This window comes from Methylobacterium oryzisoli (assembly GCF_046557895.1).
GTDB classification, from domain to species: Bacteria; Pseudomonadota; Alphaproteobacteria; order Rhizobiales; family Beijerinckiaceae; genus Methylobacterium; species Methylobacterium oryzisoli.
Genome location: NZ_JBKIBX010000028.1, coordinates 1 through 51,967 on the forward strand (window position 1 = coordinate 1; position 51,967 = coordinate 51,967).

At 71.4% G+C, this 51,967-nt stretch carries 50 protein-coding genes and 1 tRNA gene; 25 read left to right on the forward strand and 26 right to left on the reverse strand.

From position 1 onward, the window contains the following. Positions 1-85 precede the first annotated feature (85 nt). Positions 86-162, forward strand: a tRNA-Met gene (locus ACKUB9_RS22530). Between the two features lie 196 nt (positions 163-358). Here the strand turns inward: ACKUB9_RS22530 and ACKUB9_RS22535 are convergent. The 6 genes from ACKUB9_RS22535 to ACKUB9_RS22560 form a co-directional block, all read right to left on the reverse strand. Beyond that, positions 359-1,420: an alpha/beta fold hydrolase gene (locus ACKUB9_RS22535; protein ID WP_407526921.1), complete on the reverse strand. Its 1,062-nt coding sequence runs from the start codon at positions 1,418-1,420 to the stop codon at positions 359-361. Positions 1,421-1,668: 248 nt separating this feature from the next. Further along, positions 1,669-3,180, reverse strand: coding sequence for a carboxypeptidase M32 (locus ACKUB9_RS22540; protein ID WP_407526925.1), 1,512 nt, complete (start codon positions 3,178-3,180; stop codon positions 1,669-1,671). A gap of 69 nt (positions 3,181-3,249) precedes the next feature. Further along, positions 3,250-4,341: an adenylate/guanylate cyclase domain-containing protein gene (locus tag ACKUB9_RS22545; protein WP_407526928.1), complete on the reverse strand. Its 1,092-nt coding sequence runs from the start codon at positions 4,339-4,341 to the stop codon at positions 3,250-3,252. Next, a complete protein-coding gene (locus ACKUB9_RS22550; RefSeq protein WP_407526930.1) occupies positions 4,338-4,730 on the reverse strand; it encodes a response regulator in 393 nt (130 codons plus the stop codon). The genes ACKUB9_RS22545 and ACKUB9_RS22550 overlap by 4 nt, the downstream gene beginning before the upstream one ends. Positions 4,731-4,744: 14 nt before the next feature. After that, positions 4,745-6,661, reverse strand: coding sequence for an ATP-binding protein (locus tag ACKUB9_RS22555; RefSeq protein ID WP_407526933.1), 1,917 nt, complete (start codon positions 6,659-6,661; stop codon positions 4,745-4,747). 72 nt (positions 6,662-6,733) lie between these two features. After that, complete coding sequence (locus tag ACKUB9_RS22560; RefSeq protein ID WP_407526936.1) at positions 6,734-8,059, reverse strand: extracellular solute-binding protein; 1,326 nt, start codon at positions 8,057-8,059, stop codon at positions 6,734-6,736. Positions 8,060-8,443: 384 nt separating this feature from the next. On the opposite strand from ACKUB9_RS22560, the gene ACKUB9_RS22565 reads away from it, so the two are divergent. Further along, positions 8,444-9,508: a YihY/virulence factor BrkB family protein gene (locus tag ACKUB9_RS22565; RefSeq protein WP_407526939.1), complete on the forward strand. Its 1,065-nt coding sequence runs from the start codon at positions 8,444-8,446 to the stop codon at positions 9,506-9,508. 57 nt (positions 9,509-9,565) lie between these two features. Here the strand turns inward: ACKUB9_RS22565 and ACKUB9_RS22570 are convergent, their stop codons facing one another. After that, complete coding sequence (locus ACKUB9_RS22570; protein ID WP_407526942.1) at positions 9,566-9,919, reverse strand: hypothetical protein; 354 nt, start codon at positions 9,917-9,919, stop codon at positions 9,566-9,568. A gap of 99 nt (positions 9,920-10,018) precedes the next feature. Between ACKUB9_RS22570 and ACKUB9_RS22575 the strand changes: the two genes are divergently transcribed. Further along, a complete protein-coding gene (locus ACKUB9_RS22575) occupies positions 10,019-10,957 on the forward strand; it encodes a LysR family transcriptional regulator (RefSeq protein WP_407526945.1) in 939 nt (312 codons plus the stop codon). A gap of 96 nt (positions 10,958-11,053) precedes the next feature. Here ACKUB9_RS22575 and ACKUB9_RS22580 read toward each other — a convergent pair whose 3' ends face one another. The 6 genes from ACKUB9_RS22580 to ACKUB9_RS22605 all read right to left on the reverse strand — a co-directional run bounded on the left by ACKUB9_RS22580 (position 11,054) and on the right by ACKUB9_RS22605 (position 18,435). Then, complete coding sequence (locus ACKUB9_RS22580; RefSeq protein ID WP_407526948.1) at positions 11,054-12,637, reverse strand: calcium-binding protein; 1,584 nt, start codon at positions 12,635-12,637, stop codon at positions 11,054-11,056. A 231-nt stretch (positions 12,638-12,868) separates the two neighbouring features. Further along, positions 12,869-15,967 carry an efflux RND transporter permease subunit gene (locus ACKUB9_RS22585; RefSeq protein ID WP_407526951.1) on the reverse strand — a complete coding sequence of 1,033 codons (3,099 nt, stop codon included), beginning with the start codon at positions 15,965-15,967 and terminating at the stop codon, positions 12,869-12,871. Beyond that, positions 15,964-17,124, reverse strand: a complete 1,161-nt coding sequence (locus tag ACKUB9_RS22590; protein WP_407526953.1) for an efflux RND transporter periplasmic adaptor subunit — start codon at positions 17,122-17,124, stop codon at positions 15,964-15,966. The genes ACKUB9_RS22585 and ACKUB9_RS22590 overlap by 4 nt, the downstream gene beginning before the upstream one ends. Before the next feature lie 143 nt (positions 17,125-17,267). Beyond that, positions 17,268-17,537 carry a hypothetical protein gene (locus tag ACKUB9_RS22595; protein WP_407526957.1) on the reverse strand — a complete coding sequence of 90 codons (270 nt, stop codon included), beginning with the start codon at positions 17,535-17,537 and terminating at the stop codon, positions 17,268-17,270. A gap of 145 nt (positions 17,538-17,682) precedes the next feature. Next, positions 17,683-17,946: a hypothetical protein gene (locus ACKUB9_RS22600; protein ID WP_407526960.1), complete on the reverse strand. Its 264-nt coding sequence runs from the start codon at positions 17,944-17,946 to the stop codon at positions 17,683-17,685. Positions 17,947-18,105: 159 nt separating this feature from the next. Further along, a complete protein-coding gene (locus tag ACKUB9_RS22605; protein ID WP_407526963.1) occupies positions 18,106-18,435 on the reverse strand; it encodes a hypothetical protein in 330 nt (109 codons plus the stop codon). Positions 18,436-18,782: 347 nt separating this feature from the next. Between ACKUB9_RS22605 and ACKUB9_RS22610 the strand changes: the two genes are divergently transcribed. From ACKUB9_RS22610 to ACKUB9_RS22640, 7 genes are all read left to right on the forward strand, one after another. After that, positions 18,783-19,823: a catalase family peroxidase gene (locus tag ACKUB9_RS22610; protein ID WP_407526966.1), complete on the forward strand. Its 1,041-nt coding sequence runs from the start codon at positions 18,783-18,785 to the stop codon at positions 19,821-19,823. A 22-nt stretch (positions 19,824-19,845) separates the two neighbouring features. Continuing rightward, on the forward strand, positions 19,846-20,409 hold the full coding sequence (locus ACKUB9_RS22615; RefSeq protein ID WP_407526968.1) for a cytochrome b: 564 nt from the start codon (positions 19,846-19,848) through the stop codon (positions 20,407-20,409). Positions 20,410-20,567: 158 nt separating this feature from the next. Then, positions 20,568-21,074: a helix-turn-helix transcriptional regulator gene (locus tag ACKUB9_RS22620; protein WP_407526971.1), complete on the forward strand. Its 507-nt coding sequence runs from the start codon at positions 20,568-20,570 to the stop codon at positions 21,072-21,074. 229 nt (positions 21,075-21,303) lie between these two features. Then, complete coding sequence (locus ACKUB9_RS22625) at positions 21,304-22,116, forward strand: sensor histidine kinase (protein WP_407526973.1); 813 nt, start codon at positions 21,304-21,306, stop codon at positions 22,114-22,116. Further along, positions 22,109-23,998 (forward strand): PAS domain-containing sensor histidine kinase, encoded by a 1,890-nt coding sequence (locus ACKUB9_RS22630; RefSeq protein ID WP_407526976.1) that lies wholly within the window; start codon positions 22,109-22,111, stop codon positions 23,996-23,998. The genes ACKUB9_RS22625 and ACKUB9_RS22630 overlap by 8 nt, the downstream gene beginning before the upstream one ends. Next, positions 23,995-24,633: a response regulator transcription factor gene (locus ACKUB9_RS22635; protein WP_407526979.1), complete on the forward strand. Its 639-nt coding sequence runs from the start codon at positions 23,995-23,997 to the stop codon at positions 24,631-24,633. The genes ACKUB9_RS22630 and ACKUB9_RS22635 overlap by 4 nt, the downstream gene beginning before the upstream one ends. 117 nt (positions 24,634-24,750) lie before the next feature. Continuing rightward, a complete protein-coding gene (locus tag ACKUB9_RS22640; protein WP_410823694.1) occupies positions 24,751-25,101 on the forward strand; it encodes a response regulator transcription factor in 351 nt (116 codons plus the stop codon). A gap of 478 nt (positions 25,102-25,579) precedes the next feature. Here ACKUB9_RS22640 and ACKUB9_RS22645 read toward each other — a convergent pair whose 3' ends face one another. Further along, the gene (locus ACKUB9_RS22645) at positions 25,580-25,987 is read right to left on the reverse strand and encodes a RidA family protein (protein ID WP_407526985.1); all 408 of its coding nucleotides are present in this window, start codon (positions 25,985-25,987) and stop codon (positions 25,580-25,582) included. Between the two features lie 121 nt (positions 25,988-26,108). On the opposite strand from ACKUB9_RS22645, the gene gcvA reads away from it, so the two are divergent. Continuing rightward, positions 26,109-27,098: a transcriptional regulator GcvA gene (gene gcvA, locus ACKUB9_RS22650; protein WP_407526987.1), complete on the forward strand. Its 990-nt coding sequence runs from the start codon at positions 26,109-26,111 to the stop codon at positions 27,096-27,098. Here the strand turns inward: gcvA and ACKUB9_RS22655 are convergent. The 7 genes from ACKUB9_RS22655 to ACKUB9_RS22685 all read right to left on the reverse strand — a co-directional run bounded on the left by ACKUB9_RS22655 (position 27,067) and on the right by ACKUB9_RS22685 (position 32,015). After that, positions 27,067-27,771, reverse strand: a complete 705-nt coding sequence (locus ACKUB9_RS22655) for an MOSC domain-containing protein (RefSeq protein ID WP_407526989.1) — start codon at positions 27,769-27,771, stop codon at positions 27,067-27,069. The genes gcvA and ACKUB9_RS22655 overlap by 32 nt on opposite strands. Beyond that, complete coding sequence (locus ACKUB9_RS22660) at positions 27,768-28,313, reverse strand: peroxiredoxin family protein (RefSeq protein WP_407526992.1); 546 nt, start codon at positions 28,311-28,313, stop codon at positions 27,768-27,770. Before ACKUB9_RS22660 ends, ACKUB9_RS22655 begins: the two co-directional genes overlap by 4 nt. Before the next feature lie 16 nt (positions 28,314-28,329). Continuing rightward, positions 28,330-29,034, reverse strand: coding sequence for a glutamine amidotransferase (locus tag ACKUB9_RS22665; protein ID WP_407526995.1), 705 nt, complete (start codon positions 29,032-29,034; stop codon positions 28,330-28,332). A gap of 131 nt (positions 29,035-29,165) precedes the next feature. Next, complete coding sequence (locus ACKUB9_RS22670) at positions 29,166-30,017, reverse strand: catalase family peroxidase (RefSeq protein WP_407526998.1); 852 nt, start codon at positions 30,015-30,017, stop codon at positions 29,166-29,168. 331 nt (positions 30,018-30,348) lie between these two features. After that, on the reverse strand, positions 30,349-31,071 hold the full coding sequence (locus tag ACKUB9_RS22675) for a hypothetical protein (protein ID WP_407527000.1): 723 nt from the start codon (positions 31,069-31,071) through the stop codon (positions 30,349-30,351). A gap of 15 nt (positions 31,072-31,086) precedes the next feature. After that, positions 31,087-31,761, reverse strand: a complete 675-nt coding sequence (locus ACKUB9_RS22680; RefSeq protein ID WP_407527003.1) for a MarR family winged helix-turn-helix transcriptional regulator — start codon at positions 31,759-31,761, stop codon at positions 31,087-31,089. A gap of 107 nt (positions 31,762-31,868) precedes the next feature. Continuing rightward, the gene (locus tag ACKUB9_RS22685) at positions 31,869-32,015 is read right to left on the reverse strand and encodes a hypothetical protein (protein WP_407527005.1); all 147 of its coding nucleotides are present in this window, start codon (positions 32,013-32,015) and stop codon (positions 31,869-31,871) included. Between the two features lie 232 nt (positions 32,016-32,247). On the opposite strand from ACKUB9_RS22685, the gene ACKUB9_RS22690 reads away from it, so the two are divergent. Beyond that, positions 32,248-33,027, forward strand: coding sequence for a hemerythrin domain-containing protein (locus ACKUB9_RS22690; protein ID WP_407527008.1), 780 nt, complete (start codon positions 32,248-32,250; stop codon positions 33,025-33,027). A gap of 27 nt (positions 33,028-33,054) precedes the next feature. On the opposite strand, the gene ACKUB9_RS22695 is transcribed toward ACKUB9_RS22690, so the two are convergent. After that, positions 33,055-33,897, reverse strand: a complete 843-nt coding sequence (locus tag ACKUB9_RS22695) for an SDR family NAD(P)-dependent oxidoreductase (protein ID WP_407527011.1) — start codon at positions 33,895-33,897, stop codon at positions 33,055-33,057. Between the two features lie 350 nt (positions 33,898-34,247). Here ACKUB9_RS22695 and modA point away from each other — a divergent pair, with 350 nt between their 5' ends. From modA to metH, 8 genes are all read left to right on the forward strand, one after another. Beyond that, on the forward strand, positions 34,248-35,054 hold the full coding sequence (gene modA, locus ACKUB9_RS22700; RefSeq protein ID WP_407527014.1) for a molybdate ABC transporter substrate-binding protein: 807 nt from the start codon (positions 34,248-34,250) through the stop codon (positions 35,052-35,054). Further along, positions 35,047-35,739, forward strand: a complete 693-nt coding sequence (gene modB, locus ACKUB9_RS22705; RefSeq protein WP_407527017.1) for a molybdate ABC transporter permease subunit — start codon at positions 35,047-35,049, stop codon at positions 35,737-35,739. The genes modA and modB overlap by 8 nt, the downstream gene beginning before the upstream one ends. Beyond that, on the forward strand, positions 35,736-36,848 hold the full coding sequence (gene modC / locus ACKUB9_RS22710; RefSeq protein WP_407527019.1) for a molybdenum ABC transporter ATP-binding protein: 1,113 nt from the start codon (positions 35,736-35,738) through the stop codon (positions 36,846-36,848). Before modB ends, modC begins: the two co-directional genes overlap by 4 nt. A 244-nt stretch (positions 36,849-37,092) precedes the next feature. Next, positions 37,093-37,782 carry a hypothetical protein gene (locus ACKUB9_RS22715; RefSeq protein WP_407527022.1) on the forward strand — a complete coding sequence of 230 codons (690 nt, stop codon included), beginning with the start codon at positions 37,093-37,095 and terminating at the stop codon, positions 37,780-37,782. A 199-nt stretch (positions 37,783-37,981) separates the two neighbouring features. Further along, positions 37,982-38,965: an ArsR/SmtB family transcription factor gene (locus ACKUB9_RS22720; protein WP_407527025.1), complete on the forward strand. Its 984-nt coding sequence runs from the start codon at positions 37,982-37,984 to the stop codon at positions 38,963-38,965. Positions 38,966-39,053: 88 nt separating this feature from the next. Continuing rightward, a complete protein-coding gene (gene metF / locus ACKUB9_RS22725) occupies positions 39,054-39,974 on the forward strand; it encodes a methylenetetrahydrofolate reductase [NAD(P)H] (protein ID WP_407527027.1) in 921 nt (306 codons plus the stop codon). 26 nt (positions 39,975-40,000) lie between these two features. After that, entirely contained in the window at positions 40,001-40,192 is a 192-nt protein-coding gene (locus ACKUB9_RS22730) for a hypothetical protein (protein ID WP_407527030.1), read from the forward strand. Positions 40,193-40,344: 152 nt separating this feature from the next. Beyond that, positions 40,345-44,091, forward strand: coding sequence for a methionine synthase (gene metH / locus ACKUB9_RS22735; RefSeq protein WP_407527033.1), 3,747 nt, complete (start codon positions 40,345-40,347; stop codon positions 44,089-44,091). A gap of 34 nt (positions 44,092-44,125) precedes the next feature. Here metH and ACKUB9_RS22740 read toward each other — a convergent pair whose 3' ends face one another. Continuing rightward, the gene (locus tag ACKUB9_RS22740; protein WP_407527123.1) at positions 44,126-44,530 is read right to left on the reverse strand and encodes a MerR family transcriptional regulator; all 405 of its coding nucleotides are present in this window, start codon (positions 44,528-44,530) and stop codon (positions 44,126-44,128) included. 554 nt (positions 44,531-45,084) lie between these two features. Between ACKUB9_RS22740 and ACKUB9_RS22745 the strand changes: the two genes are divergently transcribed. Then, a complete protein-coding gene (locus ACKUB9_RS22745; RefSeq protein WP_407527126.1) occupies positions 45,085-45,759 on the forward strand; it encodes a sigma-70 family RNA polymerase sigma factor in 675 nt (224 codons plus the stop codon). A gap of 190 nt (positions 45,760-45,949) precedes the next feature. Continuing rightward, positions 45,950-46,381, forward strand: a complete 432-nt coding sequence (locus tag ACKUB9_RS22750) for a hypothetical protein (RefSeq protein ID WP_407527036.1) — start codon at positions 45,950-45,952, stop codon at positions 46,379-46,381. Here the strand turns inward: ACKUB9_RS22750 and ACKUB9_RS22755 are convergent. Then, a complete protein-coding gene (locus tag ACKUB9_RS22755; RefSeq protein WP_407527038.1) occupies positions 46,375-46,590 on the reverse strand; it encodes a hypothetical protein in 216 nt (71 codons plus the stop codon). The genes ACKUB9_RS22750 and ACKUB9_RS22755 overlap by 7 nt on opposite strands. Before the next feature lie 180 nt (positions 46,591-46,770). Here ACKUB9_RS22755 and ACKUB9_RS22760 point away from each other — a divergent pair, with 180 nt between their 5' ends. Further along, positions 46,771-47,316: a formaldehyde-activating enzyme gene (locus ACKUB9_RS22760; protein ID WP_407527041.1), complete on the forward strand. Its 546-nt coding sequence runs from the start codon at positions 46,771-46,773 to the stop codon at positions 47,314-47,316. A 103-nt stretch (positions 47,317-47,419) separates the two neighbouring features. Continuing rightward, positions 47,420-48,265, forward strand: a complete 846-nt coding sequence (locus ACKUB9_RS22765; RefSeq protein WP_407527044.1) for a collagen-like protein — start codon at positions 47,420-47,422, stop codon at positions 48,263-48,265. 118 nt (positions 48,266-48,383) lie between these two features. On the opposite strand, the gene ACKUB9_RS22770 is transcribed toward ACKUB9_RS22765, so the two are convergent. Both ACKUB9_RS22770 and ACKUB9_RS22775 read right to left on the reverse strand, forming a co-directional pair. Continuing rightward, complete coding sequence (locus ACKUB9_RS22770; RefSeq protein WP_407527129.1) at positions 48,384-49,913, reverse strand: DHA2 family efflux MFS transporter permease subunit; 1,530 nt, start codon at positions 49,911-49,913, stop codon at positions 48,384-48,386. A gap of 53 nt (positions 49,914-49,966) precedes the next feature. Further along, positions 49,967-51,124 (reverse strand): HlyD family secretion protein, encoded by a 1,158-nt coding sequence (locus ACKUB9_RS22775; protein ID WP_407527046.1) that lies wholly within the window; start codon positions 51,122-51,124, stop codon positions 49,967-49,969. A gap of 258 nt (positions 51,125-51,382) precedes the next feature. Here ACKUB9_RS22775 and ACKUB9_RS22780 point away from each other — a divergent pair. After that, a partial coding sequence (locus ACKUB9_RS22780; RefSeq protein ID WP_410825915.1) for an HdeD family acid-resistance protein occupies positions 51,383-51,967 on the forward strand: 585 nt, incomplete at its 3' end.

The window sequence follows — 51,967 nt, forward strand, 5'->3', positions numbered from 1 at the left end:
CCAGATCCGGCCCAGCCGGGGATCGCGGTGATCACACCGACAGAGCTACACCACGGCTCGGGGCACGATCCCGCGAGGGCCCCGGCGCGGGGTGGAGCAGCCCGGTAGCTCGTCAGGCTCATAACCTGAAGGTCACAGGTTCAAATCCTGTCCCCGCAACCAACCATCACGACACACGACCACACACGACGAACCCCCGGCGCTCCGCGCGCGGGGGTTTCTTGCGTTCAGGCCATGCGCATGAGTCCGCCCGGGCCTCGGCCGCCGCCGTGATCGAGAGGGGAGGGCGGTCGGGACTGAGGACGCTGCCGCCTCAGGGCGTCGGCGGTGCGCCCGCGCCGAAGGACGGTGCGGCCGCTCAGGCCCACTTCAGGCGCTTGCCGTCCGTGGCCATTACGGCGTCCACCGCCCGCACGATCTGCGGCTTGGCCGCGTAGTGGATCATGTGGCCGAGGCCCGGCAGCAGCGTCAGCGTGCTCCCCACCACCTCCTCGTGCAGGCGGCAGGATTGCCCGGCCGGATCGACGATCGCGTCCGCATCGCCGCTGAGGATCGCGAGCGGGACGCGCAGGCCCCGGTAATGCGGCCGCAGCAGCGCCGCCGCGGCGTTCATGCTGGCGGTGTCCTCGGCGCTCGCGCGCGCCTGGGTCGGGTGGATCGACAGCCCGACCGGGAAGCGCGCCTGGAAGCTGGCCGGGATCGCTTGCGGGCGGAAGACGTGCCGAAACACCTGCGGCGCCAGCAGGTGGCCGAGGGCGGACGGCACCAGCGAGCGGGCCGCGTCGCCCACGACCGGAAGGGCGAGCGGCGTGATCATCGCCACGTCCGCCCGGCGGGTCGAGTAGTAGTAGCCGGACAGGAGGACGAGGCCCCGCACCGCGTCGGGCGCCTGCGTCGCGAGGGCGAGCGACACGAGGGTGCCCCAGGAATGGCCGAGGACGACCGGGCGCTCGACGGCGAGGCGCTCCAGCACGCGGCGCACGAGGCGCGCCTGCGCGTCGGCCGTCCAGATGCGGTGGCGCGGCCGGTCGGTATGGCCGAAGCCGGGCCGGTCGATGGCGATCACCCGGTAGCGCTTGGCCAGCTGGGCGACGAGCCCGGAGATCGCGAAATCCTCCGCCATGGTGCCGTTGCCGTGGATCAGGACGACGGGCCGGCCCTTGCCGCGCGCGATGTAGTGCACTTGGAGGCCGTCCACCTCCACGAACTGGCCCGAGGGCCGGGTCGTCTCCTCGGCCGCGGAGGCCCGGCCGGCCGTCACGGCCCGGCCGAGCTGGCGGGCCGCCTTGCGGCCCTCGCGCGCCGCGGCGCCCGTGAGGTCGGCCCCCGACTTCAGCAGCTTGGCGACGCCCTTGGCGACGCCGGTCGATCCGCGGGCCGCTTTCCGCCGGGAGGCAGGCCATAGCGCAGTGGGAAGCACGGCGGTTCCTCCAAGCGGCGGCCCGGCACGGGACCGAATGGCGCCGGACAGGCCTGCCGACCGGGCGCCGCACCCGCGCGCGGGTCAGGCGGCCCGCCTCGGCGGCTCCGCCGCCCGTGGCGGCGCTCTGATGCCCTATCAGCGGTCGAAGCGCTTAACGCATCGTGAAGGCGGCCCCGGTCGGAGTCCTGCACGGCTGGCCATCGGAGCCCGTCCGCCCGGCGCGTCCCGCCCGCCGGGCGAGGGAGTCAGGGTCGTTCGCCCTCGCCCAGGTAGCGGCGGCGCAGGTGCGCCAGGAAGGCGTCGAGATCCGTCGGCTTGCCGGTCGCCGCTGCCACGATCTCGTCGGTCTCGCGCGAACTGCCCACGGCGTGGATATGGGTCCGCAGCCAGCCGACGAGCGGCGCGAAGTCGCCCCGCGCGAGGCCCGGCCGGATCTCCGCCTCGGCCTCGCAGGCCGCGGCGAAGAGCTGGGCCGCGGTCACCGCCCCCAGCGTGTAGGTCGGGAAATAGCCCCAGCCGCCGCTCGGCCAGTGAATGTCCTGCAGGCAGCCATCCGCGTCGTCGCCGACCGTGAGGCCGAGCAGGTCCTTCATCCCGGCGGCGAAGGCGCCCGGCAGATCGGCGACCGCCAGATCCCCGGCGATCATCGCCCGCTCCAGGTCGTAGCGCAGCAGGATGTGGGCCGGGTAGGTCACCTCGTCCGCGTCCACCCGGATGAGGCCCGGGGCGACGCGGGTGTAGAGGCGGTAGAGATTCTCCGAGGACCACGCGGGATCCTCCCGGCCGAAATGGTGCCCGATCAGCGGCGCGAGGAAGCCGAGGAACTCGCGCGAGCGGCAGGCCTGCATCTCGATCAGCAGGGACTGGCTCTCGTGCAGCGTCATGCCCCGCGCCCGTCCCACGGGCTGGCGCTGCCACGCCGCCGGGCGCCCCTGCTCGTAGAGGGCGTGGCCGGTCTCGTGCAGCACACCCATCAGCGCGCGGGTGAAATCCGTGCCGTCGTAGCGCGTGGTGATGCGCACGTCCCCGGTGGCGCCGCCGCAGAAGGGATGCAGGCTGACGTCGAGCCGGCCGCGGGCGAAGTCGAACCCGGCGGCCCGCATCACCGTCTCGGCGAGGGCGCGCTGCGCCGCGACGGGGAAATCGCCCGCGATCGGCCGCGGCGGAGCGGAGCGCGCCTGATGCTCCCGCACCTGCCCGATCAGATCGGGCAGGAGGCGGCGCAGGGGCCCGAACAGCGCGTCGACGCGGCTCTGGCGCAGGCCGGGATCGTACTGGTCGAGCAGGGCGTCGTAGGCCGGGATGCCCAGGGCCGCGCCCTTGGCCTGCCCGATCGCGCGCTGCAGCCCGACGACGTCTTCGAGATGAGGCCGCAGCAGCGGGAAATCACTCGTCCGCCGCGCCTCGCGCCACACGATCTCGGCGCGCGAGGTGGCCCTGGCGCGGGCGACGACGAGGTCCCGCGGCACGGCCGCCGCATGGAGTCGCGTGCGGCGCATCTCGCGCAGGTTGGCGGCCTGCCAGGGTTCGAGCGCCCCGCGCTGCGCCTCCGCTTCGTCGAGACGATCGGCGAGGGGCTCGGCCGTCAGGGCCTCGTGCACGAGGCCCCGCAGGGCGGCGAGCTGCTCGGCCCGTCCCTCGGCCGCGCCGAGCGGCATGGCGGTGCGGGCGTCCCAGCCCAGGATGCCGGCGGCATCCTCCAGCACCGCGATGCGGGCGAAGTCCCGCTCCAGGCAGGCATAGGCGGTCTCGGTCACGGGTGACGTGGCTCCCTCGTCGGTCGGAGGCGCGATCCGGGCGGACCGCGCCGTGGTTCGGTGCGCACCCTATCCGCCGGGTGCGGTCGGGCGCCCGGTGGCGAGCGCGTGCAGGTGGCGCGCCGCCTCGGCCTCGCAGCGATACACCGGCACCACGCCCTTGCCCCGCATCGGCAGCGCGCCCATCGCCTGCACGTCGCAGCGGCTGCCGACGCGGCGCCACGCGGCCTCGCTGAGATGCACGCAGCCCGGTTCGCCGATCTTGGCGAGCCGCGCCGCGACGTTCACGGTGTCGCCCCACAGATCGAAGCTGAACTTGCTGCGCCCCACCACCCCCGCCACCACCGGGCCGACATGCAGGCCGCAGCGCAGCTCCCAGCCCGCCGGTCCGGCCCGCGCCGCCTCGATCAGCGCGAAGGCGCAGGCGATGCCGGACAGGACGGATTCGGAATTGGGCACGAGGAGGCCGCCCGTCGCCATGAAGGCGTCGCCGATCGTCTTGATCTTCTCCAGGTTGAACTCGGCCGCCAGATCGTCGAAGGCCACGACCAAGTGCTGGAGATGCGCCAGGACCGTCTCCGGCGCGTGCGCGTCGCAATAGGCCGTGAACTCCACCACGTCGCAGAACAGCACCATCACCTCGGGGTGCCGCCGCGGCTCCACGCGTCCGCTCGCCTCCAGTTCGCTCACCGCCGGAGCGGGCAGGATCGCGTGCAGCAATTCGCTGAGGCGGCCGCGCTGGCGCTCGATCTGGGCGAGGTGGGCCTGCTCCTGGTCGCGCAGGCGCTTCTTCTCCAGGCAGGCGCCGACCCGTGCCCGCAGCAGCACCTTGTTGAACGGCTTCTGCAGGTAGTCCTCAGCCCCGAGTTCGATGCAGCGCACCACCCGGTCGACGTCGCTCACCGCCGAGATCATGATCACCGGGATGTGCCGGAGCGCGGCATCGCCCTTCATCGCGGTGAGGACGCCGATGCCGTCGAGTTCGGGCATCATCACGTCGAGCAGGACGAGGTCGAACGGCCGCGCCGCGAGCAGCGCCAGGGCCTCGCGCCCGTCGCAGGCCAGAGCGACGTCGCCGTAGCCCTCCCGCTTGAGCCGCTGCACCAGGGTGAACCGGTTGTTGTCGTCGTCGTCCACGACGAGGAGCGCCGGCTCGCTCATGCGCCGGGCTCCGCGGCCCCGTGCGCCGCCTCCAGGAGACCGCGGATCTTGGCCAGCAGCCGCGGCCACTCGACCGGCTTCACGTCGTAATCGTCGCAGCCGGCCTCCAGGGCCTGGCTCCTGTCCCCCGCCATGGCGTGGGCCGAGAGGGCGATCACCGGGATCCGGCGCGTGGCCTCGTCCTGCTTCAGCAGCCGTGCGGCCTCCCATCCGTCGAGCACCGGCAGGCCGAGATCCATCAGGATCAGGTCGGGCCGCTCGGCGCGCGCCAGCGCGACGCCGCTCGCCCCGTCGCGGGCGACCAGCACCGCGAAGCCCTGCCGCTGGAGCCGATGCATGAGCATGTAGATGTTGTCGTCGTTGTCCTCGACGTACAGGATCCGCGGCATCGTCCCTCGCGCGCTCATGCGGCCTCGGCCTCGGCGACCGGCAGGCGCACCGGCAGCAGCACGGTGAAGACCGAACCCGTGCCGGCCTCGCTCTCGACGCTGATCTCGCCCCCCATGAGCCGCACCAGCCGGCGGCTGATGGCGAGGCCGAGCCCGGTGCCGCCGTACTTGCGGTGCTTGGCGACGCCGGCCTGGTGAAATTCTTGGAAGAGGCGCGGCAGGTGCTCGGGCTCGATGCCGATCCCGGTATCCCGGACCGCGAGTTCGATCCACTCGCCGGTGCGGCGCGCGCTCAAGGTCACCTCCCCGCGCTCGGTGAACTTGCAGGCATTCGACAAGAGGTTGAGGAGGATCTGGCGCAGGCGCGTGGAATCGAGCTCCACCCGCCCCAGCTCCGGCTCGGCGTCGAGCCGAAGCCGGTTGCCGCGCTTGTCCGACAGCGGTTCGGCGGTTTCGAGGACGTCGCCGAGGAGCGCGCGCAGGTCGAAATCGGCGGGCTGCAATTCGAGCTTCCCGGCCTCGATCTTGGCGAGGTCCAGCACCTCATCGATGAGCTGCAGCAGGAGCTTGCCGGCGCGCAGCACGCGCGCGAGCGGTTCTTCCAGGTGCGTGTCGCCGTCGATCTCCGCATCCTCCTTCAGCATCTCGCTGATGCCGATGATGGCGTTGAGCGGCGTGCGCAGCTCGTGGCTCATGCTGGCGAGGAAGTCGGACTTGGCCCGGCTGGCGAGTTCCGCCTGCTCCTTGGCGGCCCGGAGTTCGGCCTCGACCCGCTTGAGGGCGGTGAGGTCGAAATAGGTGAGCATGCGTCCGCCGTCGGGCAGGGCCACCACCTCGTACTGCACCACCCGCCCGTCGGGCCGGTGCCATTCCGAGGGCGGCCTGTCGGCGGCACGGATGTCCGCGAGGCGGCGCTCCGCGTAGGCCGGCCAGTCGGCCTCGGGCACGCCGTGCAGGCTGCGGCTGCGCAGGGCGTCGAGGAGGGCGGACATCGGCCGTCCGGGCGGCAGCCCGTCCGGCGGCACGCCCCAGAGGTCGCGGAAGGCCCGGTTGTGCATGCGCACCCGCAGGTCCGCGTCGAGGATCAGGACCCCGTACTCGATGGTGTCGAGGACGATCTGGCGCTCGCGCAGGCTCTGGTCCTCGACCTCCACCGCCGTGTCCCGGAAGACGCTCAGGGCCTTGGCCATCTCGGCGATCTCGTCGCCCCCCTCGGCCGCCGGCAGGGGCGCGCGCAGGGTGCCGCCGGCGATTGCCAGCATGCTGCGGCTGAGCGCGGTGATCCGCCCGACGAGGTGGCGGTCGACGTAGACCCACGTGAAGGCGATGAGCACCAGCACCGCCGTGCCGCCGATCGCGATGCCGGCGATCACCGGGTGGTCGTGGATCGTCCGCTCGCGGTCGACGGCGAGCTGGAGCTCGCGGCGCAGCTCCACCGTCATGGCCTTGAGCGCCTCTTCCAGGCCCGCGAGCGCCTGGTCGGCCGTGATGGCGCGCTCGATCAGGATGGTGAGATCGGCGGCCTCCTCGGCCGTGAGGTCGCGGGTCCGCTCGTACTCGCGCTGCGCCCGCGCGAGCGCGGTCGTCAGGCTGGACAGGGCCTGGGGGGCCACCTTCTCGGTCGCGCGCGAGCCGGTGATGACCGCGATGGCGCCGGTCAGCCGGTCCCAGGCGGCCTGGCGGGCGGCCCGGTCGGTCTCGGTGAGGGTGCGCGAGACCACGGCGGCGGAGGGCAGCTGCTTCACCTCCTGGCGCAGCTTGACCACCTGCTCGACGGCCACGAAGTCGGCCTCGATGACCGCGTGCGCCGATCCGATGAAGGCCACGGCGGATTGCAGCTCGCGGACGAAGTGGTTCACCGACAGCACCTGCACGATCAGCAGGCCGATCGGCACCGACATCGCCAGAAGCAGCTTGTTGCGAATGCGCATCCACTACCCTCTCGCACCACCCGCCCGGAGCCTCGCCCCGCACCGCGCTCGGCCCTCCGGCGGCGGGCCGTCTCACACCTTGCCGCGGTCCCTCCACGTCTCGAAGATCGCCTGCGCCTCGCGGCTCGCCTCGTCGAGCGCCGCCTCGGGGGCGAGACGGCCCGTCGCGACCGCGGCGAACATCCGCGAGACGACACCCTTCTCGTAGATCTCGCTGATCGCCGGGTTGGTGCAGCCGGGATGGCCGACATTGGTGGTCCAGCGCGGCACGTCCTTCATCAGGGCGTATTTGCCGGGCGCCGCCTCGCCGCCGGCCGAGAGCGCGGCGAGGTCGGGCACGGCGCCCGGGTAGCAGGGCATGTTCTGGAAGCCGCTGGCCAGAAAAGCGTCCCGCGCCCGCGCCGTCAGATCGACGAGGAAGCGCTCGGCGCCCTGCCGGTTCTCGGCGAAGCGCCAGATCGCGTAGGTGTAGAAGCCGAACGAGCCCAGCCGCGCGGCCGGCCCCTCCGGCATGGCGGCGATCTGCAGATCGCCCGCGAAGGGCAGGTTCAGGGTCTCGCTGGCCCGCAGGATGGACAGGCTGTCCACCGTGAAGGAGCCTTCCCCGGTCAGCATGAAGCGGTTGTTGGATGCCCCGTCCCAGGTGAGCACGTCCCGGGTCATGGCCTGTTCGTAGAGCGACTTGACGTAGGCCAGGGCCTCCAGGGTCGCCTGCGACTTCAGCGCCGGCTGGCCGTCGCGATCCTGCTCGGACGCGCCGAAGGAGTAGAGGATCGAGCGCAGCGTCTGTTCGCCGTTGTGCTCGGGGGCGAGGCTGATGCCGAGGGGCTTGCCGGAGAGCAGCCGGATCCGCCGCCCGCCCGCCAGCACGCTCTGCCAGTCCTGGGGCGTGGCGTGCGCGCCGTCCCACAGGGACTTCCTCAGATTGACCAGCGCCGGCTGGAAGGCGGCCGCGAAGCCGAGATAGGAGCGGGTCCGCGGGTTGTAGTGGGCGCGGACCGCGAACTCGCCCGGCGCCCCGAAAAGCCGCTCGCATTCCTCGAAGATCTCGCGATGGTCGATCAGCTGGTCATGATGCATCGCGTGCGGCGTGACGAACTGGATCAGGTCGTGGCCGCGCTGCGCCTGGATCTCGGCCGCCGCCCGCCGGGTCAGCTCGCCGAAGCTGACGTTGTCGACGATGACCTCGGTGCCGTTGGCCTCGCCCCATTGCTTGGCGAAGACCTCGTTGAACCATTGGTCGTAGCCCGGCACGAAGTGCCGCCACTGCATGATCCGCAAGGTCTTGGTCTGCGCCCGGGCCGGACGGGGCCGGACGGTCAGGCCGGCCGGTCCGGCCGCCATCGCGCAGGCTGCCGTGAGCAGCCGCCGCCGCGAGATCGCCCCTTCCGCCTTCATCCGCCCCTCCCAGCCCCGCTCGATCCTGGCGACGGCGCCGGCCGGGCCTGAAGCGGGCCCCGACCCGGACATCGGGTGTGCCGAACGCGCCCGTCTCACCGGCGCGGGAGAGACGCGATCACGGGCTTGAGCCCGACAGATCCCTACCGCCACGGCGCGATTCTGTCACCTGATGCGGCCGACAAGTCAGTCGATGACGAGCTCGGCCTCGCAGAGATCAGCATCGCTCCGGCCTATGCTGGTAATCATAAGGTGCAGCCATGCGGCTGTATTGCTGGGCGGCCTCGCGGCCGCCGGCGGCATGCCGCGCACGGCAGGGCCGGGGTGCCGCGGGCAACTTCGCCGGGTCTCGCCGGTTCTTGATCGGGTCGAGGCCCGATCGCGATGGCCGATACGAGCGAGCACGGGGAGGATTGGCGCTCGGTGAGCACGCGCCCGCCGGACGCTGAGGCGCGCGCCCTCGCGCTGGCCCGCGCCCGCGAGCCGGACCGGGGCCGCACCGCGGCGGAGCCGGCGCAGATCCCGCCCCGCGGCTGGACGGACATCCTGTACCGCATGACCCAGTCCGTTCCCCAGGACCGGGTGCTCGCCACGGCGGGCAGCGTCGCCTTCTTCGCCCTGCTGGCGGTGTTTCCGGGCCTGGCCACGATCGTGTCGCTCTACGGGCTGGTGGCGGATCCGGGCGCCATCAACCAGCATCTCAGCCTGCTCGTCGGGGTGCTGCCGGGCGGCGTCCTCGACCTCCTCGCGAGCGAACTCACCCGCGTCGCCAAGCAGAGCACGGGCGCGCTGAGCACGGCCTCGCTCGTCAGCCTCCTGATCGCGTTCTGGAGCGCGAATTCGGGCGTGAGCGCGCTCTTCGATGCGCTCAACGTCATCTACAAGGAGCGCGAGAAGCGGACGCTCCTGCGCTTCTACGGCACGACGATCCTGTTCACGCTGAGCGGCGTCGCCTTCGCGCTGGTGGCGACCGGCGCGGTGGTGGCCCTGCCGGTCTTTCTCAACCAAGTCGGATTGCAGTCGCTCGCCGCGGATACGGCCCTGCGCCTCCTGCGCTGGCCGGCACTTCTCGTGCTGGTCAGCCTCGGCCTCTCGGTGATCTACCGCTACGGGCCGAGCCGACGCGAGGCCAAGTGGCGCTGGGTGACCTGGGGCAGCAGCGTCGCCGCGCTGCTCTGGGTCTGCGCCTCCGCCCTGTTCTCGTGGTACGTGGCGAGCTTCGACAGCTACAACCGCACCTACGGGTCGCTCGGCGCCGGCATCGGCTTCATGACCTGGATCTGGCTGTCCGTCGTCATCGTGCTGCTGGGGGCGGAGCTGAACGCCGAGATGGAGCGGCAGACGGTGCTCGACAGCACCACCGGGCGGCCGAAGCCGCTCGGCGCGCGGCGCGCCTACGCGGCGGACACCGTCGGCCCCTCCTACGAGTCGCCGCAGGAAGACACGTGAGGCCACCCTCGCGCCGGGGAGCGCCGCCCCGCCGGGCGGGCGGAGCGGCGCGGGTCCTCAGCGGAGGGAGGCGGTTTCCTGCACCGGATCCGATGCGGGCGTGATCGAGACCGTGTCGCCGTCGCGGCTGATCTCGACCGCGCGGCTCGTGGCGCCCGCCTGTCGCGGGGTCGAGAGCGTCACGCTCTGGCCCGCGGCGAGCACCGCCTCGAACCGGATGGCGGGCGCCGCGGCCCGCGGGGCGAGGGTCACCACCACGCGGTAGCCCTTGGGTTCCACCGTGTAGTAGGCGATCCCGGCGAGCGGTCCGAGATCGAGGCTGTTCGCCCGTGCGGGCTTGACGGTCTCGGCCTGGGCGGCACCGATGAGGGAGAGGGCGGCCGTGGCCGCGAGCAGGGTCGTGCGCATCATGGTTCGGGGGCTTTCCGGTTGGGCGGGGCGCTCTCGGCCCCGCGTCTGGGACCCCATATGCGCTGCGGTGCAGCATGGATCAAACAGATCGCATCGATAATGACTATTGATCATATCGATCTTAGCCGAATCGATCTGAACCTTCTCGTCGCCCTCGACGCGCTCCTGTCCGAGCGCAGCGTCACCCGGGCGGCCGCCCGCACGGGCGTCGGGCAATCGGCGATGAGCAGCAGCCTCGGGCGGCTGCGCGCGCTGTTCGACGACGAGTTGCTGACCCGCGCGCCGGAGGGGATGCGCCCGACGCCGCGGGCGCTCGCGCTCGCCGAGCCGGTGCGCGCGACGCTGCGCCAGATCCAGTTCTTGGTGCGGCGCGAGGAGGCGTTCGATCCCCGGACGGTGGAGCGCACCTTCACGATCAGCCTGCCCGACAGCACCGAGGTGCTGCTCGGCCCGACGCTGCTCGCCTACCTGCGGGCCGAGGCGCCCGGGATCAGCCTCCTGCTGCGCTCCGTCGACCGCGCCCACGTGCTGCAGGAGATCGATGCCGACCGGATCGACCTCGCGATCGACCTGTCGTTCCGGGGGCAGCAGCACCACAAGCAGACCCTGCTCTACCGCGACACCTACGTCTGTCTGTTCAACGCCGCGCTGGTGGGACTCACGCCGCCGATCTCACTCGACGACTACCTGCGCTTCCCGCACGTGCTCACCAGCCTCAAGGAGACGGCGCACGGCGTGGTGGACGACGCGCTGGCGGCGCTCGGCCTGCGCCGCACGCTCGCCGTCACCTCGCCGCGCTTCCTCGCCGTGCCGTTCCTCGTGCGCGTCGCCCCGGTGCTGACGACCATGCACGCAAGGCTGGCGCACCTGTTCGCGGACGCGCTCGGCCTCACGGTCAGCCCCGCGCCGGTGCCGCTGGACGACGTCGCGATGGCGATGCTCTGGCACGCCTCCTACGACGACGACCCGGCCCATCGCTGGCTGCGCACGACGCTGCGCCGCCTCGCGAGCCAGCCGGGCCGCCTCGGGAGCGAGTGAGAGGGGCTCCTGCCGGCCGCCGTGCGGGACTCATGCGCGACGGCGCCCGGGCCGTACCGGGCCCGGGCGCCGGTGTGAGGACGGTGATCCGCGGCGTCAGGCGATGACGACGTTGCTGCCCGCCCCGCCGTCGAGCACGTCGAGGCCCGGCCCGCCGAGCAGGACGTCGTCGCCCAACCCGCCGAGCAGCGTGTCGGCGCCGCCGCCGCCGATCATCACGTCGTTGCCGGCCCCGCCATCGGCGGCGAGGCGGATGCCGGTGGCCGCGAGGCCCGAGGCTTCGATCACGTCGTCGCCCGACAGCCCGTTGATCAGCAGCCGGTCGCCGGCGTCGAACCCGGTGATCTCGATCTCCGCCGCGAGGCCGAAGACCCGCACGCTGGTGCCGTCGCCGATGAGCTGGATCACGTCGTCGCCGTTGGTCGCGTTGAGCACGATGGTGTCGGGCTGGCCGTCCCCGCTCCCGCCGGGGCCGGCGAGGTCGAGCGCGATCCGCGTGACGTCCGTGCCGGACAGGTCGTTGACCGTGATGGTGTCGGTGCCGCCCAGCGCCGCGATCCGCACCGTCTCCATGTCGTTCAGATCCATGACGATGTTGCCGACGTCGCGGGTCACGAGCGCCCGACCGCCGTTCGCCGAGACCGCCATGGTCTCCGACGCGGCGCTGCCGTTGAACCGTAGCGTGTCGGTTCCCGCCTGCCCCTCGACCACGTCGCTGCCGTCGCCGGGATCCCACTGAAACACGTCGTCGCCCGCCCCCAGGAGGGAGACGTCGTTGCCCTGGTTGCCGTCCACGAAGTCGTTGCCGTCGCCGCCGAGCAGGATGTCGGCGCCGTTGCCGCCCAGGATGGTGTCGTTGCCGGTGCCGCCATCGACGGTCACGCCGATCAGCGCGGCGAGGTTGCCGGTGGCGCTGAAGACGTCGTCGCCCCCGTTCATGTTGACGACGATGCTCTCGGTCGTGCCGATGTCGAGCGAGAACGGCGCCGGGTTGAGCCGGTCGAACCGCACGCGCGTGCCGTTGGCGGTGAGCGCGAAGGTCTCGGCGCCGTTGCCGCCGTTGACCTCGGCGGTGTCGCTGCCCTCGCCGCCCTCGAACAGGTCGGTGTCGTCGCCGGGGTTCCAGATCATGCGGTCGTTGCCGGCCTCGCCGAAGACCTGATCGTCCGCGTCGCCGCCCGTGAGCGTGTCGTTGCCGGCCCCGCCGAACAGGGCATCCGCACCGCCCTTGCCGAATAGCACGTCGTTGTCGGACTGTCCGAACAGCAGGTCGGCCCCCGATCCGCCGGTGAGCGTGTCGTTGCCGATCCCGCCGAACAGGTGCGCGCGGGGCAGCGCGCCGTTGGCCTCGTTGAGGGCGAGGGTGTCGTTGCCGCCCTGTCCGAAGACCTGCATCAGGGTGGTGTTGGCGACGGTGGCGGTGCCGCCCAAGACGGGAACCGCTCCGCCGTTCACGAGGATCTGCCCGGCGGCGTCGCGGCTCACCGCGACGCCGTTGTCGAGGTTGTCGCCGAACACCGACAGCGTTCCCGCCGTGAACGTGCCGAGCACGGAGCGCGTCGTCACCGCCGCGCCGGCCGGAGTCTCCTCGTCCAGGAGGTCGTCGGCGGCCGGGCGCGTGCCGCCCGAGGTCTTGCGAGACAGGACGGAGGCGAGAGTCGAGAGTGAGAAGATGGACATGGTTCGTCTGCCAGAATTCAGTCGATGGAGACTGAACCCTGCCGGTCGAACCGATCATCGTCCGTGATCCGGATCACGGAGAAGATCTCGGATCGGGCGGGGCAACGGCTGACAGATGATCCGGTCCGACGATCCGGTCCCGGGCCGGCGATCACGGCGTGATCTGCTTCACCGGGCGGAGAGGGTGCCTGCTCGTGGCACGATCGGGTCCCGTACCGGGCCGGCGGAGCGTCAGCGCGTCGGCAGGTCCTGCATCGGGGCGGTCCGCGACGTCAGGGCGTCGCTCAGCCGCTCCATGTAGAGGTAGACCACCGGCGTCGTGAACAGCGTGAGCGCCTGCGACACGAGGAGGCCGCCGACGATGGCGTAGCCGAGCGGCTGGCGGATCTCCGCGCCCGTGCCGGTCCCGAGCATCAGCGGCACGCCGCCGAGCAGCGCGCACAGCGTCGTCATCAGGATCGGGCGGAAGCGCGTCCGGCAGGCCTCGACGATCGCGTCCTCGGGCGACGCACTGCGCTCGCGCCGGGCCGCGATCGCCACGTCGACCAGCATGATGCCGTTCTTCTTGACGATGCCGATCAGCAGGATGAGGCCGATGATCCCGATCAGGTCGAGCGGCCGGCCGGCGAGAAAAAGCGCCGCGAGCGCGCCCAGGGCCGCCGAGGGCAGGGTCGACAGGATGGTGAGCGGGTGGATGGCGCTCTCGTAGAGCATGCCGAGGATGACGTAGACCGCGAACAGGGCTGCCAGGATCAGGGGCGGCGTGCTCGACAGCGAGGTCTGGAAGGCCTGCGCGTTGCCCTGGAAGCTCGTGGCGATCGAGGCGGGCAGGTGCATGTCCGCGGTCGCCTTCTGCACGGCGGCCACCGCCGCCCCGATCGTGGCGCCCGGCGCGAGGTTGAAGCTCAGGGTCACGGAGGGGAACTGGCCCTGGTGGTTCACCGCGGCCGGGGCGACGCCGGGCACAAGCCGGGCGATCTGGCTGAGCGGCACCGCCGTGTTGCTCTGCGAGCGGACGTAGATCCGCTCCAGTGCCCCGGGACCGAGCTGGTAGGCGGGCTCGACCTCCAGGATCGCGTAGTACTGGTTGAGCGCCGTGTAGATCCGCGCCACGTGGCGCTGGCCGAACGCGTCGTAGAGCGTGTCGTCGACGCGGGCCGGGTCGATCCCGAGGCGCGAGGCGGCGGTGCGGTCGATCGCGACGGTGAGCGTGCGCGCGGCCGATTGCTGGTCGCTCGCCACGGCGGTGAGTTCGGGCAATCGTCGCAGCGCCTCCAGCAGCCTCGGCGCGTAGACGTTCAGCTCGTCGAGGTTCACGTCGGTCAGCGTGAACTGGTACTGCGTCTTCGACAGGCGGCTGCCGATCGTGATGTCCTGCGCGGCCTGCATGTAGAGCGTGATGCCCTGGACCTGCTGGAGCGCCCGCGAGAGGCGGGTGATGACGGCGTCGGCGCTGACGTTCCGCTCGTCCTTCGGCTTCAGCGTCAGGAAGACGCGCCCGGTGTTCCCCGTGACGGTCACCCCGCCCGGCCCGATGAAGCCCACCGCCGAGGCGACCGCCGGGTCGCGGCCCGCGATGGCCAGGATCGCCTGCTGGCGCTGGCGCATGCCCTCGGGCGAGATGTCCTGCGCGGCCTCGCTGACGCTGATGATCAGCCCGGTATCCTGCTGCGGGAAAAACCCCTTTGGGATCAGCCAGAACAGCGTTCCCGTGAGAGCCACCGTGGCGAGGAAGCTCAGGAGCGTGACGAACCGGTGGCGCAGCACGCCGTGCAGGCCGCGCTCGTAGGCCGCCGTCAGGGCGGTGAGACCGCGTTCGAGCCAGCGGGAGACCGCGCCGGGGGCAGCCTCGCGGGCGGGGAGCAGCCGCGCGCAGAGCATCGGCGTCAAGGTCAGCGAGACCACCACCGACACGAGGATCGCCACCGCCACCGTGACGGCGAACTCGCGGAAGAGCAGGCCGACGATGCCGCCCATCAGGAAGAGCGGGATGAACACCGCGACGAGCGAGAGCGAGATCGACAGGATGGTGAAGCCGATCTCCCCCGCCCCATCGAGGGCGGCGCGCAGCGGCGTCGCGCCCTCCTCGATGTGGCGCACGATATTTTCGACCATCACGATCGCGTCGTCGACCACGAAGCCGATCGCGATGGTCAGCGCCATCAGCGAGAGGTTGTCGAGCGAGTAGCCGAGGGCCTGCATCACCGCGAAGGTGCCGACGAGCGAGATCGGCACCGCGATGCTCGGGATGACGGTCGCCCACAGGCGGCGCAGAAACAGGGCGATCACCCCGACCACGAGGGCGATGGTGAGGAGGAGCGTCATCTTCACGTCCTCCAGGCTCGCCTGGATCGTCCGGGTGCGGTCGGAGACGACCTCGACCCGGATGCTCGGCGGCAGGGCCGTCTGCAGCTGGGGCAGGGCAGCCCTGATCGCCGCCACGGTCGCGACGACGTTGGCGCCCGGCTGGCGCTGGACCGCCAGCAGCACGGCGGGCTTGTCATTCAGCCAGCCGGCCTGCGTGGTGTCCTGCGGGGCCTTGATCACCCGGCCGATGTCCCGCACGCGGATCGGCGCGCCGTTGCGGTAGGCGACGATCGCGTCCGCGAAGCCCTGCGCGGTCATCAGCTGGTCGTTGGTCTGGAGGGCGAAGGCCTGCTGGCGGCCGTAGAGCTGGCCCTTCGGCTGGAGCACCGTCAGACCCGCGAGGGCCGAGCGGACCGTCTCGAAGTCGAGGTTCTGGGCGGCGAGCTGCGCCGGGTTGACCTGGATGCGCAGGGCCGGGTTCTGCAGGCCGCCGACCCCGACGAGGCCGACGCCCGGGACCTGCGAGATCTTCTGGGCCATGATCGAGTTCGCGTAGTCGCTCACCGTCATGATCGGCAGCACGTCGGAGGTGAGCGCGATCAGCAGGATCGGCGAATCGGCCGGATTGGTCTTGCGGTAGGTCGGCGGGGTGAGCAGGGCGGCCGGGAGCTGGCCCTGCGTGGCGTTGATCGCCGCCTGCACGTCGCCCGCGGCGGAATCGATGGTGCGGCTGCGGTCGAACTGCAGGGTGATCTGGGTGAAGCCGGTGCCGCTGCTCGACGTCATCTGGGCGAGGCCGGGAATCTGGCCGAACTGCCGCTCCAGCTGGGTGGCGACCGAGGAGGCGACCGTGCTCGGATCGGCGCCCGGCAGCTGCGCGGTCACCTGGATCGTCGGCGAGTCGATGTTCGGCAGCGCCGCGACGGGGAGCTGCGTGTAGCTGATCGCCCCCAGCACCACGATCGCCAGCATCAGGAGGCCGGTGGCGATCGGACGGGTGATGAAGGGGGCCGAGAGGGTCATGGCAGCATCCCCGCGCTCGCCGTCGTGGTGTTCGGGACCGCCGAGGCCGGCGCGTCCGCGACGGCCGTGCCGGGCGCGAGCCGGTACTGGCCCTGCGCCACCACGGTCTCGCCCGCGCGCAGGCCGCCCGTGATCAGGACCGTGCCGCGCTGGCGCTGCGCGACCTGGACGGGCCGCAGCGAGACCGTCCGGTCGGCGCCAACCACGAAGACGAAGGGGCCGTGGTCGTTCTGCTGCAGCGCATCGGCCGGGATGGTCAGCGCGTCGGGCACGATCGCGGTCGTCACCTCCACGGTGACGAAGGTGCCCGGCCAGAGCTGCCTCTCCGCGTTCGGAAAGGTCGCCTTGAGCTGCACCGTGCCGGTGTTGGCGTCCGCCTGGTTGTTGATGAGGAGCAGCGTGCCGGTGTCGAGAGGCCGCGTCCCGGTCTGGTCGTAGGCGACCGCCCGGACGGTTCCGCGCGCGAGAGCCGCCTGGATGGCCGGGATGTCGTCGGCGGGCAGCGTGAAGACGACGCTGATCGGCTGGACCTGCGTCAGCGTCACGATCCCGGTCGCGTCGGTCGGGTGGATGATGTTGCCCGGATCGATCAGGCGCAGGCCCGTGACGCCGTCGAAGGGCGCGCGCAGGGTGGCGAAGTCGAGCTGCGTCCGGGCGAGGTCGATGGCGGCCTGGTCGGCCTGCAGGCTGCTCTGCGTCTGCGCGACCTGGGCGCGCTCGCCCGTGACCCGCTCGTCGGTGGCGAAGCCGCGCTGGAGCAGCGGCTCGTCGCGGCCGAGATTCGTCTGCTGGTTGGCGAGGAGCGCCTGATCGCGGGCGCGCTGCGCCCGGGATTGATCGAGCTGCGCCTGGAAGACGCGCGGGTCGATCCGGGCCAGCACGTCGCCGCGCTTGACGGATTGCCCCTCGGTGAACGCGACGCTCTCCAGGATGCCGGTCACTTGGCTGCGGATGGCGGCGGTGTTGAGGGCCTGGACCGTTCCGATTCCGGTCAGGACGAGCGGGACATCGTGCTGCCTGACCTCCGCCGTGACGACCGGGACGGGCGGGGGCACGGCGGCGTCCCGGGTCGGCACCGACGCGGCCCGATCGTAGAGGCCGGCGCCGATCGCGCCGAGGGCGGCGAGAGACAGGGCGATCGTGAGCCAGCGTCTCATCGGCGAACACCCTTCCGCACGTCATGCCCTGGACCGAACGTCACCGCAGGATAGGTCGGAGGGCATCTCTCTCCATCCAGTCCAGCTCAAGACAAAGTGACCCGCCCTTTCCTGCGCGTCAGGCGGATCGGCGGGATGACAGGCTAGCAGCCGATGCAGATGCGGCGGTCGATCTCGTCGTCGCGCCGTTCGATCCGCGTCTTCCGGCCGATGCCGCGATCCAGCGCGCGTGCGTCCGGCCCGCCGGACGGGACCACCCGGCCGCTCGCGCGGGTGTGCGGCGCCGTGATGAGGCCGCCATTCGGCGTCGCCCTCCCGGCGGCCGGGCTGGCCGCATCGGCCTGGCTGGCCGCCGCGGCTTGGCTGGCCGCGGCGGCTTGGCCGGCCATCAGCGCCATCGCGGCGGCCAGCACGCATCCTCTCAGCATCATGGTCATGAGCCACCTCGTCGCGGTGAGCCCGCCGCCGATCGTGGCCCCGTGCGGGGGATCGGCCGACGATCGGGCGTCGCTGCAGGGATCGGCGGGTCCGGGGCGATCAGCGCAAGGGGGCCCGCCTCTACCGGAGAAGGACGCGATCCGGCCCGCCGGTCTCGTCGGCCTTGTCCTGTTCGGACGGCGGAAGCTCGGGTCGCTTGGAATTGTCGCTGTCGTCGTCCGCCTTGAGGAGGCCGGCCAGCGGATCACGCGGTGCCGGCGCGGCGCGCACAGCGCGGTATCCGTCGCGAGACGGCTGGTCCGCCAGAGCGGTGCCGCCGCCGGCGAGCAGCAGGCCGGCGAGCGCGGCGAGAGCGATGGAATGCAGTGCTGGGGGAACGGGCATGACAGCGGTCCTTCTGGAGCGCGCCTCTCGGTTGATCGGTCCCGGTGCACTCCCCGGTCGGCGCGGGCTCGGGGGGCGGCGAGGACCGCCGCCTTCGCTCTGCCGGAGGCTCGCCGGCCCGGCCCGGAGGGGCGGGCCGGGAGCCGGGATGTGACGCTGTCACTCCGGGATGAGGTCGTTCGCCGGACCGCCCGCGTGGCTGCCGGAATAGCGGTAGGCGGGATCCCTCACCGGATGGACGATCGGCGCCGGGATGCCGTTCGGGATCAGCGCGTCGGCCGGACCGCCCGCATGGCTGCCCGCATACTGGTAGGGACCGCCGGCCGGCGGCGGGGTGACGGGACGCGGCGTGCCGTTCGGGATCAGCGCATCCGCCGGCCCGCCCGCGTGGCTGCCGGCATACTCGTAGGCGCGGCCGGCGCCCTGCGCCGCGGCCAGATTCGTCGTGAGGGCGAGCAGCACGACGGGCAGGATGGGTCGAGCGTTCATGATCAGCCTCATCTCGTAGCAAGTACCGCCTTCGCGGCCTCTCACAACGATCTACATCCTGAGCGACGGAAAGGCAGTCATGCCGAAGTACTCGGCCAGTATCGAAGGATATGGCGAGCTCATACGTCGGTATGATAGGGCGTCATCTGTCGAGGCCGGCGGTGGGTGGCGATGAAACCGCTCGTACGACGCCCGGCCTGCGGGAGGTCGGGGTTCGGAACGGCGGAATGCTGCCAAAACAGCCGGTTTCGTGACAGCCGTGGTCGCGGCGTGCCGGTAACGGCTGATCCGCCACGTCGTCCCCGGTCCCGCACCGGGACGACGGACCCTGCCGAGGATGTTGTGAGATGCGCGAGACCCTCGCCTCTTCCCTGCGCGCCCATCTGGGAGCCTACGCCACCATCGGCGCCGTCGTGGCGGCCGTGGCCGGCGGCTTCGCCTACACGGCCGGCTGGCTGTCGCCCGGCCGCCTCACGCCGACGAAGCTCGTCGACGCCCTCGCGCCGCCCAAGGGCCCGGCGCTCGGCTACCGCCGCAACCACGCCAAGGGCATCTGCTTCACGGGCGTGTTCGAGTCGAACGGGCAGGGGGCGGCCCACTCGCGCGCCGCAATCTTCCGCCCCGGCACCTTCGCGGCGCTGGGCCGCTTCAACCTCGGCACGGCCGATCCGGGGGCGCCGGACGCCACGGTCCGCGTGCGCGGGCTCGGGCTGCAGATCACGGCGGCGGATGGCGAGGTCTGGCGCAGCGCGATGATCGACGCGCCGGTCTTCCCCGTCTCGACCCCGCAGGCCTTCTACGACCTCCTCCTCGCCTCCCGGACCAAGGATCCCGACGCCCTGAAGACCTTCGCGGCGGCGCATCCCGAATTCGCCGCCTTCGGCGCCTGGGCGAAGACCGCCCCCTTCACGGGCAGCTACGCGGAGGAGCGCTACAACAGCCTCAACACCTTCCTGCTCGTCGGCGCCTCCGGGGCCGCGCGCCCGGCCCGGTGGTCGTTCGTGCCGCAGGCGCCCGTCGTGCCGATCACCGCCGCGGACCTCGCGGCGCGCGGCCCCGATCACCTGGACAAGGAGATCGCCGAACGGGTCGCCGGGGCGCCGCAGCGCTGGACCGCGCAGGTGACGCTGGCCGATCCGGGCGACCCGACGGCGGATCCGAGCCAGGCGTGGCCGGAGACACGGACCACGGTCGCGGTCGGGACCCTGGTCGTGCAGCGGATCGAGGCGGAGGCCGACGGACCCTGCCGCGACATCAACTTCGACCCGACATTGCTCCCGGACGGCATCCGCGTCTCGGACGATCCCTTCCCGGCGGCGCGCTCGGCGGCCTACGCCCGATCCTTCGATCTGCGCACCGCCGAAGCGAAGCACTACCCCTCCCGCTAACCGTCCCGCGCGAGTCACAGCCATGACCGGACCCATCCAGACCTTCACGCTGCTGCAGCGCGCTCTTCACTGGGTGATGGCGGCCTGCATCCTCGCCATGCTGTTCATCGGGGTCGGCATGGTCTCGACCGTCGGACCCGAATACCTGTCGCTGATCACCACGCACAAGACGCTCGGGATCGCGCTGTTCGCCCTCGCGCTTCTCCGCCTCGGCGTCCGGGCCAGATCCGGCGCGCCGCCCCTGCCGGCCGACCTGCCCCAGCCGCTGAAGCTCGCGGCCACGGCCTCGCATTACCTGCTCTACGCGCTGATGATCGCCCTGCCGCTGATCGGCTGGGGCATGCTGTCGGCGAGCGCCTACCCGATCGTCCTGTTCGGACCGGTTCGGCTGCCGGCGATCCTGCCGCAGAGCGACGCCCTGCGGACGATCCTCTGGCACGCCCACGTCTACCTCGCCCTGGCGTTCTTCGCGCTGATCCTGCTGCATCTCGCGGCGGCCCTTTTTCACGGGCTGGTGCGGAAGGACGGCGTGCTGGCGAGCATGACGACGGCCGCCCTCCGCCGCGGCGACGTCCCGCGGCCCTGACGACAGGCCCCACGTCGAGCGGCCGATACCTCCGTATGAGGCGGGCAGACGAGCGTGTCGGCCCGCCCACATCTCAGCGCGATGTCACCGGCGCCGCTCCCGCGCGAATCTCCTCGCGGAGCGTGCGGCCCGTGCGGGCCGGCGCAGCGGAGACACGGATGACCACCGGGCAGAACCGCCATGACCTCTCGCCGGCCGGGGCACCGGCCGGCCTGATCGCCGCCCTCCTGCTCGAAGCGCGCGAGACGCTCGACATCGACCGCGCGGCGGCCCGCCTGCTGGTGCTGCGCGCTGCCGCGATGCTGGACGAGGCCGCCGAGGCTGCATCCGGCCGCCTCGCCGCGTGGCAGATGAAGCGGATCGACGCCTATATCGAGGAGAACCTCGCCGGCGCCGTCACGGTCGAGGCGCTCGCCGCCCGCGCGAGGCTCAGCGCGGGCTATTTCGGCCGCGCCTTCAAGGCGAGCTTCGGCGAGACGCCGCACACCTACATCCTGCGCCGGCGGATGGATCGCGCGCGCCGGCTGATGCGGGAGACCGCCGCGCCGCTCGCCGCCATCGCCCTCGAGTGCGGCATGGCGGACCAGAGCCATTTCGGCCGCACCTTCCGGCGGTTCACCGGCATGAGCCCGCATGCGTGGCGCCGCTCGATGGCGCACGGGTGAGGATCCGGTGCCGCCTCCTGGCGGAGCGTGGCGCACCCCGCTCCGCGGCCGGAACGACCTTCGATGGATCGATCGAATGCCCGCGAAGCCCTCCGGAACGGCGCGGATCTATGATGTTCGGCGCAGTGCTCCCATTCCATCGGCACAACACTGGTAAAACCTCCGTATAGTTTCATCCAGCGGGGCAGCACGGCATCGTCCAGCTTGCCGGAACCGGGGGAACGGATCGGTGTCCGAAGGGGACGACCTGGGCGAGGAGGGGCGGATGGGCATGACGGTGGCGATCCCGGGAAGACCTTCGGTGGGCGAGGCCCTGATGCGCGCCGAGGCCGCCCGCACGGCCATGGCCCGCCTCCTGGCGGTCGCCGGTCACGACCTCAAGCAGCCCCTCCAGGTCGCCCTGATGGCGATCGAGTGCGCCGTCTCGGACGGCGTCGCCCCCCGCGCGGCGGCCCGCCTCGGGCTCGCCAGCGATGCGCTCCAGCGCCTGGGACGCGAACTCGACGACCTCGCCCGCTCCTCGCAGGCCGGCGACGTGCCCCCGCGGCTCGCGACGGTGGCGCTCGGCCCGCTGCTCGCCGCGGTGGAGACCGAGTGGCAGGCCTACGCGGCGCGGTGCGGCGTGCGGCTGCGGGTGCGGGCGACGCGCCTCTCGGCGCGCACCGACGCGGCGATGCTCGCCACGATCCTGCGCAACCTCGTCGGCAACGCGATCAAGTACGCCCGGCCGGGCGGGCGCGTGGTGGTGGGATGCCGGCGCCGCGGCACCCGGATCGAGCTCGGGGTGCTCGACGACGGGCCGGGGATCGCGCCCGACAAGCTCGCCACCCTGTTCGAGGCTTTCGACCGGGGCGGGCGGCGCGACGGCGCCGGTCTGGGCCTGGGCCTCCACATCGTGCGCCAGACCGCCCAGGCGCTCGGCCATCCGGTCGGCGTCCGCTCCCGGCCAGGCCGCGGCTCGGCCTTCAGCGTGACGATGCCGCGCGCCGCACCCGGGTCGAGCGGCGAGGCGCGCCAAGCCCCCCGCGACGCGCGTGGCTGAGGCGTCCGACGGCGCCGCGTCGCGGGTCGCGGCCGTCGCGATCGCGCTCGCGGTCTTCCTGATCGACGTGGCCACGCCCCTCGAAGGGGCGGTGGCTGTTTTGTACGTCGTGGTGGTGCTGATCGCGGCCCGGGCCTTCAGCCGCCATGGCGTGATCCTCGCCTCGGGCGCCTGTCTCGCTCTGACGATCGGCGCCTACCTGATCTCGCACGATCCGGAAGAAATCGGCTCGCCGCTGCTGCGCTGCCTCGTGAGCCTCGCGGCCATCGGCATCACCACCGCGCTGGCCCTGCGCCACAAGGCCGATGCCGCGGTGCTGGCCGAGCAGGCCCGTCTCCTCGATCTCACTCACGACGCGGTCTTCGTCCGCGACCGGCACGACGTGATCACCTTCTGGAACCGCGCCGCCGAGGACTTTTACGGCCGGAGCGCCGCCGAGGTGGTGGGCCGCGTGGCGCACGAGGTTCTCCAGACGGAGTTTCCCGCCGACCGCGCGGTCATCCTGGCCGAACTGCACCGCACCGGCCGCTGGGAGGGCGAGCTCATCCAGCGGGTGCGCTCGGGCCGGTCCGTCGTGGTCGAGAGCCGCTGGGCGCTCCAGCGCGACGCCGCCGGGGCGCCCGTCGCGGTGCTGGAGACCAACACCGACGTCACTGAGCGCAAGCGCACCTACGCGCAGCTCGTCGAGAGCGAGCGGCGCTACCGCACCATCTTCGACAACACGCGGGTGTCGATCCTCCAGCAGGACTGGTCGGCCGTGAAGGCCGACCTTGACCGGCTGCGGGCCGAGGGCGTGCGCGACATCGCGGCCCATTGCGCGGCCCATCCGGATGTTTTGGCGGGTGCGCGCCGCAGCGTCGTGATCGTCGACGTGAACAGCGTGACGATCCGGATGCTGCGGGCGCCCGACCGCGAGGCCCTGCTCGGCCCGCTGCACGACCTGCTGCCCGAGACGGACCAGACCTTCCCGCACGCGCTCGCGGCCCTGGCGAACGGGGAGCGGTTCTTCGAGGGCGAGACGCAGGTGCGCACCCAGGACGGCGGCGCCGTGCCGGTGCTGTTCGGCGTGAGCTTCCCGGCCGATCCGGCCGATCTCGGCTGCGTGCTCGTCCACGCCCTCGACATCACCGAGCGCAAGGAGGCCGAGGAGGCCCTGCTGACGGTGCAGGCGGATCTCGCCCACGCGGCCCGGGTCTCGACCATGGGCGAACTCACCGCCACCATGGCGCACGAGATCAACCAGCCGCTGGCCGCCGTGGTCACGAACGGCGAGGCCGCCCTGCGCTGGCTGCGGCGCCCGTCCCCCGACCTCGGCGAGGCCCTCGACGCGCTCGGTCGCGTGGTGGCGAACGGGCGCCGGGCGGGCGAGATCGTGGCCCGCATCCGTGGCTTCCTCGCCAAGGCGCCGCCGCGCCAGGAATGGCTCGACCTCGCCGAGATGATCGGCGAGGCGGCTCAGCTCCTCGAGCGGGAACTCGCGCGCCACGCCGTGATCCTGCGCCAGGAGAGCGAGCCCGGCCTGAAGCGGGTGCACGGCGACCGCTTGCAGCTGCAGCAGGTGGTGATCAACCTGATGGTCAACGGCATTCAGGCGATGGCGGCGATCCGCGACCGGCCCCGGGTGCTCACCGTGCGGACATCGCGGCAGGAGGACGGGGCGGTGAGGGTGGACGTGGCCGACACGGGCGAGGGCATCGGGCCGGACGCGCTGGAGCGGGTCTTCCAGCCCTTCTACACCACGAAGGCCAATGGCATGGGCATGGGACTGGCGATCTGCCGCTCGACCATCGAGGCGCATGGCGGCCGGCTCTGGGTCTCCGATGCGGGACCCGGCGCCGTATTCCACGTCCTCCTGCCGGTGGGGCAGGAGGACGCGCCGTGACCCGCGGAACCGCCCCGGTTCCCGCCGCGCCCACCGTCTTCGTGGTGGACGACGACGCGGACCTGCGCGAGGCGCTGGCCGGCCTCTTCCGCTCCGTCGACCTCGCCACCGCCACCTACGCCTCCGCGGCGGAGTTCCTGAGCGGGACGCGGCCGGACGGGCCAGGCTGCCTCGTCGTGGACGTGCGGATGCCGGGCCTCAGCGGCCTCGATTTTCAAGGACAGCTCGCCGATCACGGCATCCACCTGCCCATCATCCTGATGACCGGGCACGGGGACATCCCGATGTCGGTGCGGGCCATGAAGGCGGGCGCCGTCGATTTCCTGGCCAAGCCCTTCCGGGATCAGGACATGCTCGATGCGGTCACGGCCGCGCTCGCGCGCGACGCCGAGCGCCGCCACCGCGACGCGGGCCTGCGGGCGCTGCGGACGGCCTACGACACGCTCACCGCCCGCGAGCGGCAAGTTCTCGCCCACGTCACGGCGGGGCTGATGAACAAGCAGATCGCCGGCCTCCTCGAACTGAGTGAGATCACGGTCAAGATCCACCGCGGCCATGTCATGCGGAAGATGTCCGCGCGATCCCTGGCTGATCTGGTGCGCATGGCGGAAGCGCTCGGGATCAAACAAACCTGAGTATGATTCCGCCGGATGGTCATGGGGTGCATATCGGGATCTGGCTCCCTCACGCTCCGTCAGCCCGTCGCGAGCGGCGCAAGGCACACGATGTCCGACACCCCGACGATCGCTATCGTGGACGACGACGAAGCCGTCCGAACCGCCACCGCGAGCCTCGTGCGCTCGCTGGGCTACGCGGCGCGCACCTACGCCTCCGCGCAGGATTTCCTGCGCGACGGGCAGGGCCTCTCGCCCGACTGCCTCATCACCGACGTGCAGATGCCCGGCATGACGGGGGTGGAGCTGCAGGAGCGCCTGCGGTCCGAGGGCAGGACGCTGCCTGTCATCGTCGTCACGGCCTTTCCGAGCGACGGCCTGCGGCAGCGGGCGCTCGCGGGCGGCGCCTGCGCGTTCCTCGAAAAGCCCTTCGGCGGCGACGTCATGGTGCGCTCGCTCCAATCCGTGCTGGAAGGCGGCCGTCCGTGAGCCAGCCCGCCGGGGCTCTTCATGCGGTCCACGCTTGATCCGTTCGTGGAAAGAGACCGCGCTTCTCCCCTCTCCCGTGTGGGCTTGCGGATTCACACTTCGGGTCGGGCACGTTCTCCTCTCCCCGCGTGTGGCATGGCTGTCTGGGGAAAAATCCCCGACGAGGATGGCGCGGGGAACCCCTCTCCCGTGCGGGAGAGGGGCAGGGGATCGAAGATCCCGCGTGAGGGTCCAGGTGGGGCCGCAGTGAAGCGCAAAGCGTCGTGCGGGGAGCGGAAGGGTTCAGGTTCAAGCACGAAATGTGGTGCTGGTAGCGGCAGCGTCCCGTCTGCTTGCTGCCCCCTCCCGGGACCCTCACCCCTGCCCCTCTCCCGCACGGGAGAGGGGTTCCCGCGCCATCCTTGTCGGGGAGGTTTCCCCGGATGGGCCTGCCGCACACGGGAGAGGGGATACCGCGCATCATTGATTCCGGAACAGATCAGGCAACCTCCTCTCCGGTGCGACGCGCGCCGACGGCCGCGATGGCCTCGATCTCGATCATCGCCGCGGGATCGTAGAGCGCCCTGATCTCCGCGATCGTGTCGGCGGGGTAGGGGGCGGTGAAGAAGCGTCGGCGCAGCGTGACGACATCCTGGAAGTGGCGCATGTCGGTGACGAAGATCGTCACCTTGATGACGTCCCGCAGGCTCGACCCGCCGGCCTCCAGGGCCCGGCGCAGGTTGGCGAAGGCCTGCTCGCCCTGGGCCAGGAATCCGCCCTCGACGATCCGCCCGTCGTCGCCCGCGCCCGCCTGCCCGGAGATGAACAGGAGATCGCCGAACCGGATCCCCTGCGACAGCAGGAACGGCGCGTAGGGGTCCGGCTCGGTCACGACTTGGTTCAGCATCACTCATCTCCCTCGATCGGTGCGGACGGGAGAGCCGGCTTCATCTTGCCCTCGCCACCCGTCTGTCCGAGACTTGGCTCGCTGACACCGTTCCGACAAACTCCGAATCCTCAGGTGATGGATGAGCAGAGCTCATCTGGGCGGCCGCCGTCTTCCTCCGCTCGGCGCGTTGCGCGCCTTCGAGGCCGCCGCGCGCCACGGCAGCTTCAAGCACGCGGCGGGCGAACTGGCCGTGACGCCGACGGCGGTCAGCCATCAAATCCGCGGCCTGGAGGAGCAGATCGGCCTCGCCCTGTTCGAGCGCCGCGTCCGCAAGGTGGTGCTGACCGAGGCCGGGGCGCAGCTCTATCCGGTGCTGCGCGAGGGCTTCGACGCGTTCGAGGCCGCGATCCAGCGCCTGACGCGGGTGAGGACCCGGGTGCGCGTGACGATCTCGGCGACGAGCGCCTTCACGGCCCGATGGCTGGTCCCGCGGGTGTCGGGCTTCCGGGCGCGTCACCCGGACATCGACCTGCACCTCTCGGCGACCGACGAGGCGGTCGACCTGTCGGCGGAGGGCGTCGACCTCGCCATCCGGTACGGGCGCGGTCCGTATCCGGGCCTCCTGGCCGAGAGCCTGTTCGCCGACCGCTTCGCCCCGGTCTGCAATCCCAAGCTCGGCATGGTCTCGCGCGACGACCTCGGCCGGGTTCCGCTCCTCCACTTCCGCTGGACGCGCAAGCACCCGCTGAACCCGACCTGGGAGACGTGGTTCGCGCGCGCCGGGCTCCCCTGGAACGCGCCGCCCGGCCAGATCGGCTTCTCCGACGAGGGCCACGCGATCCAGGCGGCGATCGCCGGGCAGGGCGTGGCCCTGGCGAGCCTCGCCCTCGTCGCGGACGACCTCGCGGCGGGCTACCTCGTGCAGCCGTTCGGCCCGGTCATCGACGGCCACACCTACCACCTCGCGATCGACCCCGACCGCGCGGCGCACCCCGGCGTGAGCGCCGCCGCCGACTGGCTTCGTGCGGAGGTCCGCGCCGCCGACCCCGCCCGGGGCAGCACGGCCGGCGACTGGCCGGCACCGCCCGACGCCGGGATCACCGGCCCGGCGGATCGTCCGGTCCGCTGATCCGCCGCGACCAGTCCTCGACCGTGCCGGTGGCGAGCCGGCGGCGGGCCAGCGCCCGCCACGTCTCCGCCAGCTCCGGCAGGGCGGCCACGGCGTCGAGGTCGGACCGGTTGCGCGTGTCGACGTAGAGGAGGCGGATCAGGCGCGCGAGCGGCCAGTCGGGTCTCGGGCGCTCGCGGAGGGCGAGCGCGTCGCCCGGTTCGGCCACGCCGGCCTCCAGCACCCGCCAGTACCATCCCGTGCGCCCCGTCCTCTGCATGGCGAGCGCCATGCCGGGCCGCCCGAAGCGGCGGTCGAGCTTGTAGCAGGGCTGGCGCCCCTGGCTGACCTGCAGCAGCGCCGACCCGACGCGGGCGATGTCCCCGATGCAGACGTCGTGCTCCGTCCAGCCCAGCGTGGACAGATTTTCGCCGAAGGCGCCCGGGGCCGCGAGCAGCGGATGCTCGCCGATCTCCGCGGCCCAGACCGCGTAATGGTCCCGCGGATACTGGTGCAGGGCCTTCTCGGGGCCGCCGTGATACCGCAGGTCGGCCTGCGCATCGCCGACGATCCCGTGCGCCGTGATCTGCCACGGTCCCGGAACCGGATGCTTGGCGATGCCGCTCGGCGGGCCGCCGGGCCCGAGCGGCGCGACCGGTCCGGCGAGGACGACGGGGAGGACCGGCGCGATCATGGCCGCGCCGCCGCGGGCAGACGGCAGCCGCCCTCGTCGCAGCCGGCCGATTCCCCGTCCGCCACCGGCAGCGCGCGCGGCGCCGCCACCAGCGACCCCACCAAGACACCGAGGGCGAGGTCGTCGACCTGCCCGAAGGCGTGCTCGCGCACCACGCCGTCGCGATCGATGACGATCGTGGTCGGCGTCCCGCGCAGGCCGTAGCGCCGCATCGTCCGGGGCACCGGGCCGTCCGCGCCGGGCCGGTCGACGCCGATGGGCAGGGTGAGGCGGTACTCGTGGATGAAGGCGGCGAGCGCCACCTCCGACATCGCCGCATGATGCTCGAACACCGTGTGCAGGCCGATCACCACGACCTCGCCGCTCTGTGCGAACAGCCGATGCAACTTCTCGGCCTGCGGCGTGCCATGGGCGACGCAGCCGGGGCAGAGCATCTGAAAGGCGTGCAGCACCACCACCTTGCCGCGCAAGGCCGCGAGCGTGAGGGGCGTGGACGTGTTGAACCAGCGGACGACGTCGAGTTCGGGTGCGAGGGGATTCATGAAGACCTCCCGGGGATCAGGGCCGTTCGAGACCGGCGAGCCAGTCGGCGAAGACGCGCGCGCCCGCCTCGCGCAAGCCGGGTCCATGACGCAGGCTGTCGGCCCGGAGCGTGCGGGGATCGAGCCCGGCCGCGGCGATCTCGCAGGCGTGCCCGATCAGCCACCGCTCGATCTCGGCGGCATCGGCCTCACCGTGGAATTGCAGGCCGAGCGCGTGGCGCCCCAGGGCGAAGGCCTGGTGCGGGCAGAGGTTCGTGGAGGCGAGAAGTGCCGCACCGGCCGGCAGGTCGAAGGTATCGCCGTGCCAGTGCAGCACCGCCGTCCCGTCGAGATGGGCGAGCGGGGAGGCGCGCCCGGCCTCCGTGAGCGTGAGCGGCGCCCAGCCGATCTCCTTGGCGGGACCCGGGTGGACGCGGGCGCCGAGGGCGCGCGCCATCAGCTGCGCCCCGAGGCAGATCCCGAGCGTCGGCCGGCCGGCCTGGAGGCGCCGTGCGATGAGGTGCAGTTCGTCCGCGAGAAAAGGGTAGCGGTCGTCCTCGCAGGCGTTGATCGGACCGCCGAGAACGATCAGGAGGTCGGCGCCCGCCGGCGCGATCGCCCGGAGGTCGTCGACACCGGCGTCATAGACCCGGGACGTGTATCCGGCGCTGCGCAGAACCGGCTCGATGAGTCCGAGACCCTCGAAGGCGACGTGGCGGATGGCGATGGCGGTCGGCTGCATGGCGCGTCTCGCTTGCGTGGGGACGACGAGAGCGGCCGGCACGACCCGGCCGCTCTCGGTTTCAGGCTGCCCTGGCTCGGAGGGGCGTTGCGCCAGTGGTCCGGCGATGGCGGCCGCCGAGCCACGGGTGACTACTTCGCGCGCAGGCCGAAGGAGATGCCGTAGGCCGTGCGGCGGGCCTCGAAGATCTCGTCCTGCGGTGCTTCGATGCCGTCGGCCAGCTGACCCGGATCGAAGATTCCTTCGTCGCAGGTCTCGTTCGGCTCGATGGCCGTGACGGCGATGGTGCCGAGCTTGACCGCCCTCCGATCGTCCTCGTTCTTCCACCGAAGCGTGATGTCGTTCGTCAGATCGTCGCCAGGCTCGGCAAGCATGGCCACGACGTCGAACCGTGCCGGGCCCTTCGACAGCCGCTCGGTCAGCTCGGCGACCAGAAACTGCGGCGGCTTGCCCTTCGCCTCTTCGTCGCTCAGCGCGATCTCGCCCGCCGCGGGAACCACCTTGAACTTGAAGGGAGCGGCTCTTCCGGCGGAATTCACCCCGGTGAACGCGTGCACGCCCCAGTAGACGATGCCCGCATAGCTTGCGGGCAAGGGCTTGCCTGCCACGAAAGCCGCCTGGCGCGTCGTCTCGGGATTGGCCTTCGCGAAGGCCGTGACCGCCTCCGGGTTGGGCTTGCCGTCGGGTCCCGGGGCGCGGACCTGCAGGAAGGCGAGCATCTGATCGAGCGTCCGGGCGAAGTGCACCGGCGCGTTCTCGAACAGCAGATGCGTCTCCCCTCCGTCGGACAGGATCTTGATCGAGAAGCCGCGCAGGACGGTCCTGGCCGTGTCCGGAGCGGACGGGTTGCCGCCGCCGACCGAGAAGCGGCCGATCAGGGGCCAGGGTCGCGTGAAGCTGATCGAGCGCGTCACCTGTTCGGCATCTCCCGTGGGCGTGTAGGTGCCGCGCACGCACTGCCCCTTGGCGAAGGTCGCGCGCACGCCCGGCGGCTTCCCGGCGACCGCCTTCAGCGCCTCCACCAAACTCTGAGCATCCGCTGCGACCGCCGTGGGCGAGAGACCGGGCGCCGAGAGAAGGGCCGCGCCGAGGAGCGGGATCGCGACCGCCTTGCGCAGGGTCGGCACCGCGCCAGGGGTGCGTCCGGTCGTGTCCGATCGCCGCTCGATCGCTGCGGCGGACCGGGGTGGATCGACGTGGCCGACATGTGCCATGGTCGTTCATCCTTCTCTGATGCTCGGAGGGGGATCTTCCGGCGGTTCGGCGATGGCAGTCGCCGAACCGCCTCTTGGTCTCAGCTCTCTTTCTGAGTGCTCACTTGTTCTGAGTGCTCACTTGGCCGGGCAGCGACAGGTTGCCGGAGGCGACCTTGAAGACGTCGCTGACGCAGAGCAGCGGCGCATGCAGGTTGCCGTTGACCTTGAGGCCGGAGGTCACCCCATCGAAGGACGCGCCCTTGATGCCGGTGATCAGCGAGACCGGGATCTCGACCTGGACGGCGTCACCCCGGAAGGCCGTCGGGTAGTCCGGGCTGTCGATCAGAAGCGGCACGTTCGGCCAGGTCGGCGGAACCTTCGGCTTCGCGCCCTTCGGGATGTCCACCACCTTCAGACCACCGCCGCAGGCGGCATCCTTGGCGAGCACGACCCAGTGCGGGTGCCAGACGTGCCGGTTCACGCCGCCGTGGGCCGCATCGTCGAAGTCGGGGTGGAAGGTGACGGCGAGGGCGACGATGCCCTGCGCCTTGTCGAAGCCGATCGCGCCGCTGTCGAGCGTCGTCGGCCAGACGTAGGCGTAGACGCTGGAGCCCTCGAACCGGCCGGTGGCGTCGGGCTTGTCCTTGCCGGCCTCGCCGCGGACGCGGGTCGTGAACACGGCCGTATCGCCCCTGGTCACGATCGTCGTCTCGACGATGTCGAACGACGCCAGGACCGCCTCGTCGGGCTGCGCCTGGATGGGTATGGCCGACGTGCTGGTGGCGAGCGCGCACAGGGCGGCAGCCACGAGGCCGAAGCCCCATGCCTTCATTCGTCTCATGACACCGTGTCCTTCTCAGTTCCCGGGCTGTGCTCGGAGGGGCGGCGATCCGTCAGCGAAGGACGTCCAGGTGGCAGCCTGGACGTCGGGATCGGCCGCTTCATGCTCGCCGCAATCGAGCCGGAGATCCCGGGTCCCGATCGGGGCGTTCACGAAGGCGCAATGATGGGGCTGGGGGCCGGTCGGATGGGCGTTCGGCCGGAAGTGGCGGCAGCTGACGCACATCCGCTGCAGCGGGATCGCGCCGGCCTGCTGCAGGGTGCGGATCAGCTTGATCTGCGTGAGCAGGAGGTCGGCCTGCTCGTCCGGCGAGAGCCGCGCCAGGGCGGCCATCACCTGCGAGGCGGCCGAGGCGACGGCATGGCCGAGGGTCCGCCCATCCTCCGTCAGGCGGGCGATCACGGCGCGCCCGTCGGCCGGATCGGGGGTTCGCTGCAGGAGGCGCTTGCGTTCGAGGGCGGCGAGGGTGTCGGCCATGCTGGGGGCGGAGACGGCCAGCTCGGCGGCGATGTCCTTGGCGCGCAGGCCGGCGGGGCGGGCGGCGAGGAGGGCCAGCACCTGCACCTGTGTCGGGTTGAGGCGGGCCTGTCCGGCGGCGGCCCAGAGGTCGGCGCGCAGCACGAGGGCGACGCGCTCGAAACCCTCGCGCAGGCGGAAGAGGACGGGGTCAGGCGTGTCGGCGTGGTCCATGCCGCATAATTAGGACTCCTAATTTAAACCGTCAAGCGGGTGCGGGCGACGGGGTCGCCCGCGTGCAATCCTTCAGGCGTGAAGGGCGGCCGTGGCGGCGAGAGGGCTCACAGACCGTACTCGCGGGACAGCAGGAGGCTCGTCATCCGTTCCTGTTCCGCTTCGGCGAGCGCCGCGTTCCGGGCGGCCTGCTCGATCCGGTCGGTCTCGCCGGGATCCTCCTCTCGGCAATGTTGCTCGTCCGGTTCCTGCATCGTGGGCTCCTGGCATCTCACTCTCCGGAGCCCCCACGATGGCGCGTTCCGGATGAGAACACAACAGGAACAGAATGGCGCGGACGGTTTGCCGCCCGCGGGTTCCCCGATCGACCAATCCAGCCCGCGGGATTGGCCGCGCGCCACGCCGCGATCGATGCCTTCGGACGCTCGGGCGCGGAACACCTTCAATTCCGCGTGAGTTTGGAAGGCGCCATCGAGGGATTTAAGTATGGATATCTGGCAGCTCACGACGCGCGACCACACCAACATCACCGCCCTCCTTCGCGAGATTCCCTACGCGCTGAACGGGCCCGGCGTGGTCCGAAGCCGGGAGCGCCTGCTGGCGGATCTCATCGATGAGGTGAACGCGCACGCGGAGGCCGTCGAGGCCAGCCTGTCGGGGCCGCTGAGCGCACACGGGGAGGCGGGCGCCCTGCTGGACACGCTGCACCGCGAGCACCGGCAGATCGCGCAGCAGCTCGACGACCTCGCGGCGCGGCGCGGCCGAAACACCGAGGGCTGGCTCAGCACCTTCGAGGACGTGACCTACCTCCTCGACCAGCACCTCCACCGGCACGGCAACGAGCTGTTTCCCCTGGCGCGCCGGGTCCTGTCCCCGGACGAGGTGCAGGCGGCCACCCGGACGTTCGTGAGGGCGAAGATGCAGGTCCTGCGGGCAGGCACGGGCGGGCCGTTGCGGCAGGTCGCGGCGGGCGGCGTGTTCGGCGCCATCGCGGTGGGACTCGCGGCCGCGGCCGTGGGGGCGATCGTCTGGCGCTCCGGGCTGCTGCGGAGCAGCGCGGCCAGTCGCCCCGCGCGCGGGCGCCCCGATCGACCCGAGGGCATCGGCCGGGGCAAGCCGCGGGCCGACATGGCGGCGGCTGCGGCGCCGGGCAAGCGCGTGCCGGGGGAAGACCTCCGGCACCGCCAGGATCGGCTCCTGGACGAGGCGCTGGAGGAAACCTTCCCGAGCAGCGACCCGATCTCCCCGCACCAGATCACGCGGTAACCGGACCGACGACAAAGTGCCGGGCGCTCAGCCCGCCCGGCACGAGAGTCCGCCGTCCACGGGCAGGCTCACGCCCGTGATGTAGGCGGCCTCGTCGGAGGCGAGGAACAGGGCGGCGTTCGCCACGTCCCAGGCCGTGCCCATCCGGCCCATCGGGCAGGCTTCGTCGCGGGCCTTCACCATCGCCTCGGCATCCGCGTACTGGCCGGAGATCTGCTGGAAGATCAGCGGCGTGTTCATCATCCCGGGCATAAGGGCGTTCGCCCGGATGCCGTCGCGCGCGTGCTGCAGGGCGAGTCCCATGGTGAAGTTGTTCACGGCCGCCTTGGCGGCGTAGTAGGCCGCGTACGGGTAGCCGGTGTAGCGCACCGCGGCGATCGACGAGACGTTCACGATCGCACCGGCCCGCCGCGCCAGCATGTGCGGCAGCACGTGCTTGCAGGTGAGGAAGCAGCCCGTGACGTTGAGGTCGAGCGCGCGGTGCCACGCCGCCTCGTCGAGGTCGACCGGTCCGCCCATCTGGGCGTAGCCGACGTTGTTGTGCAGCACGTCGATGCGGCCGTGCCGGCCTGCCGCCTCGTCCACCACCGCCTTGACCGCGGACGAATCCGTCACGTCGCAGGACGCGGCCTCGGCGCGCCCGCCCTCGCCGGCGATGATCGCCGCCGTCTCCGCGGCGGCCTCCCGGTTGATGTCGATGCAGACAACGTGGGCGCCGTGGCGCGCGAAGGTGACGGCGGTGGCCTTGCCGTTGCCCCAGCCGGGGCCGACCGAGCCGGCCCCGAACACGAGGGCGACCTTGTCCTGCAGGCGCCGGGGAGCGGTCCGGGCGGGGTCGTGGACATCGCGGCCTGCGGTCGGGTCGATCACGTCCTCATCCTCCTGTTCGTCCGGGGCGCCGAAGGCCCGGCAGGTTACACGACGGCCGGGCCCGGGCCACCCGCATCGCCGCCGCCGATCCGGCGTCATCCCGTTCGCAGGCGGCCGGCCCTCGCCGGCAGGGCGATCCGCCATACATCACCGCCGGCCAAGCCTGCGCGTCCGGCGCGATCGCGCCGGGGTGCGGGCTTGGCCCCCTGCTCACGCCCGGTCCCGGGCTTGTCCGTGGGGCGCGCCGCTGCCAAACCCGTAGACGGGTCCCGGCCTGCTGGAGCAGCCGTCGCGCCGCCGCGCGGCCGCTCCTCCCCGCCCCGTCCCGGACCGCTGAGGATCGAGGTGACATGACCACGCTCACGCGCACCGGCTTCCTGGCCGGCCTCGTCGCCGGTGTCGTCCTGGGGGCGCTCCCCGTCAGGGCGGCCGAACCGCCGACCGTGTTCGCCGCCGCCAGCCTGAAGAACGCGCTCGACGACATCGCCGGCCGCTACGCTCAGGACGGCAAGGACGCGGGCAAGGCCGCGCCCCGGATCTCCTACGCGGCCTCGAACGCGCTCGCCAAGCAGATCGAGCAGGGCGCGCCCGCCGATCTCTTCTTCTCGGCCGATCTCGACTGGATGGACTACCTCGCCCGGAAGGACCTCATCCGTCCCGACACCCGGGTCAGCCTGCTCGCCAACAGCATCGTGCTGATCGCCCCCAAGGGATCGGCGCCCAGCGTCACCCTGGGACCCGACCTCGGCACCGCGCTCGGGTCGGGCCGCCTCGCGATGGGCAACGTCGAGGCGGTGCCGGCCGGCAAGTACGGCAAGGCCGCGCTGGAGAAACTCGGGGCCTGGGCCGGCGTGAAGGACAAGGTGGCTCAGGCCGAGAGCGTGCGGGCGGCCCTGCTGCTGGTCTCGCGCGGCGAGGCCCCGCTCGGCATCGTCTACGCCACCGACGCGGCCGCCGACCCGAACGTGACCATCCTGGCGGCCTTCCCGCCCGACAGCCACCCGCCGATCATCTACCCCGTCGCGATCACCCGGGAGTCGCGCAACTCCGACGCGGCGGCGTTCCTGGCCTATCTCCGCGGCCCCGCCGCGAAGGCCGCCTTCGAGCGACAGGGCTTCACCGTGCTCAACCGCGCGACCACCGCGGGCCGTGAGTGACTGGCTGACCCCCGAGGAGTGGACGGCGTTGCGCCTCAGCCTGCTGGTCGCCACCACCGGCACGCTGGCGAGCCTGCTGCCGGGCCTCGGGGTCGCCTACCTGCTGGCGCGGGGCCGGTTCTGGGGCAAGACCGTGCTCGACATGCTGGTCCACCTGCCGCTGGTGCTCCCGCCGGTGGTCACCGGCTACCTGCTGCTCCTCGCCTTCGGCCGGCGGGGGCCCGTGGGCGCCGTGCTCGCCGAGTTCGGCATCGTCTTCGCCTTCCGCTGGACCGGCGCGGCGCTCGCCTGCGCGGTGATGGGGTTCCCCCTGCTGGTGCGGGCGATGCGGCTGTCGATCGAGGCCGTGGACGGCAAGCTCGAACAGGCGGCGGCGACGCTCGGGGCCAACCGGCTGCAGGTGTTCGGCCTCGTGACGCTGCCGCTGATCCTGCCGGGCATCCTCGCCGGCACCGTGCTGTGCTTCGCCAAGGCGATGGGGGAGTTCGGGGCGACCATCACCTTCGTGTCGAACATTCCCGGCGAGACCCAGACCCTGCCCTCGGCCATCTACACCCTGACGCAGGTCCCGGGCGGTGAGGCCGGAGCGCTGCGGCTGACGCTGATCTCGATCGCGGTCTCGATGGTGGCCCTCGTCCTCTCCGAGGTCGCGGCCCGGCGCGTCGCCCGCCGGCTCGCCGCATGAGCGCCGGCCTGTCCGTCGCGGTCGCGCACCGGCAGGGGACCTTCCGGCTCCAGGCCGCCTTCGAGGCGCCGGGCGGCGTGACCGCCCTGTTCGGGCATTCGGGCTCGGGCAAGACCACGCTCGTCGACATCATCGGCGGCCTCGTGCGGCCGCAAGCCGGCCGCGTCGAACTCGCGGGCGAGGTGCTGGTGGATACGCAGACCGGCCGATTCGTGCCCCCGCACCGCCGCCGCGTCGGCTACGTCTTCCAGGAGAGCCGGCTGTTTCCGCATCTCAGCGTGCGCAGCAACCTGCTTTTTGGCCGCCGTCTGGTGCGGGGCACGGACGGGATCGGCTTCGACGACGTGGTCGGTCTCCTGGGGATCGGGTCTCTGCTCGGCCGGCGCCCGAACGGGCTGTCGGGCGGCGAGCGCCAGCGGGTGGCGATCGGCCGGGCGCTGCTCGCCCGCCCGCGGCTCCTGCTGATGGACGAGCCGCTGGCCGCCCTCGACGAGGCGCGGAAGGCCGAGATCCTGCCCTTCCTCGAGCACCTGCGCGACGCGGCGCAGGTGCCGATCATCTACGTGTCGCACGCGCTCTCCGAGGTGAGCCGGCTGGCCGACCGAATCGTCGTGCTGGAGGCCGGGGAGATCGTGGCCGCTGGCCCGGTCGCCGAGGTGACGGCGCGCCTGGACGTGCTGCCGCTGCGCCACGAGCGCGAGGCCGGCGCGGTGCTGGCGGCGCGCGTGGAGGCGCACGACCCGGTCTTCGCGCTGACGCGGCTGGCCACGGAGGCGGGGCCTCTCTTCGTCCCGCTTCTGCCCCGGCCGGTGGGCGCCGGCGTGCGGATCCAAGTGGCGGCGCGCGACGTGACCTTGAGCCTGCGCCGGCCCGAGGGGACGAGCGCGCTCAACGTGCTGGAAGGCCGCATCGCGGAGATCGGCGCGTTGGATCGCGCCGATCCGACGGCCGAGGTGCGGCTCGCCTGCGGCGGGGCGTCCCTGATCGTGCGGCTGACGCGCCGATCGCTCGCCGAGATGGGCTTGGCGCCGGGGCTTGCGGTCTTCGCCGCCGTGAAGAGCGTCGCGCTCCTCGACGCGCGCGCGCCGCCCGATGCCGGCCTCAGGTGACGGTGCAGGTCGCCACCGTTGTTGCGCCACTGCCACTGGGGTTGGCACACAATTGTTTAAAACTCCATTAAAACTTGCTTGCAGAATGTAGCATGGCGGAAGTTCGGTCGTCACACGGGGGCGTGCGATGACGACCGGACGATCCATCTATTTGCGAATTGTCAGCATCGGTGTATCCGCGTGGCTTGCCGGCTGCGCCTCGATTGGCGGGTATCCTGCCAATCCCTATAGCTCCGACTCGGACTTGGCCGCGTTCGTCGCCAATTCAGGGCCTGCTGCCATCCAGGCGTACTATGCCGCTCCGACGATCGAGCGCGAGGCGCTGCGGAATCGGATCATCTACTCGCGAATCGCCGCCTACGACATCGAGTACCAGGCGTTCCAGGCCGATCTGATCAAGGAAGCGAACATCGAAAACATCTCGGCGGACCTGATCGTGCTGGGCCTGAACGGGGCCGGGGCGACGGCCGGAGGGGTGGGTCTGAAGGCGGCGCTCGCGGCGGCATCGGCGGGCGTCGTGGGCGCGAAGGCCAGCATCGACAAGCAGTTGTTCTTCGATCGGGCGGTGCCGGCGCTCCTGGCGCAGATGTCGGCAGCGCGGGCAGGGCGGTTCACCCTCATCCAGAAGGGGCTGCAGCTGTCGGACGACCTCTACCCTCTGCCCGCAGCCCTCGTCGACGCCAACGCCTATCGCGAGGCCGGCAGCCTGCCGGTGGCCATCGACCTCCTCACGGCGAATGCCACGGCCGCGCGGACGGACATGAAGGCGACGGAGGTGCTCAACAGGGTGGGACCCGTGGTGGGGGTGGAGAGCGCCGAGGCGGCGGCCCGGGCCTCCGCGGCTCCCGCCCTCGCGGCGCGGCGGGCGCGCTCGCCCGGCCTCACCATCGTGAGTCCCGGCGGACCCTCCACCTTCTTCCGCAACCTGCCGTGAGGCGCCTGCTTGCCGCGCCGATAGGGGGAGCGGAAGCCGGCCGGTCGCACCGGTCCGGCGGAGGCAGACCTGCTCGTCCGTAGGAAGCTGACGGGGCGCCGGCCGCGCCACCGGAAACCGGCGAGATTTCCGCTTGCGCCGGGTCCGAAACGCACATAAAGATATCTTTATGTTTCGCATGGGCCCCGAGCCGACGTCGATGATCCGTTCGCTTCCCTTCGCGGATGCCCTGAGCGTGCTGCGCGCGGCCGCGGAGGAGACGCGCCTGCGCATCCTCGCCCTGCTCGGCGAGGGCGAGCTCTCGGTCTCCGACCTCACCGACATTCTCGGCCAGTCGCAGCCGCGCATCTCGCGCCACCTCAAGCTGATGGTCGAGGCGGGCCTCGTGGAGCGCCACCGGGAGGGCGCCTGGGCGTTCTTCCGCTTGGTCGAGGGCGTGTCCGGGCTTGTCGAGCCGCTGATCGCCGCGATGGACCGCAATGCGCCGCCCCTGTCCGAGGACCGCGCCCGGCTCCAGGCGGTGCGGGCGCAGCGGGCCGAGGCCGCGCAGTCCTTCTTCGCCCGCATCGCCCCGCAATGGGACCGGGTGCGCTCGCTGCACGTGCCGGAGGCCACCGTCGAGGCGGCGATCCTCGACGTGCTCGGCCCCGGCCCGATCGGCAGCCTGATCGACCTCGGCACCGGCACCGGGCGGATCCTCGGCCTGCTCGCCCCGCGGGCCACCCGCGCGACGGGGCTCGATGCCAGCCACGCCATGCTGTCGGTGGCGCGCGCGAACCTCGAACGCCTCGGCCTGTCGCGGGTCGACCTGCGGCAGGGCGACATCCACGCCCCGCCCTTCGGCCGCGGCAGCTTCGATCTCGTGCTGGTGCACCAAGTGCTGCACTACCTCGACGATCCGGCCCGGGCGCTGCGCGAGGCGGCCCGTCTGGTGGCGCCGGGAGGGCGCCTGCTGGTGGTCGATTTCGCGCCCCACGACCTTGAATTCCTGCGCGAGGCGCAGGCCCATCGCCGGCTCGGCTTCGCTCCCGAGCAGGTCTCGGCTTGGCTCGGCGACGCCGCGCTCAGCGACGTGCAGGTGCGTGAACTGGCGCCCAGCGGCGATGCCGAGCACCGCCTGACGGTCACGCTCTGGCTCGCCCACGAGCGCAGCGCCGCCACACTTGCCCGCGAGGTGGCCTGATGGCTGCCGCAAATTCCGCCGATACGCTGCCCGTGCGTGACACGGTGTGCGTCCCCCCGCGCGTCTGACGAGAGAACCGAGGTCCACGATGGTCTCCACCGCCTTCCGCCCGAGCCGCGAGAGCCGCCGCCCGATCCGGGTGTCCTTCGAGTTCTTCCCGCCCAAGACCGCGGAGATGGAGGAGACGCTCTGGGCGTCGATCGAGCGGCTGGCGCCGTTGCAGCCGAGCTTCGTCTCGGTCACCTACGGGGCGGGCGGCTCGACCCGCGAGCGCACCCACAACACTGTGGCCCGCCTCGTGCGCGAGACGAGCCTGAAGCCCGCCGCGCACCTGACCTGCGTGGCCGCCACGCAGGGCGAGGTGGACGAGGTGGTGCGCTCCTACTGGGATGCGGGCGTGCGCCACATCGTGGCCCTGCGGGGCGACCCGGCCGAGGGCGTCGGCACCGCCTATCAGGCGCATCCGGGCGGGTATGCCCGCTCCTGCGACCTCGTGGCCGGCATCAAGCGCATCGGCGACTTTCAGGTCTCGGTCTCGGCCTATCCGGAGCGCCACCCGGAGGCGCCCTCCCTCGACCAGGATCTCGACGCGCTCAAGGCCAAGGTCGATTGCGGCGCCGACCGCGCCATCACCCAGTTCTTCTTCGACAACGACCTGTTCTTCCGCTACCTCGACCGGGTGCAGTCGCGCGGCATCAACATCCCGATCATCCCGGGCATCCTGCCGGTGCAGAATTTCAAGCAGGCCGCGAACTTCGCGCGCCGCACCGGCGCCTCGGTGCCGGACTGGCTGGCCGCCCGCTTCGAGGGCCTGGAGGACGACGTCGCCACCCGCAAGCTGGTCGCGGCGGCGGTGGCGGCCGAGCAGGTGCTCGACCTCCTCGACCGCGGCGTGACCGATTTCCACTTCTACACCATGAACCGCGCCGACCTCGTCTACGCGATCTGCCACCTGCTCGGCCTGCGCGCGGTCCCGGCCGCGCCGCTGACGGAGAAGGCGGCGGCGTAACCGCCGGCCGAATCGGGAGCCCCGTCGTGGCCGAACCGCAGGACATGATCCTTCCCTTGCTGAGCGGGATGCGCGCGGAGAGCCGCGCGGATCTCCAGGCGATGCGCGAGGATCTGACGCGCGGCTTCGACCGCATCGAAGCCCGGATGGATCGCCTCGAAAAGCGCTTCAACAACCTGCGCGAGGCGGTGAACGGCGAATCGGTGCTCGGCCGCTAGGCGGCCGCCGAAGTCGAGGAGCGGCTGGAGGCCATCGAGAGACGCCTCGCGGCGCTCGAGAAGCAGTCCTGACGCACGCCGCGCCCCCGCGAAACATCCATCCTTCCTGAGGAGCCCGGCCCAGCCCGGCCCGAAACCCGGACGATTCCCCGATGACCGACATCCGCCCCGTCGACGGCACCGAGATCGAGCGCGCGCTGCGCCAGCGCGCGTCCGAAAAAATTCTCGTCCTTGATGGGGCGATGGGCACGGTGATTCAGCGGCTCGGATTCGGAGAGGCGGATTTCCGCGGCACCCGCTTCATGGACCACGCCCACGACCAGAAGGGCAACAACGACCTGCTGATCCTGACCCAGCCCGACGCGATCCGGCAGATCCACCTCGACTACTTCCTTGCCGGCGCCGACGTCTGCGAGACGAACACGTTCTCCGGCACCACGATCGCCCAGGCCGATTACGGCATGGAATCGATCATCCACGAGTTGAACGCCCAAGGCGCCCGGCTCGCCCGGGAGGCGGCCAAGCTCGCGGAGCAGCGGGACGGGCGCCGCCGCTTCGTGGCCGGCGCCATCGGCCCGACCAACCGCACGCTGTCGATCTCGCCGGACGTGAACAATCCCGGTTACCGCGCCGTCTCCTTCGACCAAGTGAAGCAGGCCTACGTCGAGCAGGTGCGCGGCCTCATCGACGGCGGCGCCGAACTCATCCTGATCGAGACGATCTTCGACACGCTGAACGCCAAGGCGGCAGTCGCCGCCGCGTGGCAGGTCTTCGAGGAGACCGGCGTCAAGCTGCCCATCATGATCTCGGGCACCATCACCGACCTGTCCGGGCGCACGCTCTCGGGCCAGACGACCGGTGCCTTCTGGAACTCCCTGCGCCACGCCGACCCGCTCACCATCGGCCTCAACTGCGCGCTCGGCGCGCGCGAGATGCGCGAGCACATCGCCGACCTCGCCCGGATCAGCGACACGCTGGTCTGCGCCTATCCGAATGCCGGCCTGCCCAACGAGTTCGGCCTCTACGACGAGAGTCCGGAGGCCATGGCCAAGCTCGTCGGGGAGTTCGCCGCATCGGGCCTCGTCAACATGGTCGGCGGCTGCTGCGGCACCACGCCGGACCACATCCGCGCCATCGCGCAGGCGGTGGCCGACAAGACCCCGCGCGCGATCCCGGAGATCCCGCGCCTGATGCGTCTCTCCGGCCTGGAGCCGTTCGTGCTGACGAAGGACATCCCCTTCGTGAACATCGGCGAGCGCACCAACGTCACCGGTTCGGCCAAATTCCGCAAGCTCATCAAGAACGGCGACTACGCCGCGGCCCTCGACGTGGCGCGCGATCAGGTCGCCGCCGGCGCCCAGATCATCGACATCAACATGGACGAGGGCCTGCTCGATTCCGAGAAGGCAATGGTCGAGTTCCTCAACCTCGTGGCCGCCGAACCCGACATCGCCCGGGTGCCGGTGATGGTCGACTCCTCGAAGTTCGAGGTGATCGAGGCTGGCCTCAAATGCGTACAGGGCAAGCCGATCGTGAACTCGATCTCCATGAAGGAGGGGGTCGACAAATTCGTCAAGGAAGCCAGGATCTGCCGCTCCTACGGCGCGGCGGTCGTCGTCATGGCCTTCGACGAGGTGGGCCAGGCCGATTCCTACGAGCGGAAGGTCGAGATCTGCACGCGGGCCTACAAGATCCTCACCGAGGAGGTCGGCTTCCCGCCCGAGGACATCATCTTCGATCCCAACATCTTCGCGGTCGCCACCGGCATCGAGGAGCACAATGACTACGGCGTCGCCTTCATCGAGGCGACGCGCACGATCCGCGACACGCTGCCCCACGCCCACATCTCCGGGGGCGTCTCGAATCTGTCGTTCTCGTTCCGCGGCAACGAGCCGGTGCGCGAGGCGATGCACGCGGTGTTCCTGTTCCACTGCATCAAGGCGGGCATGGACATGGGCATCGTCAACGCGGCCCAGCTCGCGGTCTACGACGAGCTGCCGCCGGAGCTGCGCGACCTCTGCGAGGACGTCGTGCTCAATCGCCGCGCCGACGCGACCGAGCGGCTGCTGGAGGCCGCCGAGCGCTTCAAGAGCGGCGGCGAGGCCAAGGCCAAGACCGCCGACCTGTCCTGGCGCGAGGGTTCGGTCGAGAAGCGCATCGAGCACGCGCTGGTCAACGGCATCACCGAGTACATCATCGCCGACACCGAGGAGGCGAGGCAGAACGTCGAGCGTCCGCTCCACGTCATCGAGGGCCCGCTGATGGCCGGCATGAACGTGGTCGGCGACCTGTTCGGGTCGGGCAAGATGTTCCTGCCGCAGGTCGTGAAATCGGCCCGCGTGATGAAGCAGGCGGTCGCCTATCTCGAGCCCTTCATGGAGGCCGAGAAGGCGGCGAACGGCGGAGGCAAGCGCCAGGCCGCCGGCAAGGTGCTGATGGCCACCGTGAAGGGCGACGTCCACGATATCGGCAAGAACATCGTCGGCGTCGTGCTCGCCTGCAACAACTACGAGATCATCGATCTCGGCGTGATGGTGCCGGCCACCAAGATCCTCGAGACCGCCAAGAAGGAGCAGGTCGACATCGTCGGCCTGTCCGGCCTGATCACCCCCTCTCTCGACGAGATGGTCCACGTCGCGGCCGAGATGGAACGCGAGGGCATGGACATGCCGCTGCTGATCGGCGGCGCCACCACGAGCCGCGTCCATACCGCCGTGAAGATCCATCCGGCCTACGCCAAGGGGCAGGCGGTCTACGTCACCGATGCGAGCCGCGCGGTGGGCGTGGTGTCGAGCCTGCTCTCGAAGGAGACCCGCACCGGGGTCATCGACACCGTCCGCGCCGAGTACGCCAAGGTCGCCGACGCGCACGCCCGCTCGGAGGCGGACAAGCAGCGCCTGCCGCTCGTGAAGGCCCGGGCCAATCCCTTCAGGATCGACTGGCCGGCCTACAGGCCGACGAAGCCGAGCTTCACCGGCACCCGCGTGTACGGCTCCTACGAGGTCGCCGACCTCGTCCCCTACATCGACTGGACGCCGTTCCTGCAGACCTACGAGTTCAAGGGCCGCTTCCCCGCCATCCTTGAGGATCCGGTCCAGGGTCCGGCGGCGAGAGCCCTGTTCGACGATGCGCAGACGATGCTCAGGCAGATCGTCGAGGAGCGCTGGTTCAACCCGAAGGCGGTGATCGGCTTCTGGCCGGCCAACAGCGTCGGCGACGACATCCGGCTCTACACCGGCGAGAGCCGGCAGGAGACGCTCGCGACCTTCCACGGCCTGCGCCAGCAATTGTCGAAGCGCGACGGACGCTCGAACACCTGCCTGTCCGACTTCGTGGCACCCGCGAGCAGCGGCCTCGCCGATTACGTCGGTGGCTTCGTGGTCACGGCGGGGCTGGAGGAGGTGCGCATCGCCGAGCGCTTCGAGCGCCAGAACGACGATTACCGCTCGATCCTCGTCAAGGCGCTCGCCGACCGCATCGCCGAAGCCTTCGCCGAGCGCATGCACGAGCGCGTCCGCAGGGAGTTCTGGGGCTACGCCGCGAACGAGACCATCGCGACCGAGGACCTGATGAAGGAGGAGTACGACGGCATCCGCCCGGCTCCCGGCTACCCGGCCCAGCCCGACCACACCGAAAAGGTCACGCTGTTCGATCTGCTCCAGGCGGAGCGGCGCATCGGCGTGAAGCTGACCGAATCCTACGCGATGTGGCCGGGCTCCTCCGTCTCGGGGATCTACATCGCCCATCCGGAGGCGCACTATTTCGGCGTCGCCAAGGTCGAGCGCGACCAAGTGGAGGATTACGCCGCCCGCAAGGGCATGGACGTGGCCGAGGTCGAGCGCTGGCTCGGCCCGATCCTCAACTACGACCCGGCGCGCCACCTCGCCGCGGCGGAGTGATCCGAGCGGGGCCGGCCCGGGCCAGGCCCGCTCGTCAGGGCTCGGCCATCAGCGCGTCGAGGATCGGGCAATCGGGCGTATCGGTGCCCGGGCAGTCGCCGATCAGGTGGTCGAGGGCCCGTTCGAGCCGGCGCAGGTCGGCCAGCTTTTCGCGCACTTCGGCGAGGTGCCGGGTGGCGATGCCCTGCATCTCGCGGCAGGTCACCTGCCGCCGGTCGACCAGGGTCAGCATCGTGCGGATGCTCTCGATCGGGAAGCCGAGGTCGCGGCAGCGGCGCACGAAGGTCAGGCGGCGCACGGCCTGGGCGTCGTAGCGCCGATGTCCGGACGGCGAGCGGGAGGGCGGCGGCAACAGACCGATCCGCTCGTAGTACCGCACGGTCTCCAGATGCACGCCGGTGGAGGCCGCCAGCGCGCCAATCGTCAGGTCATCCGTCATCGTCACGTGCACGCTCCCACTCGTCCCGTAGCGACTACGGGGTAGAGGATGCCGCAAGCTGAGGCCGGCGCCTACCGGCTTGGTGTGAGGCGCGGACCGTCTCTCCCGACCCGGTATACAGCACACCATCGTCGCGAGGCGCCGTGTCTGCGCAGGATGGACGCTGTGGTCCGGCCGGTCGCGCATCCCGTTCGCCGACGTCGATCGCGGGTACGATCAGACTTCGCATCGAGACGCGCCCAGCGTCGTCGAAACTCTCCATCTACTTGGTCGTCTGCTGATCTCGCGCAAATAAACGTTCTCGTTATTGAATGATAAGCGCTCCGCCGAGCCCTCTTTCAGCGGCACGATCGCCGTCATATCAACTTGAGCATAAATGATCGCGTGTGCCGCCTGTCGGTGTTTAGGCGGCGTTCAGACTTGTTCTGCCACATCGCGGGTCAACAACACCCATCACATCTTGCTGAGCTCGCATGAACTCGCCCGCAAAAGGTGCCATGACATCCAGCCAACGGCTTGCGTCCGCTCCGGACTCGAGCGTCGGGCCGGTGCCGATGTCGCCCGCCGATCTCCATCCGCCGCTGCCCGGCTACCTGCGCGAACACCTCGGCAAGCAGCTGCGCGCCTTCTACGCCGCCCTCGTGGCCGAGCCGCAGCCCGGCACGCATCTCGACTTGATCGCCAAGCTGGAGGGCGTGCTGGCCGAGCGGCCCGTCAGCGATCCGCGCTTCCGGAACGACCTCCTGGCCGCCCTGCCCGCGCTGCGCGCCTTCGCGGTGTCGCTCACCGGCAACGTCGCCCAGGCGGACGACCTCGTGCAGGAGACGCTGCTGCGCGCGTGGCAGAAACAGGACCGCTTCGAGCCGGGCACGAACCTGAACGCGTGGCTGTTCACGATCCTGCGCAACCAGTTCTACACGACCATGCGCAAGCGCAAGCGCGAGGTCGAGGATGTCGACGGAGCCGCCGCGCAGCGGCTGGTGGCCCTGCCGGACCAGGAGGACGGCATCGAGCTGCGGGACGTGTGGGACCGGCTCGGCCGCCTGCCGCCGCTGCAGCGCGAGGCGCTGCTGCTGATCGCCACCCAGGGCCTGACCTACGAGGCGGCGGCGCGCCTGATGGGCTGTCAGGTCGGCACGGTGAAGAGCCGCGTCAACCGCGCCCGGGCGGCGCTCGCCGCCGCCCTTGAGATCGAGGGGGGCCGGCTCGGCCGCTCGCTCGCGCCGTGACGGCGCCGGGCGGGCGCTTGCGCGACGAGGCGCCGGTCGTCTGCTCCGCCGCACCGGTGCGCCGGCGCATCACGCCCGACCGCACGGCCGGCGGACCCGGCCGCCGGGGTTGACCCGCGGCCCCCGGACGCCCAAAGCTTGGCGGCAGGGCCGAACGGCCGGCGCGAGGCGCGGCGAAGGATTGCGGCAAGTGGCGGGGACGGGCGCGAAGCGGACAGGGCTGTGGGGGATCGTGCTCCTCGTCGGGCTCGCCGCGGCGGGCTGCACGGAGTTCGCTTACACCTCGAAGACCTATGCGAGCCTGCGGGCGCAGGTGGTCACGATCGGCTGCAACGAGCCCTACGAGGTCTTCGACGAACGCCAGCAGCGCCGCATGCTGATCGTCTCGAACGGCCTGCGCGAGGTCGCGGGCTGCGGTCTCAACGGGGCCGACCCGGCGCTCACGCGTCGCAGCCGCTTCCAAGAGGCGGCGGTGACCTACCTGGCCGAGACCGGCCGCGAGACCTGCCGGATCATCGGCGAGACCGTCTTCACCGAGCTGCGCACCGAATTCGCCTATGCGTGCGCCGAGCCGGTGGAGAGGCCGGGCGCCAAGGTGCAGCGCCTGCCGGGCCGCTACTGACCGTTGGTCGGCGGGACGGGATGCGGGAAGGTGCGCTCGGCCGCGTCGCCCGCCGCGGCGAGCAGCGCCCGGGCGAAGTGGCGCGCCTCCGCCCGGTCGAGGGTGATGACGGCCGTCACCGGCTCGCCGCCCAGATCGGCGAGGCCGAATTCGACCTGCACGCCCGCCTCGGTCGGGGCGACCCGCAGGGTCCAGTCGCGATCGCTCATGGCGGCATCGGGGTCTCGGGGGCGCGTCTGCGCCGGAACCTTGCCCTATAGACCATTTTCCGTGGCGGGCGATCCGCTCGCGCGGCGTGTCCACGGTTGACCCGCCCGGTCCCGCGTGATGGGTGCGGCCCCGGAACGGCGTGGGGCCGCCGGGCGCCTCGGCCGCAACGGGAACGAGCCATGAGCGAGATTGTCTTCCGCACCGGCGAGGCCACGGTGCTCGCGGCCGAGGGCCAGTACACCGACGCCATGCCCGAGGTGCTGATCGGCTCCGTCCGCGGCCCGGTCGGCACGGCCTTCGCGTCGATGATGGGGCAGGTGCAGGGCCACACCCGGATGTTCGTGGTGCGCGACCTCAACCAGCTCGTGCGCCCGGCCACGATGATGACCACCAAGGCGACGATCCACACCGCGGAGTACGTCGAACTGCTCGGCGGGGTGGTTCAGGCCGCCACCGGCGACGCGATCGTGGATTGCGTGATCGAGGGCATCCTGCCGCGCGAGGGCCTGGACGAGCTGTGCATGATCATCATGATCTGGCTCGATCCGCGCTGCGCCGAGGACCCGAACCTCGACCGCCGGGACCTCTACCGCACCAACTACGAGGCGACGAAGCTCGCCATCTCCCGTGCGATCAAGGGCGAGCCGACCATCGACGACCTCATCGCCAACCGCCGCACGGTGAAGCATTACGCCCTGGAGGACGTGATCGAGTACGAGGCCTGAGCGGGCGCGGGCCTCTGGGCATGGCCTCGGCGGCGCGAACCTGCTTAGGTAGCGGCGGCCCGGCGGTCCCGTGCGGGCCGTCTTCCACGATCCGGGGGATCCGATGCGCCCACACCGCGCCGCGCTGGTTCTGTCCGTCTGCCTGCTGACCGGTCCGGCCCTCGCGCAGCCGCAGCAGGAGCCGTCTCCGCCGCCCGGTGCCGAGCGTGCGGCCGGCCCGCGCCGTGCCGCACCGGCGACAGCGCCGGGCATCCAGGTCTGGGACGCCCGGATCGAGGCGGGGGACCTGAGGGTCACCGGCAGCGTCGGCCGGGCCGGAATCGTCGTCACCCTGGACGACGACATCCCGGTCCAGACCGACCGCCGCGGCCGCTTCACGCTGCGCGTGCCCTACCTCCCGCCGAACTGCGTCGCGACCCTGCGGGCCGGCGACCAATCCCGCGAGATCGTGGTGGCGAATTGCGGCGCCACCGGCGCGACCGGCCCGCAGGGCGAGCCCGGGCCGACCGGCCCGCAGGGGATGGCCGGACCGGCCGGCCCCAAGGGCGAGCCCGGTGCCAGGGGCGAGCAGGGCCTCAAAGGGGAGGCCGGGCTCATGGGCGAATCCGGTCCCAAGGGAGAGCAGGGGCCGAAAGGCGACCAGGGGCCGAAGGGCGATCAGGGTGTCCGGGGCGAGGCGGGGCCGGCCGGCCCGCCGGGGCCGCGCGGCCCGCAAGGGGCGCCGGGACCGGTCGCGGCCCCCGCCGCGGCGTCGCCGGCCCTGCGCGTCCTGCGCCGCGACGCCTGTTCGGGCTCGGCCTGCGAACTCGCCTGCGAGAGCGGGGAGACGATCGTCTCGGCCTATTGCCTGCGCGGCGGCGCCCCGACCTACGGACGCGGCGAGGGCGGCGACACGGTGGCCTGCCCGTCCGACAGCGCCGGCATGGTCGGCATCTGCGCCAAGCTCTGAGCGGGCGAGAGCATTGTCCGACGAAGTGGATCCCGGTTCGTCGCAGAAAATGCGATCAATTAAAGACTTAGAGCGGCACCCGAGTGCAGCGCGCGGGGCGCTGCTCTAGCCGCCCGCGTCAATGCGCCGGGGACGAGCCGCCCCGGCGGACGGGCTTGAGGATCATCGCCAGCGGCACGGCGGCGGCCGAGACCAGGGCGAGCGTCCAGAACACGTCGATATAGGCGAGGAAGGCCGCCTGCATCTGCACCTGCCGCCCGATCCAGGCGATGGCTTGGCCCTGTGCCTCCACCGTGCCGGCGCCGTGGCTGGCGAAATACTCGGTCGCGGCGCGGACGGTCTGCTCGTAGGCCGGCGCGGAGGGCGCCACGTGCTCGACCAGCCGGCTCTGGTGGAATTGCTGGCGGTAGGCGAGGACGTTCTGGGCGAGGGCGACGCCCATCGAGCCGCCGACGTTGCGCGCCACGTTGATCAGCGCCGAGGCCTGGTCGGTCTGCTGCTTGGTGATCCCCTCGTAGGAGGCGGCGGTGATCGACAGGAAGATCATCGGCAGGCCGATGCCGATATAGATGCGCGACCAGACGAAGAAGCCGAAATTCAGATCGCCGTAGAGGTTCGTCAGGTCGATCATCGCGAAGGCGATGATCGTGGCGCCCGCAGCGATGAGGTATTTCGGCTGCACGAAGCCGGAGACCCGGCCGATGACGAACATCATCAGGCAGGTGACGATGCCGCCCGGCGAGAGGGCGAGGCCGGCCCAGGTGGCGGTGTAGCCGAAATAATCCTGCAGCAGCTGCGGCAGGAACTGCGTGGTGGCGATCAGGATCGCGCCGGTCGCCATCATCACGAGGAAGCAGGAGCCGAACTGGCGCTGGAGCAGGAGCCGCAGGTCCACCACCGGGTTCCGGTGGTTCAGCTCCCACGGGATCATCGCCACGAAGGCGACCGCCATGATGACCGCGAAGGTGACGATGAGGTGCGAGCCGAACCAGTCCTTCCGCTGTCCCTCGTCGAGCACGACCTCCAGCGAACCGAGGAAGGTCGCCACCAGCAGGAAGCCGACGACGTCGAAGCGCACGCCCGCGCGCCGCAGGCGCCGGCGCTCCTCCACGGCGGCGGGCGGGTCTTGGACGAGCAGGTGGACGAGCACCACCGCCACGACGCCGACCGGGGCGTTGATGAGGAAGCACCAGTGCCAGGAATAGGTGTCGGAGAGCCAGCCGCCGAGCGTCGGACCGACCACCGGCGCGACCACGATGGCGACTCCGTAGAGCGCGAAGGCCTGGCCGCGCTTCTCGGGCGGGAAGGAATCCGCCAGGATCGACTGGGCGAGCGGGGCCATGCCGCCGCCGCCGAGCCCTTGCAGAACCCGGAAGACCAGGAGCGATTCGAGGCTCCAGGCGAAACCGCACAGCACCGAGGACAACGTGAAGAGCGTGATTGCCGCCAGGAAGAACGCCTTGCGCCCGTAACGCTTGGCCAGGAAGCTCGATGCCGTGAGCACGATCGCGTTGGAGACGAGGTAGCTCGTCACCACCCAGGCGGCCTCGTCGGGCCCCACCGCGAGCCCGCCCGCGATGTAGCGCAGCGCCACGTTGGCGATCGTGGTGTCGAGCACCTCCATGAAGGTCGCGAGCGCGACCACCATGGCGACGATCCAGGGATTGTGCCCGCCGGCCGCCTGGCCGGAAGTGGGCTCGCTCACCGCACCCGAACCGTCGGCACGACCGACATCCCGGGGCCGATCGCCACGTCGTCGGGCCAGTGCTCGACCACGATCTTGACCGGCACGCGCTGCACGACCTTGACGTAGTTGCCGGTGGCGTTCTCGGCCGGGAGCAGACTGAAGGCGGTGCCGGAGCCGGGCTGCACCGAGGCGACCCGCCCGGTGATCCTGTGGTCCGGATAGGCGTCGATCTCGACATCGACGCCCTGGCCCGGGCGCATGTCGGTGATCTGGGTCTCCTTGAAGTTGGCGGTGACCCAGATGTCGTCCGGCACGAACATGCTGAGCGCCTGGCCCGCCTGCGCGTACTGGCCGACCGCGCCGGTGAGGCGCACCACCCGGCCGCTCTGGGCGGCCGTCACGGTCGTGTAGCCGAGGTTGAGGCGGGCCTGGGCCTCCTGGGCGCGTGCCTGGGCGAGGCTCGCCTGCGCGCTCGCCTTCTGGGCCTCGAGCGCGCCGATCTGGCGCTCGGCCACCGTCACGGCGGCGTCGGCGCGCTGCAGGTTGGCCTGCTGCTGCTGCTGCTCGGAGGTCGATTGCTGCGAGCGCTGCACGCTGCCGGCCCCGCGCGAGGCGAGATCCTGGTAGCGGGCGGCGTCGGTCTGCGCGAAGGCGAGGGCGGCCTTGGTCTGCTCGACCTGGGCCTTCGCCTCGGCGACGCTGCCCTGCTGGGCGGCGATCTGGGCCTCGGTGCTGCGGATCGAGGCCTCGGCCGCGGCCACCTGGGCCAGCGCCTGCTGCAGGGCGATCTCGTAATCGCGCGGGTCGATCCGTATCAGGACGGCGCCCGCCGCGACGTGCTGGTTGTCGGTCACCGGCACCTCGACGATGTAGCCCGGCACCTTCGGGGCGATCGCGAACTGGCGCGCCGCCACGAAGGCATCGTCGGTGGATTCGTAGGGGTGCAGGAAGGTCAGCCAGTACCAATACCCGCCGGCGCCTGCCACGAGGAGGAGCACGGCGCCCGCCGCGAACCAGAGCGGGTGACGGCGCAGCAGGCCCGTCCTCCTCCCGTCCTCGACGCCCGTGGGCGCTTCGGCATCCGGCCCGGGCTCGGCCTCGGGCGGAGTCTGCGGGCGGTCGCCAGGGTCCTGTCCGTCGCGGTGTCTCGCGCCGGTCTGGTCGTCCAACATCGCTGATGATCCGGATACGGCCGCGTGCGCGGCCGCGACAGGCGCCCACCTCGGGCAGACAAATGTCAGCACCCGGTGCCGGTTCCCCAACGTGAGACGATTCGCCTTCGGAGGCCCGCACGAGCAATCGGTCCGGACCGTCGCTTCGGAAGGTTACTTTGCGACGTAAGGGAAGCAGGAACGCGGGAGGTTGCGGTGCGTTCAGCACAATGTGCGCCGGCTGAGCTTGATGCGCGCACATCATCGCCGGAGTTTCCCATGACCGCCGGAACGCCTCTTCCGACCACCGATCCGGGCTCCGACCGCCTTCGCGCCATGAGCGCCGTCCTGGCCCGCAACTGGTGGCTGATCGCGCTGCGCGGCGCAGTCTCGATCCTGTTCGGCATCGTCGCGCTGATCTCGCCCTTCGCGACGCTGCTCACGCTGGTGATCTTCTTCTCGGCCTACATGCTGGTGGACGGCATCGCCGGAATCGTGGCGGCCGTCCGGGCGGCCCAGCGGCACGAGCGCTGGGGTTTTCTCCTGGCGGAGGGCCTGCTCGACATCGCGGTGGGCGTGCTGGCCTTCATTTGGCCGGGCAGCACGCTGCTCGCCTTCGTCTACCTCGCGGCGGCCTGGGCGCTGGTGTCGGGCGCCCTGATGATCGCGGCGGCGTTCCGCCTCCACCTCGACCACGGGCGCTGGTGGCTGGTGCTCGGCGGAGTCTGCTCGGTGCTGTTCGGGATCGCCCTGCTGATCAACCCGGTCGTCTCGCTCGCGGTGCTCACCGCGTGGCTCGCCGCCTACGCGATCGTCTTCGGCATCCTGATGCTGGTCCTCGCCTTCCGGGTGCGCAGCCGGAAC

Excerpts from the sequence above, each read along its gene's own strand:
- ACKUB9_RS22655 (WP_407526989.1), bottom strand. The coding sequence starts at position 27,771 with ATGATCGCGCCGGTCCTCCCCGTCGTCCTCGCCGGACCGGTCGCGCCG.
- ACKUB9_RS22575 (WP_407526945.1), top strand. The coding sequence starts at position 10,019 with ATGACTATTGATCATATCGATCTTAGCCGAATCGATCTGAACCTTCTC.
- ACKUB9_RS22580 (WP_407526948.1), bottom strand. The coding sequence starts at position 12,637 with ATGTCCATCTTCTCACTCTCGACTCTCGCCTCCGTCCTGTCTCGCAAG.
- ACKUB9_RS22770 (WP_407527129.1), bottom strand. The coding sequence starts at position 49,913 with ATGGTGGTCGCGCTCGCGACCTTCATGGAGGTGCTCGACACCACGATC.
- ACKUB9_RS22765 (WP_407527044.1), top strand. The coding sequence starts at position 47,420 with ATGCGCCCACACCGCGCCGCGCTGGTTCTGTCCGTCTGCCTGCTGACC.
- ACKUB9_RS22680 (WP_407527003.1), bottom strand. The coding sequence starts at position 31,761 with ATGGACCACGCCGACACGCCTGACCCCGTCCTCTTCCGCCTGCGCGAG.
- ACKUB9_RS22720 (WP_407527025.1), top strand. The coding sequence starts at position 37,982 with ATGATCCGTTCGCTTCCCTTCGCGGATGCCCTGAGCGTGCTGCGCGCG.
- ACKUB9_RS22690 (WP_407527008.1), top strand. The coding sequence starts at position 32,248 with ATGGATATCTGGCAGCTCACGACGCGCGACCACACCAACATCACCGCC.
- ACKUB9_RS22555 (WP_407526933.1), bottom strand. The coding sequence starts at position 6,661 with ATGCGCATTCGCAACAAGCTGCTTCTGGCGATGTCGGTGCCGATCGGC.
- ACKUB9_RS22745 (WP_407527126.1), top strand. The coding sequence starts at position 45,085 with ATGTCGCCCGCCGATCTCCATCCGCCGCTGCCCGGCTACCTGCGCGAA.
- ACKUB9_RS22755 (WP_407527038.1), bottom strand. The coding sequence starts at position 46,590 with ATGAGCGATCGCGACTGGACCCTGCGGGTCGCCCCGACCGAGGCGGGC.
- metF (WP_407527027.1), top strand. The coding sequence starts at position 39,054 with ATGGTCTCCACCGCCTTCCGCCCGAGCCGCGAGAGCCGCCGCCCGATC.
- ACKUB9_RS22605 (WP_407526963.1), bottom strand. The coding sequence starts at position 18,435 with ATGAACGCTCGACCCATCCTGCCCGTCGTGCTGCTCGCCCTCACGACG.
- ACKUB9_RS22665 (WP_407526995.1), bottom strand. The coding sequence starts at position 29,034 with ATGCAGCCGACCGCCATCGCCATCCGCCACGTCGCCTTCGAGGGTCTC.
- modA (WP_407527014.1), top strand. The coding sequence starts at position 34,248 with ATGACCACGCTCACGCGCACCGGCTTCCTGGCCGGCCTCGTCGCCGGT.
- ACKUB9_RS22615 (WP_407526968.1), top strand. The coding sequence starts at position 19,846 with ATGACCGGACCCATCCAGACCTTCACGCTGCTGCAGCGCGCTCTTCAC.
- ACKUB9_RS22560 (WP_407526936.1), bottom strand. The coding sequence starts at position 8,059 with ATGAAGGCGGAAGGGGCGATCTCGCGGCGGCGGCTGCTCACGGCAGCC.
- ACKUB9_RS22685 (WP_407527005.1), bottom strand. The coding sequence starts at position 32,015 with ATGCAGGAACCGGACGAGCAACATTGCCGAGAGGAGGATCCCGGCGAG.
- ACKUB9_RS22760 (WP_407527041.1), top strand. The coding sequence starts at position 46,771 with ATGAGCGAGATTGTCTTCCGCACCGGCGAGGCCACGGTGCTCGCGGCC.
- ACKUB9_RS22585 (WP_407526951.1), bottom strand. The coding sequence starts at position 15,967 with ATGACCCTCTCGGCCCCCTTCATCACCCGTCCGATCGCCACCGGCCTC.
- modC (WP_407527019.1), top strand. The coding sequence starts at position 35,736 with ATGAGCGCCGGCCTGTCCGTCGCGGTCGCGCACCGGCAGGGGACCTTC.
- metH (WP_407527033.1), top strand. The coding sequence starts at position 40,345 with ATGACCGACATCCGCCCCGTCGACGGCACCGAGATCGAGCGCGCGCTG.
- ACKUB9_RS22775 (WP_407527046.1), bottom strand. The coding sequence starts at position 51,124 with ATGTTGGACGACCAGACCGGCGCGAGACACCGCGACGGACAGGACCCT.
- ACKUB9_RS22600 (WP_407526960.1), bottom strand. The coding sequence starts at position 17,946 with ATGCCCGTTCCCCCAGCACTGCATTCCATCGCTCTCGCCGCGCTCGCC.
- ACKUB9_RS22645 (WP_407526985.1), bottom strand. The coding sequence starts at position 25,987 with ATGCTGAACCAAGTCGTGACCGAGCCGGACCCCTACGCGCCGTTCCTG.
- gcvA (WP_407526987.1), top strand. The coding sequence starts at position 26,109 with ATGAGCAGAGCTCATCTGGGCGGCCGCCGTCTTCCTCCGCTCGGCGCG.
- ACKUB9_RS22570 (WP_407526942.1), bottom strand. The coding sequence starts at position 9,919 with ATGATGCGCACGACCCTGCTCGCGGCCACGGCCGCCCTCTCCCTCATC.
- ACKUB9_RS22610 (WP_407526966.1), top strand. The coding sequence starts at position 18,783 with ATGCGCGAGACCCTCGCCTCTTCCCTGCGCGCCCATCTGGGAGCCTAC.
- ACKUB9_RS22545 (WP_407526928.1), bottom strand. The coding sequence starts at position 4,341 with ATGAGCGAGCCGGCGCTCCTCGTCGTGGACGACGACGACAACAACCGG.
- ACKUB9_RS22675 (WP_407527000.1), bottom strand. The coding sequence starts at position 31,071 with ATGAGACGAATGAAGGCATGGGGCTTCGGCCTCGTGGCTGCCGCCCTG.
- ACKUB9_RS22620 (WP_407526971.1), top strand. The coding sequence starts at position 20,568 with ATGACCACCGGGCAGAACCGCCATGACCTCTCGCCGGCCGGGGCACCG.
- ACKUB9_RS22740 (WP_407527123.1), bottom strand. The coding sequence starts at position 44,530 with ATGACGGATGACCTGACGATTGGCGCGCTGGCGGCCTCCACCGGCGTG.
- ACKUB9_RS22565 (WP_407526939.1), top strand. The coding sequence starts at position 8,444 with ATGGCCGATACGAGCGAGCACGGGGAGGATTGGCGCTCGGTGAGCACG.
- ACKUB9_RS22550 (WP_407526930.1), bottom strand. The coding sequence starts at position 4,730 with ATGCCGCGGATCCTGTACGTCGAGGACAACGACGACAACATCTACATG.
- ACKUB9_RS22660 (WP_407526992.1), bottom strand. The coding sequence starts at position 28,313 with ATGAATCCCCTCGCACCCGAACTCGACGTCGTCCGCTGGTTCAACACG.
- ACKUB9_RS22590 (WP_407526953.1), bottom strand. The coding sequence starts at position 17,124 with ATGAGACGCTGGCTCACGATCGCCCTGTCTCTCGCCGCCCTCGGCGCG.